Origin of the sequence: Serinicoccus sp. CNJ-927, from assembly GCF_001942435.1 — a bacterium.
Taxonomy (GTDB): Bacteria; Actinomycetota; Actinomycetes; order Actinomycetales; family Dermatophilaceae; genus Ornithinicoccus; species Ornithinicoccus marinus.
This window is the reverse complement of sequence record NZ_MKKF01000033.1, coordinates 227226-271039: the sequence shown is the minus strand read 5'-3', so window position 1 is coordinate 271039 and position 43814 is coordinate 227226. Positions and strand designations below refer to the sequence as shown.

Sequence of the window (43814 nt, the reverse complement as noted above, 5' to 3'; positions counted from 1 at the left end):
GCCTTCGGCACACCGTCGGCGGCCAGCCTCCTGATCAGCGCCCAGTCCTCCATGGTGATCACACTCCAATCGTTGGCAGAGTGTCCACTTTTTGAGCGCCGCTACTGTCCAGTTTTCAAGCGCCGCCGACACGGCGCAGCGATGTGCCGGCACGATTGCTGAAGATCAAGGCCCGAGTGGCTCGGCAATCCGCTCTGCTCTCGTGATTGCATCGTGTCGCTCCGATAGAACCATGCTCGAGAACGGTCACCAGCCGGAGTAGGCCGCGACGTCCTCATCGGTGACCTCTCCGCCGACGGCGGCGTCGATGGCGCGGGTGAGCAGATTGACGCCTCGGTCGGCTTCCTCGGGGGTGATAACCAGGGGTGGGGTGATCTCCAGGACGTTGTCTCTGACCGGGTAGACGACCGCGCCGAGGCGCCAAGCGGCCATGACAGTCTTGGCCGTCAGGGCTGGAGCCGGGTCTAGGGTCCCCTCGTGGACCAGTTCGACGCCCAGGGCTAGTCCGCGGCCGCGGACGTCGCCGACGTTTTCGGCGCCGGGACGGTCGGAGGCGGCGTAGCGGCGCAGTCCGTCCGTCATGCGTTCGCCGAGCTCCATGGCCGACCTGGCCAGGGTGCCGTCGCGCAGGAGGCCCAGCACGGCGCGGCCGGCCGCGCAGGACACCGGGTTGCCGACTGTCGTCATCAGGGCCGAGGCGGTCGGCTCGTCGAGGCCGCCGGCGGGGCCGACCACGGCCGACAATGGTAGGCCCGATCCGAGGGCCTTACCGAGGGTGACCAGGTCGGGTAGGACGTTCTCGAGGTGATGCGCCATCAGGTGTCCGGTCCGGCCCAGGCCGACCTTGACCTCATCGACGACGAGCAGGGTGCCGTGCCGGTCGCACAGCGCCCGCAGCCCGGTGAGAAAACCCTCCGGCGGCACGATCAGACCGCCGTCGGACTGGATGGGTTCGACGATGATCCCGGCGACGTCCCCGCGGGCGAGGTAGTCCTCCACCCGGGCGAGCGTCCGGTCGAGGAGGTCGTCGGCCTTGCCGGTCCACGGACGGTAGGGGTCGGGGTAGGGGACCAGGTGAAGGTCCGGGTCGGCCGTCGCCCCGCCAGCGACATGCAGCCCGGAGACGGCCATCGCGGTACCAAGACCTCCGTGGTACCCGTTCTCGAAGGCGACAATGGCCGGACGGCCGGTGCCGTGCCGCACGGCGCGCAGGGCCACGTCGTTCGCGTCGGTACCCGCATGCCCCAGGTAGACCCGCCGATCCTCGCCGGTGGACGGCACCATCTCGAGCAGCTCCTCGGCCAGCAGCACCGCCTGCGGGTGCGTACCGGAGAGCACCGAGCCCCCGGCCTGGGCGCCCATCGCCTCGGTTACCGCCTGCACGACCACCGGGTGGGCATGACCCAGGCCGGTGGCCGTCCAGCTGGCGCTGAGGTCGAGCAGCTCACGGCCCTCCGGGGTGGTCAGCGTGGCGGCCCGCCCGGAGGCGACGACCTGGGGGAAGAAGCGCAGCTTCTCCACGCCCGCGAGGGCGTGGGCATCGGCGGCATACCACTCCTCGTCCGTACGCGGGCCGGGGCCGGTGGCGTCGGTCATCCGGAATCCTCCTGGTGGTTGTCGAGGCGGGGGTTGGACCACAGGTCGGCCGCGGCCAGGTAGCCGCACACGAGCGCGACGGCCACCTGTCGGACGGCGTCCTCGTCGGGCAGGAACTCGGGGTGGTGCAGCGGCGGGGGGCTGGGGTGACCCTCGACCTGCACGCCGACGAAGGCCATGACCGAGGGCACCACCTCGCCGAAGAAGGAGAAGTCGTCGGCGCCGAGGGAGCGCATCGGCTCGGTCACCTCAGTGCCGCACCGCTCCAGCCAGCCGTCCATCCGGTCCACGAGGTCGGGGTCGTTGGACAGCATCGGCTCCCCCGAGGTGACGACCATCGTGGCCTCCAGGCCGTAGGACTCGGCCTGGCGGGCCGCGAAGTGGCGGACCTGCTCCTGGATCCGTAGCCGGTCCGGGTGGGAGGTCGTACGCAGGGTGGCCAGCAGCCTGGCCTCGCCGGGCAGCACGTTGGCGCTGCGCTCGCCGGCCTGCAGGTGTCCCACCGACAGGGTGCTGGGGTGCATCGGGGAGATGGTGCGGCGCATCACCTCGGGTAGCCCGAGCACGATGTGGGAGATCGCGGCGACGGGGTCGCTGGCGTGGTGCGGGTAGGCCCCGTGCCCGCCTCGCCCCCGCAGCACGATCTCGATCTCGTCCGCGGCGGCGTTGACGACACCGGCCCCGGTGGCCACGGTTCCTGGCGGCACGGTCGGGTGCACGTGCGCGCCGATCGCCGCGCCCACACCGTGCAGGGCCAGCGCCTCGGAGGCCACCACGTCCTGCGCCCCCGAGGGATAGGTCTCCTCGCGCGGCTGCAGCAGCGGCACCAGCCCCACCGGAAGGGTCAGCCCCTCGGCGGCGCGCACGACCGCGACGAGCGCGGCCAGGTGCACGTCGTGCCCGCAGGCGTGCATGACCCCCGAGGTCGAGGCGTATGCCGCGCCCGTCGCCTCCCGCACCGGGAGCGCGTCGAGCTCTGCCCGCAAGAGGGCGGCCGGGCCTGTGGCCGGGCCGATCCTGCCGATACGGCCGGTCTCGGCGACCCGTTCCAGCGGGACGCCCAGGGCCGTCTCGACGGCCAGGGCGGTGGCTTCCTCGTCCCCGGAGGGGCGGGGGTCTCGGTGCAGCTGGCGGCGCAGGTCCAGGGCCGCATCCAGGTGGTCCTCGACGGCCTCGAGCCACCGGCGGCGCAGGGTGTCCAGCTCTGTACCGAGGGCGGGCGTGGTGGTCACCGGTTCTGCCCGAAGCTCGTGGTCGGCACCCGGTCCAGGCCGTACACGCGACGCGCGTTGTCCGCGGTGATCATCCGTGCCACGCGCTGCTGCTCCTGCTCCGGCCAGCCCTGAGGGCCGGACCAGGTCTGCAGGGCCTGTGTCAGGCCGCGGCGGAAGAGCTCGGCGCGAGGTGGAAGAGCTCGGCCGCGCCGAAGGCGTCGGAGGAGAACAGCGCCTTGGCGAACGGCGTCAGCTCCAGCGACTCGGCGATGACCTGGGCGGACTGGGCGCCGGTGTAGGTGACGGCCAGGCCCACGTCGCAGTAGACGTGCTCGAAGACGTGGGCGAGGTAGCCGGCCTCCCGGTGGTAGGGGTAGCAGTGCAGCAGCATGAAGCGCGCCCCGCTGCCGCGGGCCAGGCGCAGCAGTTCGGTCAGCAGCAGCGGGTTGCACCGGTGCAGGTCGACGTCGGGGTCGCCGTAGCCGACGTGCAGCTGGATGGGCACTGCCCGGTCGATCGCGCTCCACCACCCGTGCCTGATGAGCACCGGGTCGGTCAGCCGCAGCGGGGTGCCCGTCGGGGTGGCGTCCTTCCAGTTCTGGCTCGCGCGGGCGACCTCGTCCTCGCCGGGCCGGGTGGGGTCGATGTCGAAGCCGCCTCGGTAGGCCGCGATGCTCTTGACCCCCACCGCACGGCTCAGCTCGTGGTCCAGCCGCGCCGCGAAGGCTGCCACGAAGTCGGCGGGTGACACGTCCTCGGCCACCTGTTCGGCCAGGCGCTCGAGGCGCACGACCTCGGCATACCCGGCGCCGGCCACCTCGCCCATCTGGGCGGGGTCGAGGATCTCGTCGGCCTTGTGGCCGGTCTCCACGACGTAGTCGCTGATGCCGCTGGCCCGCAGCAACCGCCGGCTTGCCTCGGGGCCCAGCTCGGCACGGCGGGCGAGGTAGTCCTCCGGCCCGGCGAACGGGGGCAGGTCGAGCACGGGGGCGCAGTGGCGGCGGATCGCGAAACCGAGCTGGGTGTCGAAGAAGGTGGTGCCGGCCGGGGCAGGGGCGTCGGACTCGGTGATGAGGTCCTCGAACCGTGCCCGGTCCAGCGTCGCCTCGACGGCCCCGTGGCAGTGGTGGTCGACCAGCGGCAGGTCGGCGATCCAGTCAGTAGGCACGGGCGTACCACTCGCACTGCTCGGACTCCGAGAGCTTGCTCACCTCTTCCAGCTCCACCCTCTTGATGCGCAGGTAGGTGGCGATGAGCTCGGGGGCGAACCAGCCGGTGACGACCTCGTCCTGCTCGAGCAGGTCGAGCGCCTGCCCGAGGTCGCGCGGCAGCTCGGTCATGGCGGCGCTGGCGCGGTCGGCCTCGCCGACCTGCAGCTCGGCGGGCTCGATGCCGCTGCGCAGGCCCTCCATCCCGGCGTGCAACAGCGAGCCGAGCAGAAGCCAGGGGTTGGCGCCGATGTCGCCGCCGCGGAACTCCAGGTGCAGTTGGGGCGCGGGGTCCTTGCCGTCGATCTCGACCGTGGGGCAGACGCGCAGCAGGGCCTCACGGTCGTGCAGCCCGAGGAAGACCCCGGCGGAGGACCACTGGTGGGGACGTAGGCGCAGGTAGGACACGCTCAGCGGCGCGAAGATCGCCGCCAGTGCCCCGGCGTGGCGCAGGATGCCTGCGGCGAACCGTCCGCCGAGCTCGGAGAGGCGACCCGGGCGGGAGGGGTCGAACATGACGTTGGTGCCCTCGGCGTCGTGCAGGCCGAAGTGGACGTGCACGCCGTTGCCGGTGGCTCCCGGCTGCACGACGGGGGAGAAGGTGGTGCGGTGGCCGGCGGCGGAGAAGACGTCGCGGACCAGGTCGCGGGTGAGGATGGCCCGGTCGGCGGCGCGGACTGCGTCGGCCCGGCGGACGGTGACCTCGTACTGGTGTTCGCCGTACTCGGCCAGCCAGGTCTCCGGCTCCAGGCCGCTGCGCTCCATCGCGGTGACCAGCTGTGAGCCGACCGGCTCGGCGGCGCGGAAGTTGCGCCACGAGAACGGGTGGTGCTCGCCCTCGACGTCCAGGTCCATGAACTCGTGCTCGAAGGCGGAGGCGACGGTGAGGCCGAACTCGCTTTTGAGGGTCGCCACGGCGTCGCGCAGGAAGGTGCGGGGGCAGCAGGACCAGGGTTGGCCGTCGGTGGTGACGATGTCGGCCAGCACGAGAGTGGTGTCCGGGCGGCCGGGGACTCCGGTGATGACGTGGGAGGCGTCGGGGTCGGGTGCCAGCCGCAGGTCGCCGGTCGAGCCGAACGGGATCTGGTCGGCGATGTGGCCGCTGGCCCCGATGCCCAGGTTGGCCGGCACCCAGCCGGTGGTGTCCCCTTGCTCGAGCAGGGCGGTGGGCATCGATCGGCCCTTGGTGATGGCCGACAGGTCGCTGGTGGCGACGAAGGTCAGCGCGGTGAGGCCCTCGGGCTGGGGGGTGCTCATCCCAGGTCCTCCTTGGTGAGGCGGGCGCCGATGCGTTCGGCGAGCTTTGGTGCGGCCAGGATGACAGCCAGTCCGGCTAGGCACCACACGGCGGCGATCCAGGGGAAGTATGTGTAGGGGGCCTCCTGGCCGGCGACCTGCACGACGTACACGTAGACGAGGTAGACGATGCCGCCGGCCGGCAGGACGACCTCCCAGCGGCGGATCGGGGAGTCGGGGCGGAAGGTGTGCCGGATGGCGCCGACGGAGGCCATGCCGTAGGCCACGACCATGCAGAGGGTGGCGATGGTGGCGTACCAGTAGTAGACCTCGACCGGGCCTCCGCCGATGGCAGCCAGGAGCAGGACGAGCAGGACGGTGAGCACGAGCACGGTGACGGTGGCGACGGTGGGAGCGCCGGTGCGGGGGCTGGTGCGGGCCAGGGCCGACGGGCCGAACCCGTCGCGGGCCAGGGCGAACACGAGCCGGGCGGCCGCGGCCGAGCAGCTGAGCAGCGAGGCGAACGCCACGCAGAAGGCGATGATCGAGATGATCACGGCGAACCAGGGGCCGATGTAGGTCGACCCGAGCTCGGTCAGCGTCGAGCTGGCCCCGGCGAAGGCCTCCTGACCCGCGGTGTCGGTGCCGTAGCCGATGGTCTGGGCGAACATCACGAGGGTGTAGATGACGCCGGCCAGCACGACGGCGTAAATCAGCGCCCGGGGGATGGTGCGCTTGGGGTCGCGGGTCTCCTCACCCAGCGAGGTGCCGGACTCGAAGCCGGCCCAGGAGAGGAAGCCGAAGACCGAGGCGGTCATGATGGCGGTCCAGGAGGCCTCGCCGGGCAGGAGGGTGCCCAGGTCGATACCGGTGCTGACCGGGGCGTCGCCGGAAGCGACCCGGGCGATGACCACGAGGCTGAAGATGACCATGACGACGATGCCGACCATGCCGATGGCCAGCAGGGTGCGGGTCGTCACCGTGGACTCACGCAGGTTCAGCAGCAGTGCGGCCGCCGCGGCCACGACGGTGATGAGGACCCAGGTCCCGGTGGGCAGCGTGAGGCCGAACTCGCCGAGCATCGCCTCGAAAAACACCGCGCACGCACCGGTGATGCAGGCGGAGAAGAAGAGGTAGGTCCCCAGGAGCGCGAAGCCGCCGAAGAAGCCGGCGCGCGGGCCCAGGGTCGCGCCGGCCAGGGCGTAGACGCTGCCGGCATGGGTGAAGTAGCGGGTGAGGCGGATGAACGCGTAGGCCACGAGCATCACGCCGGCGAAGGAGATCGCAAAGGTGAAGGGCACGGCCTTGCCGACCAGGCCGGCCACGCCGATGCCGTTGAGCGACATGGCCATGACCGGGCCCATGAAGCCCACGGACAGGGCCGTCACCTCCCAGACCCGCAGGTTGCGGTGTAGGCCTGAGGGGGTGACCTCGGCCTTCTCGGGCGGTGGTGCCAGGGCTGAGGTGTCGGCGCTGGTGCCGGTGGTGCTGTTCATGGGGAAGCCTCTCCGGGGGGAATGGCGTCCATGAAACAGGCTGTTCAGAACCTGCGTCAAGAGGTTGGGCGTGAAAAAAATGTTACTGCACGTTGTTACCCGTCGGTCGGGGGGAGCGAAGACGGTGCGTCCGGGTCAAGCACCTCACGCAGCCCCTCCAGCCGCTCGACCCGGTGTCGTCCCTTCTCGCCCAGCCGCAGGGTGACTGCGGCGACGAGCGTCTCCACCAGGCCAAAGGCGGGCAGGAGAGAGTCGAACGGGGAGGGCGCGTCGACCCTGGTGGGGAGCACGACGTCGGCGTGCTCGGCGATGGGGGAAAGCCCAGGGTCGGTGAGCAGCAGCACCCGTGCACCCCCTCGCCGGGCCTCGGCGGCCAGACGGACGGTGCGCTGGTCGTAACGGCGGTAGTCGAAGACGACCAGGAGGTCGTCCTTGTCGACCTCGCCGACCAGCACGATGCGGGCGAACTCGTCGGAGGGCAGGACGGCGACCTGGTCGCGCAGCAGCTGCAGGTGGTGCACCAGGTACTGCGCCAGCACGTGGCTGAAGCGGCCCCCGACGACGGAGATCCGCACGCCGGGGGTGCACAGCAGGTCGACCGCACGGTCGAACTCGCTGATGGGTAGCTCGTGGAACGAGGCGTCCAGGGCCCCCCGCAGCGTCGCGAGCGAGGACATGAGAACGCCTTCCTCAGAGGTGCGCCGCAGGACCTCGTCGTACTGCTCTACCGGCGAGCCCATCTGCGCGTGCACCTCCCGCCGCAGCGCGCGCTGGAACGCGGCATACCCGGGAAGACCGAGGTGGGTCACGAACCGCACGACCGTAGGGGTGCTGACCCCGGCCCTGGCGGCCAGTTCCCCTGCGGTCGCCAGACCGGCCACCGGGTAGTCCGACAGCAGCGCGCGGGCCACCTTGCGCTCGGATGCCGTTAGGTCAGCCATGGCCTCGCGTACAGTGGCGGCGACAGGACGTGGGTGTGTCCGGTCGTCCATGTGTGTGCCCATCCGCGGAATGCTAGTGCGCCACTCAAGCCGTCACCCGTTCATGCAGCAGTCCCGAAGGACTCTCCGCGTCGGACTCGGGGGAACCGTCGAGGTGGTCGTGGGTATTTGCCTCCTGTTCAACAGCGGCCTCGAAGGGGCCACGGATCGTCAGCGGCGATGCTGACTGGCTCGTATCGCTCACTCAGTGGGTTTCCTGGTCCTAGGCGTCACGATGCTGGCCCTCTACCCTTGACACATGAGCACCGTCACGTCCGAGAGCACCGCCCTCCGTGCGGTGGTCGTTGCTCATCGTGACGCTCTTGAGCAGATCCTTGAGCGCTACGGTGCGACCAATCCACGATTGTTCGGCTCGGTGGCCAGAGGCGACGCGACGGCGGACAGCGACGTCGACCTTCTCGTGGATCTGTTGCCGGACTTAGGGAACCCCCTCCTGCGCGTGGCGGGCATGGGCGAGGAGCTCAGCGACGTCTTCGGCCGCCGCGTCGATGTGGTGACGCCGACCCTGCTGCGCGCTGAGGTGTCGAGTACCGCGCTCAGCGATGCGGTGCCGGTGTGACGCGATCCGAGCAGGAACGCTTCGCCGACATCCTGCATGCGGTCGAACGATGCCAGGGCTACACCCAGCATCTTGCGTCCGGCGAGCTCCAGGAGATGGCCTACGACGCGGTGCTGCGCAACTTAGCCGTGATCGGGGAGGCGGTGCGGGTACTTCCCAGCGAGACGCGCGATCGGGCGCCGGAGGTCCCATGGGGAGCGATCGCGGGACTGCGCAACGTCGTCGTGCACGAGTACTTCCGTGTCGACGCCGAGTTGATCCTCGACATCGTCGACAACCAGCTCGGTCCCTTGGCCGATCGCCTTCGTCAGATGTGAAGGACCTGTCTCGTGGGAAAGGTGCCGACTGCGCCGATCGAGACTGACACAGGGCTGACACGGGGGAGCGGCCATGAGCATCCATGCTGGTCAGAGCGTTAGCGAGGAGTTTCCCGCCACCTCCACCACCCATGTCTCACGCTGTGCCGTTGTCACGGCCCTTTCGCTCTGATCCCTGGCCCCGCCCACGCGGCATACCCCGGTGAACGCCTTGGGCCGACGGCGCGCCCGCAAGGATCGGCCCCAGCGTTCACGTGAACGCTGGGGCCGGTCGGCCTCGGGCGTGGCGCCGTCAGGACTGCGAGGCGGGCTGCGCCTCCTGCGCCTCGGCCTCGGCCAGCTTGGCGCGGACCTCGTCCATGTCGAGGGCGCGGACCTGGTCCACGACGGACTCGAGGTCGCGTGCCGGCAGGGCGCCGGACTGGCGGAAGACGAGGACGCCCTCCTTGAAGGCCATGATCGTCGGGATCGAGGAGATCCCGGCTCCCTGGGCCAGCGCCTGCTGGTCCTCGGTGTCGACCTTGCCGAAGACGACGTCGTCGTACTTCTCCGAGGCCTTCTCGTAGTTGGGCGCGAACATCTTGCACGGACCGCACCACTCGGCCCACCAGTCGACCAGCACGATGTCGTTGCCGGTGACGGTCTGCTCGAAGGTGTCGGCGGTCAGGTCTACGGTGCTCATGGTCAGTCCAACAAGCACGTCCGCCGCCTGATTCCGAGCCGCGTGAGCTGCCTGCTAGCGTCACCACATGCGAATGACTCGCGGTAAGGCCGCTCGTGGTCCCGTCCTGGTGCTCGGCGCCCTGCTCGCCGTCACCGCCTGCACCGACCCGACCCAGCAGGGATCGGGTGATACGGGCGGTGCGGCAACCGAGGGCGAGGACAGCGGCGCGGGGAGCGAGGTCGTCATCGCGACCGGCGGCGAGCCGGACAGCTTCAACCCCGTCCTCGGGTATGCCCGGTGGGGCGACGGCAAGGTCGTCGAGGGACTGGTGCGCCTCACCGCGGAGCTGGAGCAGGAACCGCTGCTGGCCACCGACCTGCCGGAGGTCTCCGCCGACGGGCTGACGTTGACCTTCACGCTGCGCGAGGACGTGACCTTCCACGACGGCAGCGAGCTCGACGCGCAGGACGTCGTCGCGACCTACGAGACCGCGATCGACCCCGAGACCGCGTCGCCGGTAGCTGCCGACCTGACGGCGCTGGAGGCGGTCGAGGCGGTGGACGAGACGACTGTCCGCTTCACGCTCTCCGAGCCGCAGTCGTCCTTCGTCGCCGCGACCGTGCTGGGCATCGTGCCCGCGGAGTCGCTGGACCCCGAGCCCGCCGCCTCCGCCGACGTCGTCGGCACCGGTCCCTACACCATCGAGACCTACCGCCCCGGCGAGCGCGTGGTCCTCGAGGGCTACGACGACTACTGGGGCGAGCAGCCGCAGGTGCAGCGCGCGACCTTCGTCTTCGTCGAGGACGACGCCGCCCGTGCCGCCCGGGTCGCCTCCGGCGAGGTCGACGGCGCGCTGCTCCCGGCCCAGGCGCTGGACCGGGTCGAGCAGGACGACGACTTCAAGGTCGTCCGACGCGACACCGCCGACTTCCGGGCGCTCGTCCTGCCCGAGGAGCACCCGGTCGCCGGCGACCCGGCGGTCCGCGCGGCGCTGCACCAGGGGCTGGACCGGCAGGCGCTCGTCGACGGCGCTCTCGCCGGGGCCGGTCGCCCCGCCTACGGGCCCATCCCCCCCGAGGCGCCGGAGTACGCCGACGTCGTGGAGGTCGAGATCGACGCCCAGGCCGCCGCGACGACGTTGGACGAGGCCGGCTGGGTCGAGCAGGCCGACGGCACCCGCGCCCGGGACGGTCAGCGCGCCCGCTTCACGCTGATGTATCCCGCTGGTGACACGCTGCGGCAGAACGTCGCCCTGGCGGTCCAGGCGCAGGCGGCCGAGCTCGGCATCGAGGTCGAGCCGGAGGGTCTGAGCTGGGAGGCGATCGAGCCGCGCATGCGCGAGGACGCCCTGGTCTACGGCAGCGGCAACCCCTACAACGCCGACCTGTCGACCTACCCCCTCTTCCACTCCTCACGCGCCTTCCAGGGCTTCGACAACCCCGGCGGGTATGCCTCGGAGGCCATGGACGCGGCGCTGGAGGACGGGCGCTCGGCGCAGGCCGAGGACGAGCGGGTGCAGGCATACCAACGGGTGCAGGAGCAGCTCGCGCAGGACCTGCCGTGGGTCTTCCTCGCCTACGTCGAGCACGACTACGTGATCCGCGCCGACACCTGGAGCGGCTGGGACGTGCCGCTGGTCGAGCCGCACGAGCACGGGCTCCAGGGCGGGCCCTGGTGGAACCTCCCGGCATGGACCACGACCGACCCCGCGGGCTGACCCGGCCGCGCCCCGGAGCGGGCACCAGGGGCGGCGGGACCGGCGCCCTCGTGGCCCGCCGGCTCCTGCTGCTGCCGGTGCTCGCGGGGGTGGTCACGCTGGTGATGTTCGCGCTGGCGCAGCGCTCGCCCTTCGACCCGGTCATCGCCGCCCTCGGCGAGCGGGCGCTCACCCTGGACGGGCCCACGCTGGAGGCGATGCGCGCCCGCATGGAGGACACCTCGGCGGTGCAGCAGTGGCTCACCTGGTGGGGCAACGCGCTGACCGGCGACCTCGGCTACTCCAGCAGCCAGCGCGCCCCGGTGAGCACGGTCGTCGGGCAGCGGCTGCCGTGGACGCTCGGCCTGGTCGCCGCCTCGCTGGTCGTCTCGATCCCGGTCGGGGTGGCGCTCGGCGGCTGGGCGGGCACGCACCCCGGGTCGGTCCTGGACCGGCTCGTGGGCCCCGGGATGCTGGCCGTGCAGGCCTCGCCACCCTTCTGGATCGGGCTCATCGCGGTCTGGGTCTTCGCCGTGGCCCTCGGCTGGCTGCCGACCGGGGGAGCGACGTCACCCCAGGCCAGCGGGGTCGAGCCGGGCGACGTCCTGCGGCACGCCGTGCTGCCCGTGCTCGTGCTGGCCCTCGCGCACCTGCCGTGGTTCGTCCTCGTGGTGCGTGACGCCTCCCGGGACGCGCTCGCCGGGGCGCCGGTCCGCGCGGCCTGGGCCCGCGGCATACCCCGGGGCCGGCTGCTGCGCTCGCACGCGGTGCGCCCGGCGCTGCTCCCGCTGGTCACGGTGCTCGGCGTGCGCGTGCCCGAGCTCATCACGGGGGCGGTGCTCGTCGAGACCGTCTTCTCCTGGCCCGGGATCGCGAGCGCGACGGTGGACGCGGCACTGCGGCTCGACTTCGCGCTGCTCGCTGCGCTCACCGTGCTCACGACGGTGCTGGTGGTGCTCGGCAACCTGGCGGCCGACCTCGCCTACCGCTGGGTCGACCCGAGGGTGGGGCAGCGCGATGGCTGAGCCCTGGCGGCCGGTGCGCGACGGAGGCCCCGGGACCGTGGCCAGGGCCGGACGCGCCCGCAGCCGCTCGCCGTTCGGCTGGGCCGTCGCGGCCTTCCTGCTCCTGCTCGTCCTGCTCGCGGTCGACCTCGTCGGGGGCGCGGGCGGGGCGGACTTCGCCCGGGCCTACCTCCCACCCTCACCCGAGCACCCCTTCGGCACCGACCAGGCGGGGCGCGACCTGCTCGACCGGTCGCTGTCCGGCGCCAGGGTCTCGCTGCTCGTCGGGCTCGTCGCGGCGGCCGTCTCCAGCGTCGTCGGCGTCGTGGTCGGCGCGGCCGCAGGCATGACGGCCGGCCGGGGTGGCGGCTGGCTGGACTCCACGCTCATGCGCCTGGTGGACGCGGTCAACGCGCTGCCGCACCTCGTGCTCGGCATCGTCATCGTCGCCCTGCTCGGACCCTCGCTGTCCAGCGTCGTCATCAGCGTCGCGCTCACCCACTGGACGACCACCGCGCGCCTCGTGCGGGCCGAGCTGCTCGCGCTGGACCGGGCCGGCTTCGTCGAGGCTGCCGTCGGAGCCGGCGCGGGCCGTTGGTGGGTGCTGCGCCAGCACCTCCTCGCGCACGTCATGGGGCGGGTGCTCCTGGCCAGCGTGCTCATGGTGCCGCATGCGATCATGCACGAGTCGGCGCTGAGTTTCCTCGGCCTGGGCCTCCCGGACGACCGGGCCTCGCTCGGCACGATCATCGAGCAGTCCCGCTCCGCCGTGCTCGCCGGGCACTGGTGGCCCGCGGTGCTGCCCGGGCTGCTGCTCGTCGCCCTGAGCCTGCTCGTCTTCGCCGTCGCCGAGCGGCTGCGACCGGCGGGGAGGGGACGGGTATGACCGGCGGCCTGCAGGTGCGCGGGCTCGGCGTCGCCCTGCCGGACGGGGCCGGCGGGGAGCAGGTGGTCCTCGAGGAGGTGGACCTCGACGTGCGCGAGGGCGAGGTCGTCGTGCTGCTGGGGCCCAGCGGCGCCGGCAAGTCGACCCTCGCCTCGGCGCTGCTCGGGCTGCTGCCGCCGGGCGCGCTGGTGCGGGGGAGCGCGCGCTGGCACGGCGAGCCCGCCACGGTCGACCTGCTCGACCCGGGCCGCCCCACCCGGGAGCGGCTGCGAGGACGGCTCACGGCCTGGTTGCCGCAGGCCCCGGTCGGCTCGCTCACGCCGGTGCTGACCGTCCGCAGCCACCTGGTCGAGAAGGCCCGGGTGCACGTGCCGCGGCCCGAGGTCGGCGCTGCGGTGGTGGCCACCATGGAGCGGCACGACGTCGACCCGGCGTGGGGCGCGCGGCTGCCCTCGCAGCTCTCCGGGGGGCAGGCGCAGCGGGTCTCCAACGCGCTGTCGCTGCTGGGCGACCCTCGGCTGGTGCTGGCCGACGAGCCGACCACCGGGCTGGACCGGCCACGCGCCGAGGCGGTCGGGGCCGGGCTGGCCCGGCTCGCGCGGGAGGAGGGGCGGGCGGTGCTCGTCGTGACGCACGACCTCACGCTGGCCGAGCAGGTCGCCGACCGGGTCGTCGAGCTCGACGCCGGCCGGACCGCCCCCGCGGGTCCGCCGCAGGAGGTGGTCGCCCGGGTGCGGGGCGCCCGGCACCACGACGCCGGGCGACGTCGGAAGCGCGGCGCGGGGACGGGGCATACCCTCGCCGGTGTCGATCTCACGCTGCGGCGCGGTCGCGGTGTCCTCGTGCGCGAGGGGGTGACGCTGAGCGTTCCCGCCGACCAGGTCACCGGTCTCATGGCGCCCTCGGGCGCGGGCAAGACCACGCTCCTGCGCACCCTGGCGCTGCTGCACCGTCCGGCGGCGGGGCAGGTCGTGCTCGACGGTCGCCCGGTGCGCGGCACCGGTCACGAGGTGCCGGCGAGCGTCCGGCGCCGGATCGCCTACCTGCCGCAGGACCCACGGCAGTCCGTCGACCCGCGGTGGACGCTCGGGCGCGCTGTGGTCGAGCCGCTGGTGCTCGCGGGTATGCCGCGCGACCGCGCTGTCGTGGCCGGTCTGCTGGAGCGGGTCGGGCTCGACCCGGCCCTTGCCGGCCGGCGCGCCGACGAGGTCTCCGGCGGCCAGCTGCAGCGGGTCGTCCTGGCCCGGGCGCTCGCGCTGGACGCCGACTACCTGCTGCTGGACGAGCCGACGTCCATGGTCGACGGGGCCACGGCACGCGACCTGGTGCGCGCCGTGCACACCCACCAGCACCGCTCGGGCTGCGGGGTGCTCGTGGCCTCGCACGACGAGGAACTTCTCCGCACGTGGTGCGACACGGTGGTGACCTGGTAGGACACAATGGCGCCCATGAGCCCCGTTCCGTCCGTGTCCAACTCCATCACCGTCCGGCTGGAGCTGCCGGCCCGGGTCACCGCCGTCTCGGAGATCACGACCGCGGTGGCCGACGTCGGGGGGATGGTGACGGCGGTCGACATCAGCGACTCGGGGACCGAGCGGCTGCAGGCCGACCTGACGATCGCGACCTACGGCACCGATCACGCCGCCGAGGTGGTCGAGGCGATCAGCGGCGTCGACGGGGTCGAGATCGGACGCGTGAGCGACCGCACCTTCCTGGCGCACCTCGGCGGCAAGCTCGAGGTCACCTCCAAGCTGCCGATCCGCAACCGCGACGACCTGTCCCTCGTCTACACCCCCGGCGTGGCCAAGATCTGCCAGGCGATCGCGGAGAGGCCCGAGGACGCCCGCAGCCTGACCATCAAGCGCAACACCGTCGCCGTCGTCACCGATGGCTCGGCCGTGCTCGGCCTCGGCGACATCGGCCCGCTCGCGGCGATGCCGGTCATGGAGGGCAAGGCCGCGCTCTTCAAGCGGTTCGCCGACATCGACGCCTTCCCGATCTGCCTCGACGCCACCGATGCCGACGAGATCGTGCGGATCGTCAAGGCCCTGGCGCCCGGTTTCGCCGGCATCAACCTCGAGGACATCTCCGCCCCCCGCTGCTTCGCCATCGAGGCCCGGCTGCGCAAGGAGCTCGACATCCCGGTCTTCCACGACGACCAGCACGGCACCGCGATCGTGGCGCTGGCCGCGCTCACCAACGCGCTGCGCGTCGTGGACAAGGACATCAGCGACGTCAAGATCGTCATGTCCGGCGCCGGGGCGGCCGGCTCGGCGATCATGCGGCTGCTGCTGCGCGCCGGGGCCCGCGACCTCATCGTGACCGACGTCGACGGGATCATCCACCCGCGCCGCGCGGACGTCATGCGCGGCGACAACGGCAACCTCGCCTGGATCGCGAGCCAGACCAACCAGGCGTTGGAGACCGGGACCCTCAAGGACGCGCTCGTGGGCGCCGACGTCTTCATCGGCGTCTCCGCCGGCGGCATCCTCACTGGCGAGGACATCGCGCAGATGAACGAGGACGCCGTCGTCTTCGCCATGGCCAACCCGGTCCCCGAGGTGGACCCGGTCGAGGCCGGCCAGCACGCGACGGTCGTCGCGACCGGGCGCAGCGACTTCGCCAACCAGATCAACAACGTGCTCGTCTTCCCCGGCGTCTTCCGCGGCCTGCTCGACGCGCAGAGCGACCACATCGACGACGAGATGTTGCTCGCCGCTGCCACGGCGCTGGCCGACGTGGTGTCCGCCGACGAGCTCAATCCCACCTACATCATCCCGAGCGTCTTCAACTCCAAGGCGACCAAGGCCGTCGCCCAGGCGGTGCAGGCCGCGGCCGAGGCGAGGCTCCAGGGGTCCAGCTGACCTCGCTGGCCCCGGGTCCGCAGCCCGGTCTCGACCTCATCCGGCTGTTCGGGTGGGTGGCGCTGCTCGTGGCCCTGCTCGTGCAGGGCTACGGCCTGTATGCCCCGCAGGCCCCCGGGCCGGACGGCATACCGGGCCTGGACAAGGTGGGCCACCTGCTGCTCTTCGGCATCCCGACGCTGCTCGCGTGCTGGCTCCGGGCGCGCGGGCTGGTGCCGGTGCTGGTGGTGCACGCCCTCGTCAGCGAGCCGCTGCAGCAGCTGCTCGCCCCGATGCGGCAGGCGGACCCGCTGGACCTGGCCGCCGACCTGCTCGGCATCGCGCTGGCGGTCGGGATCGCCGCGACGGCGAGGCGCCGGTGGGGCCATGATGGGGGCATGGCGACGGCGACCACCGCGGCGGACGCGCGGCAGGGGGAGTCCCGGTGACCACGCGCAGTCCCGAGCTGGCGGTCGGTCGGCTGCTGGTCGCGACCCCGCTGACGGGTGAGCCGTTCGCCGGGTCGGTCGTCCTCGTGCTGCACCACGACGAGGAGGGGGCGCACGGCCTGGTGCTCAACCAGCCGATGGAGGCCTCCGTGGACGCGGTGCTGCCGGAGTGGCAGCCGTTCGTCACCGAGCCCGGCGTGCTCTTCCGCGGCGGACCGGTCGGACGCGACACCGCGATGGGGCTGGTGAGCGTGCCCGGCCACGACCCGGGCGACCCGCCGCTGGGCACGCAGCTGCTCTTCGGCGGCATCGGCCTGGTGGACCTCGACGCGCCGGCGCCGCTCGTCGTCCCCGAGCTCGGTGCCTTCCGGATCTTCGTCGGCTACAGCGGCTGGTCGGCCGGGCAGCTGGACTCCGAGATCCGGCAGGGGGCCTGGCACGTCGTGCCCCGCGAGCCGCGCGACCCGTTCCGCGAGGAGACCGACGACCTGTGGCGCGACGTGCTGCTGCGCCAGCGCTCGGCCGCGTCCTTCCTCGTGACCTTCACCGAGCACCCCGAGCGCAACTGACCGAGCGTCGCGTGTGGTTGCCCCTCAGCCCTCGTCGCCGTCCGAGCCGCCGCCGTCCTGCGGCTCACGCAGACCTTCGTAGATCTCCTTGCACTGCGGGCACACAGGGAACTTCTGCGGGTCCCGGCCCGGCACCCACACCTTGCCGCACAGCGCGATCACGGGGTTGCCGCTCAGCGCGGACTCCATGATCTTCTCCTTGCGGACGTAGTGGGAGAAGCGCTCGTGGTCGCCCGGCTCGGACAGGTCGGGCTCGACCCGGGTGTCCTCCCGCTCCAGCACGGCCGTCTGCGTCGACGGGGCGCTGGGGGCCTCCGGGGCGTCGAGGGGCTGGTCCGACATGCGCGTGCTCATGTCCCGATTCTAGGCGTCAGGTCCGTGCCGTGCGCACGGGCGAGGCGGGCGGCATACCACGGCCGGGGTGTCGGGGGACTGAGCCCGAGCCCCGGTGAGTCGGATCCGGAAACGACCTATCCTGGGTCGCCGATGTCCACCTCAGCCGCCTCCCACCTGCCCCCCGCCTACCCCGAGCGCGCCGCCTGGGGCACGGCGGGCAAGTTGCGTGCCTGGCAGGCCGCCGCGCTGGAGGCCTATCTCACCGAGCGGCCCCGCGACTTCCTCGCGGTCGCGACCCCGGGGGCGGGCAAGACGACCTTCGCGCTGCGCGTCGCGACCGAGCTGCTCGACCGCGGCGAGGTGCAGCGCATCTGTGTCGTCGCGCCGACCGAGCACCTCAAGACGCAGTGGGCCGAGGCGGCGGCCAAGGTCGGGATCCGGATCGACCCGCGCTTCGCCAACGCGCAGGGGCGCCACAGCCGGGACTTCGACGGCGTGGCGGTGACGTATGCCGGTGTCGCCAGCAAGCCGCTGCTGCACCGGGCCCGGACCGAGGCCGCGCGGACCTTGGTCATCCTCGACGAGGTCCACCACGGCGGCGACGCGTTGTCCTGGGGCGAGGCGGTGCGGGACGCCTTCGAGCCGGCCACGCGCCGGCTCGCGCTGACCGGCACGCCCTTCCGCTCGGACACGGCCGCGATCCCGTTCGTGCGATACGAGATGGATGCCGAGGGCGTGCTGCGGTCCTCGGCCGACTACACCTACGGGTATGCCGACGCGCTCCGGGACGGCGTCGTGCGCCCGGTGCTGTTCCTCTCCTACGGCGGCACGATGCGGTGGCGGACCAAGGTCGGCGACGAGCTCGAGGCGCGGCTGGGGGAGCCGCTGACGCAGGACGTCACCAAGCAGGCGTGGCGCACCGCGCTGGACCCGGCGGGCGACTGGGTCCCGGCGGTGCTGCGGGCGGCCGACAAGCGGCTCAGCGAGGTGCGCCGGCACGTCGAGGACGCGGGCGGCCTGGTCATCGCTTCCGACCAGCGCTCGGCCCGCGCCTACGCCAAGCAGCTCCGGGAGATCACCGGCCAGGCCGCGACCGTCGTGCTGTCCGACGACGCGGGTGCGTCGGCGCGGATCGAGGAGTTCGCCCAGGGCGACGCGCGGTGGATGGTCGCGGTGCGGATGGTGTCGGAGGGCGTCGACGTGCCACGCCTCGCCGTGGGTGTCTATGCCACGTCCACCTCGACGCCGCTGTTCTTCGCCCAGGCGGTGGGCCGCTTCGTGCGGGCCCGGCGGCGCGGCGAGACCGCGTCGGTCTTCCTGCCCAACGTGCCGTTGCTCCTGGGGCACGCGGGGTCGATGGAGCTGGAGCGCGACCACGCGCTCAACCGGAAGGAGACCGACGAGGACCAGCTGTGGTCCGAGGAGGACGGGCTCGTCGCCGCAGCGCAGGAGGACGAGGGGGCCTCGGACGAGCTGGCCGGCAGCTACGAGGCGATCGGGTCGGACGCGGAGTTCGACCACGTGCTCTTCGACGCCGAGCAGTACGGCCTCGGCGGTATGCCGGGCTCGGAGGACGAGGACGACTACCTCGGTCTGCCCGGGCTCCTGGAGCCGGACCAGGTCGCGACCCTGCTGCGGGAGCGGCAGAAGACGCAGGTCGGCCGGGGTGGCGGGCGCGAGCGCGCGGAGGCGGTCTCGGCGCACCGGGCGCTGGCCGAGCACCGCAAGGAGCTCAACAAGCTCGTCTCGGCATACGCCCAGAAGAAGGGCCAGCCGCACGCCGTCGTCCACGCCGAGCTGCGCCGCGCCTCCGGCGGCCCGGAGCTGGCGACGGCGAGCTCGGAGCAGGTCCGCGACCGGATCGACACCATCCGGCGGTGGTTCGTCGGCCGCCGCTGAGGCAGGCAGACCTGCCGGGGGGGGCGGGGAATACCAGGGCTGGAGGGGCGGCATACCAGGACAGTAGCGGGGGCATACCCCGGGCTGTCTCCGCGTTGGGCTCGCACCTGAGCAAGGCTGTGCACCACATGCAGCGTCGAGAAGCCTGCATCAGGTGCACAACCGTGCCCAGGTGAGGGCAGGGACAGGTGCGGTGAGGGCAGGGCGTGGGGCGTGCACAGGTATGCCGGGAGGCACGGCACAGGAGGGGCTGAGGCGGGCGTGGTGATGCGGGCAGGGCCTGCGGCGGGCGTCGTGAGGCCCGTCTCGCCCCAGGAGCCGGTAGCGTCGCAGGCATGCGCACCAGACAGCCGGCGCGTGGGGGACTGCCGCCGGGGCCGCGGACCCCGGCGGTGCTCCAGACGATTCAGGCCTTCACCGACCGCCAAGGCACCTTCGAGCGGCACCGCTCCCGCTACGGCGACCCCTTCACCGTGCGGATGCTGCCCGGGCCACAGCACCTCGTGCTCTTCAGCGACCCCGAGGCCATCAAGGAGATCTTCGCCGGCGACCCGGTCGAGCTGAGCGGCGCCCAGGGCAACGAGATGCTGCGCGCCGCGATGGGGGACCGCTCGGTCATGCTCAACGACGGCGAGGCCCACCGGGCTATCCGGCGCTATCTCATGCCGGCCTTCTCACCGGCAGCAGTGCGGGCATACCGTCCGGTCGTCGAGCGCGCGGCCGCGGACGAGGTCGACACCTGGCCGCAGGCGCCTGGCTCCTCGGTCGTCGCCCTGGAGCGGATGAGCCGGGTGACGCTCGCGGTGATGAGGCAGGTGGTGCTGGGCGCGAGCGACCCCCGACGGCTGACCGCGTTGCGACCCCGCGTGCTGCGGCTCGTCGAGGTCGACCCGGTCGTCGTCGGGGGCTGGCTCTACCCGCGGCTGCGCGCGCTGCCGCCCTGGCGCGGCCACGCCCGCAACCTCGCGGCGATCGACGAGCTCATCCACGCCGAGGTCCAGCAGCGCCGGGCCGGCGCCGCCCGCGAGCCGGCGGACCTGCTCGACCAGCTGCTCGCGGTCGGCACCGACCACGACGACGAGCGCGAGCCGCTGAGCACCCACGAGATCCGGGACCAGGTCGTGACGCTGCTGCTCGCCGGCTACGAGACCACGGCCTCCACCCTGGCCTGGACGTTGCACGAGCTCGGCCGCGACGAGCAGGCCCGGGCCCGTGCCCACCGGGCGGCGCAGGAGGGTGACGAGGAGCACCTGGAGGCCTGCGTCAAGGAGGCGATGCGGCTGCACCCGATCATCGACTACGTCGCCCGCACCCTGCGCAGCGACCAGCGGATCGGCGGCGTCGACCTCCCCGCCGGCGCGACCGCCGCCCCGGCGATCCTGCTCGCGCACCACGACCCCGACGCCTTCCCGGAGCCGGACGCGTTCCGGCCCGAGCGCTTCCTCGGCGGAGGTCCCGCAGCGCACACCTTCATCCCGTTTGGCGGTGGCGTCCGCCGGTGCGTCGGCGCAGCCTTCGCGCTCATGGAGGGCGTGGTCGTCCTGCGCGAGGTCCTCACCCGCGTGGACGTCGTCGCGGATGCCCCGGCGCGCACCCGGCTGCGCAACATCACCAACGTCCCGGGCGACGGCGCCCCGCTGCGGGTATGCCCGCTGCCCGGCTGACCGCCGCGCAGGCACGGAGCATGCGCCGCACCGACCCGGTCACCTAGGGTCGGAGCATGCCGGAGACGCCGCAGGAGTGGTTCGCACGGGTCAGCGCGGCGATCGAGCGTGACGGCTACCGCGAGAGCGACCTGCAGCAGTGGAGCTCGTGGCCGTGGACCGGCTCCCTCACCCCCAAGCCGCTCGAGCCTCCGGTCGACGTCGAGCCGGACCGGCGCGGCGCCGGGGGCCAGGACTGCTTCGTCTGCGACGCGGCGCGCAGCCTCGACCCGGGCTACATCATGTGGCACGACGAGCTGTTCCTCCTGGGTCTGCCGCACGAGCCGCGCGGCCTGCCCTTCGCGCTCTTCCTCATGCCCCGTCGGCACGCCGAGCTCGCCGACCTCACTCCGCAGGAGGCCGCCCGGCAGGGCGAGCTCCTCAGCGTGGTGGACGCCGCCGCCCAGCAGGTGCTCGGCATACCCCGGATCCAGGTGGCGCTGTGGGGCGACGGGGCCGAGCACCTGCACTGGTGGCTGTATGCCCGGCCGACCGGGATGCTGCAGCTGCGCGGCACCTTCCTGTCCCACTGGGACGACCTGCTGCCGCCGGTGCCCGCCGACCAGTTCCGCGCCGACCAGGTGCTCGTCGCCCACGAGGTGGCCCGCCGGGCCGGCGGAGAAGGGGTGCCGGAGTAGGTCACCTGCGCGGCTAGTCTGGCCGCCATGAGTCAGCAGGCAGGGTGGTACGACGACCCGCAGGACGAGCAGAACCTCCGCTACTGGGACGGCGTGCAGTGGACCTCGCACACCGCGCCGAAGCAGAAGCCCAACCTCGCCCAGGCGGGGCAGTCGCTCCAGCAGACGCAGCAGCCGGGTGGGAGCGACCAGGCCCAGGGTGGCTACGGGCAGCAGGGCTGGGGTCAGGGCGGCTCCGGCCAGCAGGGCTGGGGCCAGCACGGCCAGTCGCCCTGGGGCCAGCAGGGCCCCGGCCAGCAGGGATACCAGCAGCCGAACCCCTACGCCGGGCAGACCGGCCAGCAGCCCTACCAGGGCGAGTGGCAGGGCGGCCCGGTGCCCGGCGGCTACCGCCCCGACCCGCGCACGATCACGCCGGACGGCCAGCCGCTGGCCGGCTGGTGGCACCGCGTCGGCGCCCGGCTCATCGACGCGTTGCTCGGGCTCGGGCTCGTGACGGTGCTCGTCGCCGTGACCGCCGACCCCGAGCTCACCGCCGAGCTGCAGGATTTCGCCCTCGACCCCGACCCCACCGGCGCCATGCCCGTGGTCCTGGAGGACTGGCTGCTGCGCATCGGGCTGATCAGCGCCCTCCTCGGCGTCGCCTACGAGGTGCTCATGGTGAAGTTCTTCGGCGGCACCGTCGGCAAGCTGCTCACCGGCCTGCGGGTGCGGCTGCGCGACCAGCCGGGGCTGCCCACGTGGGGCGCCACGCTGCTGCGCTCGGCGGTCTACCAGGGGCCCAACCTGCTGGGTTCGCTCGTGCCGATCCTCGGCTCGCTCGGCCTCTTCACGCTGCTCGACGTGCTCTGGCCGCTGTGGGACAAGAACAGGCAGGCGCTGCACGACAAGGCCGCGCGCACCAACGTCGTCCGCTCGCGCTGAGCGGGCACGACAGCCCCGTGGCATCATCGGCGGTATGCCCCGCGCCCTGATCGTCGTCGACGTCCAGCACGACTTCTGCGAGGGCGGCTCGCTGCCCGTGACCGGGGGCACCGCCGTCGCCGCCCGGATCAGCGAGCACGTCGCCGCCCACGCGGGGCGGTATGCCGCCGTCGTCGCCACCGCCGACTGGCACGTCGACCCCGGTGACCACTGGGCGACCGACGGGGAGCCGGACTTCGTGGACTCCTGGCCGGTGCACTGCGAGGTCGGGACCGAGGGCGCGGACCTCCGCCCCGAGCTGGCCGGCGCGCTGGAGCACGTCCAGGCGGTCTTCCGCAAGGGCGAGCACGAGGCGGCCTACTCCGGCTTCGAGGGCAGCACCGACGTCGACGGGCGCGAGGTCGGCCTCGCTGACTGGTTGGGGGAGCGGGGCATCGACGAGGTCGAGGTCTGCGGCCTCGCCACCGACCACTGCGTCCGCGCGACGGCCCTGGACGCCCGGCGCGAGGGGCTGGCGACGACCGTCCTGCTCGACCTGTGCGCCGGGGTCGCCCCGGAGACCACGGACGCGGCGCTGACCCAGCTGCGCGAGGCCGGGGTGGAGATCGGCTGACCGGTCGTGCGGCGCAGCCCCGGTCCTCTCGGTCGTCGGCGACGAGTGGCGCGGCTCCTCGGGTGACATCACCGGGCCGGTCTCCCGCTCGACCCCGGCCTCGTCCAGGAGCGCGCAGGCCTCGTCGAGCGCCGTCACCGCTCAGCTCCAGTTGTCGAGATAGGTCGTCGGCAGCGCGGGGTCGCCGTGCGACATCCGCAGCGCGCTCTGCGGGAGCTCGGCGCGGGCCATCTCGTGGTGGGCCCGCGCGGTCTGCACGTCGGTCGGTGCGACGACCTCGCCGCCCTCGACGAGCGGCACGAGCAGCGAGCGGTCGTCGCCGTCGTCGGAGGGGTGCTCGTGGATGCCGACGATCTCCTCGGTGGCGAGCCCGGCGGCGGAGCGGCGGCGCAGGGCATACTTGCGCCCGCCCACGCTGGCCTTGTCCTTGCTCGCCTTCGCCACGCCCTCCATCTGACCGGCGCCGTTCTCCCGGCTGACGAGCTTGTAGACCATGCCCGCCGCGGGGTGGCCCGAGCCGGTGACGACCTTGGTGCCCACGCCGTAGGCGTCCACCGGGGCGGCCTGCAGCGCGGCGATCGCGTGCTCGTCCAGGTCGCTGGTGACCACGATGCGGGTGCCGGTCGCGCCGAGGGCGTCCAGCTGGGCGCGCACCTCGAAGGCCTGGCTCACCAGGTCGCCGGAGTCCAGCCGGACCCCGCCGAGCCGCGCCCCGGCCAGCTCGACCGCGAGCTCGACCGCGCCGGTGACGTCGTAGGTGTCGACGAGCAGGGTGGTCGACAGGCCCAGGCTCTCCAGCTGGGTGGCGAAGGCCTGCCGCTCGTCGTCGTGCAGCAACGTGTAGGAGTGCGCGGCGGTGCCCATCGTCGGGATGCCGTGCCGCCGGCCCGCCTCGAGGTTGGAGGTGGAGGCGAAGCCCGCGAGGTAGGCCGCGCGCGCCGCCGCGACCGCCGACTGCTCATGGGTGCGCCGGCTGCCCATCTCGATGCAGGGGCGGCCGTGCGCCACCGCCGTCATCCGCGAGGCGGCCGAGGCCACGGCCGAGTCGTGGTTGAGGATCGACAGGAAGAGCGTCTCCAGCACGACGCCCTCGGCGAAGGTCGACTCGACCACGAGCAGCGGCGAGCCGGGCACGTAGACCTCACCCTCGGCATACCCCCAGACGTCGCCGGTGAAGCGGTAGTCGGCCAGCCAGTCCAGGGTCGGGCGGTCGACGACCTGCTGCTCGGCGAGGAAGGCGATCTCCTCCTCGCCGAACCGGAAATCGCGCAGCGCCTCCAGCGCCCGGCCGGTGCCGGCGACGACGCCGTAGCGCCGGCCGTCGGGGAGGCGGCGCGCGAAGGCCTCGAAGACGCAGCGCCGGTCGGCGTGGCCGCTGGCCAGCGCGGCCTGGATCATCGTCAGCTCGTAGTGGTCGGTCAGCAGGGCGGTGCTCGTGCTCACCCCCGCAGCCTAGGGTGGGGTCGTGCCGATCGACACCCCCAGCCCGCCGGCCCCGCCGGCCGACCCGCAGACCACGCCGCAGGAGCAGGGCGGTGTCGCGGTCCTCGACCGCCCCGAGGCGGACACCCCGTGGATCACGCTGGTGTGGAACGACCCGGTCAACCTCATGAACTACGTCACCTGGGTCTTCCAGACGCACTTCGGCTACAGCAGGAGCAAGGCGGAGAAGCTCATGATGGACGTGCACACGCAGGGTCGCGCGGTCGTCTCGACCGGGTCCCGCGAGAAGATGGAGGCCGACACCGAGGCCATGCACGGCTACGGCCTGTGGGCCACCTTCCAGAAGGACGACTGAGGTATGGCGCGCGCGTTCCGTCGTCGGGGGGACCGGCTGGTGGGGACCTTCGAGGCCGAGGAGATCGCCGTGGTGGTCCACGTGCTCCGGCTGACCCGTGACTTCGTCGCGCCGGAGCGGCCGGACACCGGGGACCCCTTCCTCGACCTGGTCGCCGGGCTCGGCGACGAGGTGGACCCGGAGGAGCCGAGCGACCCGGCGCTGCGCCGGCTGCTGCCGCCGGCCTCCCGGGACGACGACGAGCAGGCCAGCGAGTTCCGGCGGCTCACCGAGCACGGGCTGCGCCAGCGCAAGGCCGCCACGCTGTCCACCGCGATCGCGGCGCTGGAGGCTGCCCAGCCGCCGCGGCTCGAGCTGGACCCGGAGCAGGGTCGGGCGCTCGCGGTGGCCCTCACCGACGCCCGGCTCATCCTCGGCGAGCGGCTCGGGCTGCGCACCGACGAGGACTCCGAGCGGCTGCACGAGGAGCTGGAGGAGGCGCTCGCCGGCAGGAGCGAGCTGGACCCGGCCCTGGCCCAGAAGATGGCCTACTACGACTTCCTCTCCTGGATGCAGGAGTCGGTGACGCTGGCGCTCATGGCGCGCTGAGGCATACCGCTGCGGCGTGCCTCACCGACCCCTGGCTGGAAGTAGGCTGGCGCGCATCATGACGACCACGCACTCCGCCCCCGTGTCCAGCACCGAGCACGACGAGGCGACCGGCGCCGACGTCCGGGTCCGCTTCTGCCCCAGCCCGACGGGGACGCCGCACGTGGGCCTGGCCCGCACGGCGCTGTTCAACTGGGCCTTCGCGCGGCACCACGGCGGCACCCTCGTCTTCCGGGTCGAGGACACCGACGCCGCGCGCGACGCCGAGGAGTCCATGGCGCAGATCGTCGACGCGCTGGACTGGCTCGGCCTGGACTACGACGAGGGGCCGGGGGTGGGCGGCCCCTACGGCCCCTACCGGCAGAGCGAGCGCGCCGACCTGCACGCCGACGTCGCCCGCCGGCTGCTGGAGGCCGGGCTGGCCTACGAGTCCTTCAGCACCCCGGAGGAGGTCGAGGCGCGCCACCGCGCCGCCGGTCGCGACCCCAAGCTCGGCTACGACAACCACGACCGCGAGCTGAGCGCGGAGCAGAAGCAGGCATACCGCGACGAGGGGCGCGAGCCGGTGCTGCGGCTGCGGATGCCGGAGGAGGACCTCACCTTCACCGACCTCGTGCGGGGCGAGGTGACCTTCGGGGCCGGCTCGGTGCCGGACTTCGTCATCGTGCGCGGCAACGGCCAGCCGCTCTACACCCTCGTCAACCCGGTCGACGACGCGATGATGCGGATAACCCACGTCATCCGTGGCGAGGACCTGCTCTCCTCCACCCCGCGGCAGATCGCGCTCTACCGCGCCCTCGTCGAGATCGGGGTCGCCGAGCAGGTGCCGACCTTCGCCCACCTGCCGCTCGTGCTGGGGGAGGGCAGCAAGAAGCTGTCCAAGCGCGACCCCGAGTCCAACCTCTTCCTGCACCGCGAGCGCGGCTTCGTCCGGGAGGGGATGATCAACTACCTCGCGCTGCTGGGCTGGTCGATCGGGCCGGACCGCGACATCTTCGACCCCGAGCACCTCGTCGAGGCCTTCGACGTCCGAGACGTCAACCCCAACCCGGCGCGGTGGGACCAGAAGAAGGCCGAGTCGCTCAACGGCGACCACCTGCGTCGGCTCCCGCTCGCCGAGTTCACCTCTCGGCTGCTCCCGGTGCTGCGCGAGGCCGGGGTGCTGGGGGAGCAGTCCGGTATGGGTGAGCTGGCCCGGCTGCAGGCGGTCGCCGACCTCATCCAGACGCGGATCCAGGTGCTCTCCGAGGCGGTGCCCATGGTGCGGCCGTTCTACGTGAGCGGCGAGGAGCTGGAGATCGCCGACGACGCGCGCGGCCAGCTCAAGGACGACGCCGGTGCCGTCCTCGACGCGGCGATGGCCGCCCTGGAGCCGATCTCGGGCGCCGCCCCGCAGCCACTCGGCGGTGGGGTGGAGTGGACCCACGACCGGATCGAGGCGGCGCTGCGCGAGGCGCTGGTGGACGGGATGGGCCTCAAGCCGCGCTTCGCCTTCGGGCCGCTGCGGACCGCCGTCTCCGGGCAGCGGATCAGCCCGCCGCTCTTCGAGTCGATGGAGATCCTGGGCAAGCAGGAGACGCTGGACCGGCTCGCCCGGCTGCGCGTGTCGCTCTGACCCGCGCGGTTGCGCCAGATTTGGGTGGGGTGCGCCGGGCGCGGTAGAGTTGATGCTCGGTTCGCCGCGCTTCCCGGTTCGTGGGACAGGGCGGAGACACCCCCTTGGGGTATGGTGTAATTGGCAACACGGCTGATTCTGGTTCAGTTGTTCTAGGTTCGAGTCCTGGTACCCCAGCGCGATGACGGAGCCCAGCTCCGGATTTCGTGGAGACCTGCCCGCTCGGGTAGTCTCTCCCCTCGGCGCCGAGCGCGCCGGACACGGCCCCGTTGTGTAGCGGCCTAGCACGCCGCCCTCTCAAGGCGGTAGCGCGGGTTCGAATCCCGTCGGGGCTACCCGTGTCGAACGGCCCTCACCGCAGCAGCGGTGGGGGCCGTTCACCTGCGTGCAGGTGAAGGCCCGGCCGGTCCGCACGCTGGCGCGCCGAAGGAGCGTGCGAGAGGCTGGGGGCATGAACAAGACGGACCTGATCGAGGCGCTGGCTCCGCGCGTGGGCGGCCGGGCCGCCGCCGGAGCCGCCGTCGAGGCCCTGGTGGACGTGGTGCTGCGTGAGGTGGCCGCGGGCGGCACGGTGAGCATCAGCGGTTTCGGGACCTTCGAGCGGGTGGACCGGGCAGCGCGGACGGGGCGCAACCCGAGGACCGGAGAGGCGGTGCCGATCCCGGAGACCCGGAGCCCGCGCTTCCGGCCGGGAGCCGCTTTCAGGGACGTGGTGGCCGACCCGGCGACGCTGCCCGCGCAGGGCCTGGCCGGGGCGCGGGCCGCCGGTGAGTCCGAGGGCGGCTCCGCCGGAGCCCCGAGCACGGTGCGCCGCCACGACGGCGGTCCTCGGCACGAGCCGAAGGGTCGGGTCGCCGCCCGGGCGTCGTCCGCCCGCGACCGGGAGCGGCGTGCCCCCTCGGGGACCCCGCCGAGCGTGCGGAAGGACAAGCCCGACCCGACGAGCGAGAGCTCGGAGCCACGGCAGCCGGGGTCGGTCGGCGGCGGACGGGTCTTCTCCGGCGGCGAGGACATCACCGCCGGCATGATCTCGGCCAAGAAGGCGCAGCTGGCGAAGGTCAAGAACGACGACGTGTCACACGGCGACTCCGGCAAGCGCACGAAGGCCAAGAAGGGGAAGAAGTCGACCAAGGGGAAGAAGGGCACGAAGGCCGCGAAGAAGGGTTGACCCGCTGTGCGCCCGACCCCGCGCAGAAGGTGCTGCGGTGCGGGGATGCATCACCGCAGCGGGACGCCTGCTGCGGACGAGTGGATCAGACGATGGGCTCGCCCTCGCCGATGCCGACGATCCAGAGCCGGGTGAGGCTCGCGCCCGCGGTTTCGGGGTCACCGTCGACCTCGATGCTCACCCGCTGGCCCACCCGCAGGTGCCGGAGACCGCTTGCGTCCATCACCGCGGCGGCGAAGGGCAGCACCCGCCCGGTGTCGAGCAGGACCGTCCCGCTGCCGGCGTCGAGGTCGTAGGTGTGCACGCTGGCCTGCATGGGGCCACTGTAGGTCGTGGCGCGGGTGGGGGACCGGCTCAGGCGGCGGTCGAGCCCAGGGCCGCGCGGGTGCGGGCGCCCACGCCGAGGAGCAGCGCCTCCTGCAGGTCCTCGGCCCGGTCCACGTCACGCCGTAGCCGAGGGAGGTCGAGGTCCAGGCGGGTGGCGTCGACGGCGTGCCGCGCGGCCGACCCGGCACCGAAGCGCGGCCGCGGTATGCCTCGCGTCGAGGTCAGCAGGACCGTACCCGTGCCCTCGCGTCCGGCACCACCGCACGGTCGACGGCGGCGCAGCGCGCCAGGGCCTCCCGGAGGTCCTCCGGACGTAGCGCCGGCAGGTCGCCCAGCAGCACGGCCCACCCGGGGGCCGGCCGGCCGGCGCCGCTCTCACCCCCGACCTGCAGGGCCGCGTCGTCCAGGCCGCGCCGGATCGCCTCGTCCAGCCCGCGCCCGGGGTCGGGGACCGCCCGGGCCCCGACCTCCCGCGCCCTGTCGGCCGCACCGTCGTCGGCGGTCACCACGGTCACCCGGCCCGGCGGGAGGGCGCGGCATACCGCGTCCAGCGTGTCCAGGGCGATCGCGCGGGCCAGCTCGGGTCGGGAGACCCCGTCTGGTGCCACGAGGCGGGTCTTGGCGCGATCGGCTCGTTGAACCGGCAGCACCAGCCGCCAGTCGAGCCCGGCCGCAGCCCGTCCCGTCCTGTCGCGCACCCCAGCATCTTCGCCAGCACCGCCCCCGGATGCAAAGATGACCCGCGTGAGACGCCAGCCCCTGCGCCAGGCCGTGCCCTGGTCCTACCACGCGGTCATCGCGGCCCTGCGCCCCGTGCTCATGGGCGTGACCCGCCGCGACTGGTCCGGCGCCGAGCACCTGCCGCGGGGCGAGGGCTTCATCGTCGCCGGCAACCACTACTCCGAGGTGGACCCGATCATGCTGGCCCACTTCCTCGTCGACCACGGGCACGCCCCCTTCTTCCTCGCCAAGTCCTCCCTCTTCGAGGTGCCCCTGCTCGGAGCCGCGCTGCGGCACCTCGAGCAGGTCCCGGTCTACCGCTCCAGCTCGCGCGCCGGCGACGCGCTCGAGGCCGCGCGCGCCGCCCTCGCCGACGGTCGGTGCATCGCGATCATGCCCGAGGGCACCCTGACCCGGGATCCCGACCTGTGGCCGATGAAGGCCAAGTCGGGCGTGGGTCGGCTGGCGCTGACCAGCCGGGCCCCGGTGGTGCCGATCGCCCAGTGGGGTGCCCAGGGGGTGCTCGGGCACTATGCCCGCCGCCCGGGCAACCTGCTGAAGCGCCCGGTCCAGCACGTCAGCGCCGGCGCCCCGGTCGAGCTGTCCGACCTCTACGACCGCGCGCAGGAGCCGCGGGCGCACGCCGAGGCCACGCGCCGCGTCATGGCCGCGATCACCGAGCAGCTGGCGCAGATCCGTGGCGAGCAGCCTCCCGCCGAACCCTTCGACCCGGCCCGTCGGCCCACGGAGCCCGAGGGATGACCCGGGCAGCCATCTTCGGCGCCGGCAGCTGGGGCACGGCCTTCGCCCAGATCCTCGCCGACGCGGGCGCGGAGCGGGTCGTCCTGTGGGCCCGCCGACCCGAGATCGCCGAGGGCATCCGCGACTCACGGCACAACCCGGACTACCTGCCCGAGGTCGAGCTGGCCCCGGTGGTCACCGCGACCACGGACCCCGCGGAGGCGGCGGCGGGCGCCGACCTGGTGGTGCTGGCCGTCCCCTCGCAGACGGTGCGCGCCAACCTCGCCGACTGGGGCGAGCACCTCCCGGCGAGGGCCCCGGTGGTCTCGCTCATGAAGGGCATCGAGCTGGGCACCGGCCTGCGGATGAGCCAGGTGGTCGAGGACAGCGGCGTCGAGGCCGGGCGCATCGTCGTCGTGACCGGCCCCAACCTCAGCCGGGAGATCGCCGCCCGCCAGCCGGCCGCCAGCGTCGTCGCGGCCCTCGACCACGACGCCGCCGACCGGGTCGCCGAGGCGTGCATGACTGCCTACTTCCGGCCCTACACCCAGACCGACGTCGTCGGGGCCGAGATCGGCGGGGCGGTGAAGAACGTCATCGCGCTCGCGGTGGGCATGGCCGAGGGTCTCGGCTACGGCGACAACACCAAGTCCAGCCTCATCACCCGCGGGCTCGCCGAGACCGCCCGGCTCGGGCAGGCGCTCGGCGCCGACCCGGCCACGCTCATGGGGCTGGCCGGCGTCGGCGACCTCATCGCCACCTGCATGTCCCCGCTCTCCCGCAACCACCGCGTCGGCGTCGCGCTCGGTCAGGGGCGCAGCGTCCAGGAGGTGCTGGCCGTGCCGCACCAGACGGCGGAGGGCGTCAAGAGCTGCCGCAGCGTGGTGGAGCTGGGCGCCAGCCAGGGGGTGGACCTGCCGATCTGCGAGGGCGTGACCGCGGTCGTGGACGGCTCGGTGGCCCCCGAGGACCTCACCCGGGCGCTCATGACCCGGGCGCGCAAGCACGAGCGCCACTGACGAGCCGTGTCGGTCTCACTCCGACGCGCCCCGGGGGGAGCACTGCGAGCCGGTTCGTCAGATCGGAGCCTTCTCGAGGAGGCTCCGATCTGACGTCGAGGCGCCCGGTGGACGAACCGGCCCGGAGACGACCTGGAGAGCGGCCCTCACGCGTCGGCCGTCGTGCCCGGTGGGTCTGCGGGGTGTCCCGCCTCGCACTGGTTAGGCTCGTCCCGATATGGATGCCCCCACCCAGCGCACCGACCTCGCCGTGAGCCCCGACGAGGACACCAGCGCCGGCACGCAGCGGTCTGCCGACACCCGGCACCGTGTGGCCCTCGTCTTCGGCGGGCGCTCGGACGAGCACGCGATCTCCTGCGCCACCGCGGCCAGCGTGCTCCGGGCGCTGGATCGTGAGCGGTATGCCGTCGTGCCGGTGGGCATCACCCGCGAAGGGCACTGGGTGCTCGTCGAGGACGACCCGGAGGCGCTGGAGATCCGGGACGGGCGGCTGCCGCAGGTGCAGGACACCGGGCGTCAGGTCTTCGTGCCGCTCGGCGGGGTGGACCACGAGTGGACCTGGACCGGTCGCGACGGTCAGGTGCACTCCCTCGGCGAGGTCGACGTGGTCTTCCCGCTGCTGCACGGGCCGTTCGGAGAGGACGGCACCATCCAGGGGATGCTGGAGCTCGCCGACCTGCCCTACGTCGGCTGCGGGGTGCTCGCCTCCGCCGCGATGATGGACAAGCACGTCATGAAGGTGGTCTTCGCCGCTGCCGGGCTGCCGGTGGCGCCGTATGCCGTCATCACCGACCGGCAGTGGCAGCGAGACCGGGAGGCGGCGCTGGAGGCCGCGAGCGCCCTGCTCTTCCCGGTCTTCGTCAAGCCCGCGCGGGCCGGCTCGTCGGTGGGCGTCGCCAAGGTGGAGCGCCCGGAGGAGCTCGAGGTCGCGATCGAGAAGGCCCGCGACCACGACCCCAAGGTGCTCGTCGAGCAGGGCATCGACGGGCGCGAGATCGAGTGCGGCGTGCTCGGCGGGCGCGGCTCGGCGCTGCCCAGGGTCAGCGAGTGCGGGGAGATTGTCGTCAGCGGCGGGCACGACTTCTACGACTTCGAGGCGAAGTACCTCGACGAGGCCAGCGTGCAGATCACCGCCCCCGCCGACATCCCGGACGACGTCCGCGACGAGATCCGCCGGATCGCTGCGCTCGCCTTCGAGGCCGCCGACGCGGAGGGGCTCTCCCGCGTGGACTTCTTCGTCACGCCGCGCGGCGAGGTGGTGCTCAACGAGATCAACACCATGCCGGGCTTCACGCCCTACTCGATGTACCCCCAGGCCTGGGCGGCCTCGGGCGTCTCCTACCCCGAGCTGGTCGACGAGCTCATCACGCTGGCGCTGGAGCGTCCGCTCGGTCTGCGCTGAGCCTCAGGCAAGGCCGGCGCAGCGGCAGACCGCCGCCGGTCAGCCCTGCGGCGAGGAGCACTCGCCCAGCGTCTGCGGGACCACCCGGGCGGCGTCGTCCAGCGGCGGCAGGAGCAGCGGGTGGCTGTCGTAGCTCTCCGGCACGAGGACCTCGATCGCCGGGTCCCGTCCGTAGGTCGTGAACATCGTGCCGCCGTCGTCGAGCACCGTCGCGACCCAGTCGACCCCGCCGACGTCGATGCAGGGGTCGGTCGTCGGCCCGGGCGGCGCCTTGCCGCACCGGGCGACGATCGGCGGCTCGCCCCAGGCCGCGACCCCCTCGGACTGCACCGCGGTCACCCGCGCCTCGTAAGGACCGATCGTCCCGGGCCACCGGGCGGCGACCTCCAGGCATACCGCGGAGTCGGAGGCGTCGAAGGGGACCGCGCGCACCGCGCCCTCGCCGCAGGCCGTGAGCGAGACCAGCCCGAGCGCGGCCGCCAGCAGCCCGGTCCGCGGCCTCAGAGCTCGACGACCGTGCACGTCGTGGTGCGGGTGATCCCGGGCACCGCCAGGACGTGCGCGATGACGCCGCGACCCAGCTCCTGCACCGTCGGCGCCTGCACCTGCACGATGACGTCGTAGGGACCGGCCACGTCCTCGGCGCTCTGGACGCCGTCGAGCTCGCGGATCGCCCGGGTGACGCGCGCGGAGACGCCGACCTCGGTCTGGACGAGGATGTATGCCTTGACCACGGTGCTGCCTCCTGCTCGGTTGCACGGAGGCTACCGTGCGGGGATGAGCAGCACGAGCGAGCCTCCGGGCGAGGGCGGGCGGACCGTCGGCGAGGTGGGGGAGCGCGGCATCCTCGGCGAGGTCTTCGGCGTGCTCGCCGAGCACGGGGCGGCCGCGGAGAGCCTGCGCGACGTCGTCGTCGGGCCGGGCGACGACACCGCCCACCTGCGCGTGCGCACCGGCGCCGTCCTGGCGACCACGGACACGATGGTGCGTGGTCAGGACTGGCTGGACGCGTGGTCGACCGGTCAGGACGTGGGCGAGAAGATCGTCACCCAGAACCTCGCCGACCTGGCCTCGATGGGCGGCCGGGGGACGGGGGTGCTGGTGACCCTGCTCTGCGACCGGGAGCTGCCGCTCGCCTGGTGCCGCGACCTCACGACCGGGCTCGCCCGCGCCTGCTCCCGCGCCGGGGTCCCCGTCGTCGGGGGCGACCTCAGCGCCGCCGGCCCGGGGGTGGTCGCGGTGTCGGTGACGGCGCTCGGGGAGCTGGCCGAGGGCATACCGGGTGCGGTGCTGCGCAGCGGCGCCCGACCGGGCGACGTCCTCGCGGTGTCCGGACCGCTGGGTCGCTCCCACGCGGGGCTCGAGCAACTCCGGGCCGGGGCGCGCCAGGGCCGCTGGGTCGACCACCACCTCCGGCCGTGGGTGGACCTCGAGCAGGGTCCGGTGGCGGCGCTCGCCGGGGCCACGGCGATGATCGACGTCTCGGACGGGCTGGGCCGCGACGGGGGTCGGGTGGCGCGCGCCAGCGGCGTCGACCTCCTGCTGGACGAGGCGGCCGTCGACGACCTCGCCGCCCGGCTCGCGCCCGAGCTGGGGCTGGAGGCGGCCCGGCGCGCCGTGCTCGGCGGCGGTGAGGAGCACGAGCTGCTCGCGACCTTCCCGGTCGGCGCGGTGCCGACGGGGTGGGTCGTCCTCGGGGGTGCCGAGCAGGTGCAGGGGGAGCCGACCGTGCGGCTGGGGGAGCAGGCCCTGGACCCGGACAGCGGCGGCTGGGACCACTTCGGCGGCTGAGACCGAGACCGGTCCTGCCGCCCGACACAGCAGAACCGGCGCCCCCCTGACGAGGAGCGCCGGCAGATGACGGCAACCTGCCGTCAGCGGAGGGTCAGCGGGTGACCTTGCCCGCCTTGAGGCAGGAGGTGCAGACGTTCATCCGCTTGGCGGTGCCGCCGACGGTGGTGCGGACCCGCTGGATGTTGGGGTTCCAGCGGCGCTTGGTGCGGCGGTGCGAGTGCGAGATGCTGTGACCGAAGCTCGGTCCCTTGCCGCAGACGTCGCAAGTGGCAGCCACGGTGTTCTCCTGAAGGTCGTCCGGTGAAAGGTCTCGGGCCCGCAGCAGCGCGGCGCGGGCAACCGGTCCAGCGTACCGGAACTGCGACACGGCGCCCAAATCATCGCGGCGGACGACGACCGTGCCTCGCCGCACCTCCACGGTATGCCTGTGGCGCCGCGGACGGCGTCGGCGCCGGGCACTAGGTTGGTGCCGTGCCCGGACCCGTGCTCGACCTCGTGACCGCCCGCCGCTGGGCGGTCACCGCGCGGTTGTCGCTGGCGACGGCGCGGGAGCAGGTCGACGCGCTCAACGTCTTCCCGGTGGCGGACGGCGACACCGGCACCAACATGTACCTCACCCTCGACGGCGCGCTGGAGCACGTGCGGGTGCGTTTCGAGAGCGGCGGCGGCACCGACCGGCTCCGGGAGGGGCTCGCCCTCATCGCGCGGGGCATGCTCCTGGCGGCCCGCGGCAACTCGGGCGTCATCCTGGCCCAGCTCACCCGCGGGCTGGCCGACGCGGTGGCCCCCGACGTCGACGTGGCCGGCCCGCGCGAGGTCGCCGACGCCTTCGAGTCCGCCTCGCGCAGCGCCTGGGAGGCGCTCGCCGCCCCGGTGGAGGGCACCATCCTCACCGTCGCCCGGGCCGCCGCCGTCGGCGCCCGGGGCGCGGTCGACGAGGGCGCGCAGGACGTCCTCGTGGTCGTCGACGCGGCGCTCGAGGCGGCGCAGCAGGCCCTGGCACGCACTCCCGAGCAGCTGCCCGAGCTGCGCGACGCGGGCGTGGTCGACGCCGGCGGGGCAGGGCTGGTCCTCGTCGTCGAGGCGCTGCACGCCGTCCTCGACGAGCGCCCGGCCGGCGCCGACGGCGAGGTGCCGCACTGGTGGGCCGCGACGCCCGGACCGACCTCGGGTCGGGGCACGACGTCGGAGGAGGCCGTCGAGGTGATGTACCTCCTGAGCGGCAGCGACCCCGAGCGCGCCGAGCGGCTGCGGGCCCACCTGACGCATCTCGGGGACTCCGTCGCCGTCGCGGGTGGCCCCGCAGAGTTCCAGGTCCACGTGCACGTCGAGGAGGAGGACACCGCCGCGGCCATCGAGGCCGGAGGGCTGGCGGGGGTCGTGAGCGAGGTGCGGCAGACGTCGCTGAGCCCCGGAGACGGCACGGAGGGACGTGAGCACCCGCACCCGGTCGCGCCCCTGCCGCAGGGCATCGGAGTGGTCTCGTGCGCCCTCGGCGACGGGGTGACCCGGCTGATGTCGGACGGCGGTGCCGTGCTGGTGCCCAGCGGTCCGCGTCGTCGCGCCCCGACCGGAGAGCTGCTCGCCGCGGTGCGCGCCAGCACCGGTGCGTCGGTCGTCATCCTGCCCAACGACGGCGACATGCTCATGGTCGCCCGCGCCGCCGCCGCGGAGGCGCGGCGCGAGGGTCTGGAGGTCGAGGTCGTGCCGACCCGCAACCTCCTGGAGGGCCTGGCCGCGCTCGCCGTGCTCGACCCGGCAGGCCGGTTGGGGCCGGTCCTGGACGCGATGACGGCGGCGGCCTCGGCGGTGCACGGGGGTGCGCTCACCCGCGCCGACCGGGCGGCCGAGACCCCGGTCGGTCCGTGCCGACCGGGCCAGTGGCTGGGCATCGTGGACCACGCGATCGTCGCCGTCGAGGACGACCTGGAGCCTGCCGCGCGGTGGGTGCTCGACACGATCTGGCACGACGGGGTCGAGCTGCTGACGGCGCTGCTCGGCGAGGACGCCGACGACGAGGTCCGCCACGTCATGGCGCACGCCGTCGCCGACCGCTGCGCGGGCAGCGAGGTCGAGCAGAGCGTGCTGAACGGGGGCCAGCCCACCTATACCGTGCTGCTGGGGGTCGAGTGATGCCGGGCGCCGGACGCGCCCACCTGCGCCCCGTGGCCGACGGCGAGGCCAACCCGCTCGACTTCGGGCTGCGCGACCTCGTCGGGGCCAGTGCGCAGACGCTGCAGCGGGCGCGGGGGATCAGGACCGTGGGCCAGCTGCTCGACTGGTTGCCCCGCACCTACCTCGACCCCACCCGGCCCACGGCCTTCCGCGACCTGCCGCACGGCGAGGACGTCGTGGTCGTGGGGACGGTGCGCGCCGCGACCACCCACCAGATGCGCAACCGGCGCGGCCGCAGGCTCGTCGTGGACGTCGCGGACGACGCGGGCGGGACGATCCAGCTGACCTTCTTCAAGCCCTACGGGCACCAGGACCGGCTCCGACCCGGGGTCCGGGTCGTCTGCTCCGGGCAGGTGGGGGTGTGGCGCGACACGCTGCAGCTGACCCACCCGGACTACGCCACGCTGAGCGAGGGCGGGGCGCAGTGGCTCCTCGACGGTCTGGTCCCGGTCTACACCGCCACCAAGGGTCTGTCACCCATCGTCCACGGCCAGTGCCTCGACCTGGTCTTCCACCAGCTCGACGAGCTGCCGGACCCGGTCCCCGCGCAGGTGCGGCGGCAGGTGGGTCTGCCCGGCCTGCTCGAGGCCTACCGGCTGGTCCACCGGCCCGGCACGGAGGCGGACCACCGCAGGGGCCGGTGGCGGCTCAAGTTCGGCGAGGCCTTCACGGTCCAGGCCCAGCTCGCCCGGGTGCGCCGGTCCAGCGAGGCGGTGCCCGCCCGCCCCCGGGTGCCGGCGGAGCAGGGGCTCGGGCAGCGGCTGCGCGACCGGCTGCCGTTCGCGCTCACCGAGGGCCAGGAGGCCGTCCTCGCCGAGCTCCTCGGCGACCTGGCCCGCGAGGTCCCCATGCACCGCCTGCTCCAGGGCGAGGTCGGGTCGGGCAAGACCGTGCTCGCCCTGCTCGCCATGCTCGCCGTCGTCGACTCCGGCGGGCAGGCGGCGCTGCTCGCCCCGACCGAGGTCCTCGCCGCGCAGCACCACCGCTCGATCAGCCAGCTGCTCGGGCCGATCGCCGAGGCCGGGCTGCTCGGCGGTCTGGAGGAGGGCACCCGGCTGGCCCTGCTCACCGGCAGCCAGTCGGCGGGGGAGCGCAAGCAGGCGCTGCTGGCCGCCGCCTCGGGCGAGGCCGGGATCGTGGTCGGCACCCACGCGCTGATCCAGCAGCACGTCCAGTTCGCCGAGCTGGGTCTGGTCGTCGTCGACGAGCAGCACCGGTTCGGGGTCGAGCAGCGCGACGCGCTGCGCGCCAAGGCCCCCGAGGGCACCTCCCCGCACGTGCTGGTCATGACCGCGACCCCGATCCCGCGCACCGTGGCGATGACCGTCTACGGCGACATGGAGATCTCCACGTTGCGCGAGCTGCCCGGCGGGCGCCGCCCGATCAGCAGTCACGTCGTCGACGGTCGACGCCCCGACTGGGTGCGCCGCACCTGGCAACGGGTCGCCGAGGAGGTGCGCGGTGGCGGTCAGGTGTATGTCGTGTGCCCCCGCATCGGGGATCCGGACGACCCGGACCTGCCGGGCTCCGGCACCGACGGTCCGGGCCTGCCGCTCGGCGGAGAGGTCGGGCCCGGAGCACCGCAGGGCGAGGACGGCGCCGACCTCCTCGGCCTGCTCGAGATGCCGGAGGTGTCCGCCGCCGGACCGCCCGGGCTGCACGGGGTCCACCAGGTCGCCCGGTGCCTGCGCGAGCTGCCGGCGACGCGCGACCTGCGGATCGAGGTGCTGCACGGCCGGATGCCGGCCGAGGCCAAGGACGCCGTCATGCAGGCCTTCGCCGCGGGGCGGGTGGAGGTCCTGGTCTCGACCACCGTCATCGAGGTCGGCGTCGACGTCCCGGACGCGACGACGATGGTGCTGCTGGACGCCGACCGGTTCGGCATCTCCCAGCTGCACCAGCTGCGGGGGCGGGTCGGCCGTGGCGGTCGTCCCGGGCTGGCGCTGCTCGTGACGCAGGGCGAGGGCGTGGACCCCGCCGCGATCGAGCGGCTGGAGCAGGTCGCCGCCACCACCGACGGCTTCGAGCTGGCTCGCATCGACCTGGAGAGCCGGCGCGAGGGCGACGTCCTCGGCGCCAGCCAGAGCGGCGGCCGTAGCGGCCTGCGCTTCCTGCGGCTGGCCCGCGACGAGGACCTCATCGTGCAGGCGCACGAGGCGGCCTGGCGCACCGTGGAGTCCGACCCCGAGCTGAGTGGCCATCCCGAGCTGGCCGACGCACTGACCCGTCTGGACGCGACCAGCGCCGCCTTCCTGGAGCGGGGATGAGGCGATGACCAGGATCATCGCGGGGCGCGCCGGCGGGCGCACCGTGCATACCCCTCGAGGCGCCGGCACCCGGCCCACCACCGACCGGGTGCGCGAGGCGATGTTCTCCCGGATCGAGTCGCTGCTCGACCTGGAGGCTGCTCCGTGCTGGACCTGTATGCCGGGTCCGGCGCGCTCGGGCTGGAGGCGGCCTCGCGCGGCGCAGCCCGTGTGCTCGCCGTGGAGCGGCACCGGGCCACCGCCCGGCTCATCGGGCGTAGCGCCGAGGAGCTGGCGCTGCCGGGCGTCGAGGTGGTCGTGGGCCCGGTCGGCCCGGTGCTGGCCGCCGGCCCGGGCGGGCACGCCTACCACCTTGCGCTGCTCGACCCGCCCTACCCGCTGCCCGACGCCGAGCTCACCGACGTCCTCCACGCGCTCGGCTCGGGCGGCTGGCTGGACCCGGACGCGCTCGTCGTGGTCGAGCGCAGCGCCCGGTCGCCGCGGCCGCCCTGGCCGGAGACGCTGCGCCACCTCGACACCCGGCGCTACGGCGAGACCGCGCTGCACCTGGCCGAGCCGAGCGGCCCGGCGGGCGCCTGAGCGGCCACCCTGGGAGGATCGCGGCATGAGCGACTACACCATCCCGCGTCCCGTGTCCGGCGACGTCGTCGACCTGATCCTCGACGACCACCGGCTCTTCGAGGCCCTCATGCGCGACCTCCGCGACAGCTCCAGCGACCGTGCCGCGGCCCGCGCGGCCTTCGCCAGCGTCCTCATCGCCCACGGCGAGGCCGAGGAGGAGAAGGTCTACCCCCGGCTGCGGCGCAAGGACGCCATCGACGCGCACGAGGCCGAGCACGGTGAGGAGGAGCACGCCGAGATCAACCAGGCGCTGCTGGACCTGCTCGAGTGCGCCGGCACGGACACGCAGAAGTTCGACGACGCCGTCGAGGCCATGAACGAGGTGCTGCAGCACCACCTCACCGAGGAGGAGCTCACGATCCTCAACCCCGCCCGCGAGGAGGTCCCCGAGCAGGAGCGGCGCGACCTCGGCGCGGCCTTCCTCGAGGTCCGCGGCCGGCACCTCGACGAGGGCGTGGACGCCGATACCGTCCGTGCTCTGGTCGAGCAGGCCCGGAAGGACGGGTTGCTCGAGGACGAGGGGTGATCGCAGCCCGGTAGGCTCCCTGGCCATGTCGACCCGCCGTTGCGTCTGCCCCGGATCCTTCGACCCGGTGACGCTGGGGCACGTCGACATCGTGACCCGGGCCGCCGCGCTCTACGACGAGGTCGTGGTCGCCGTCCTGCACAACCCTGCCAAGCAGGGCAGCTTCCCCGTGCCGACCCGGCTGGAGCTCGTCGGCGCCTCGCTGCCGAGCGAGGTCGCGGGTCGCGTCCGCGTCGAGGCGTATGCCGAGCGGCTGCTGGTCGACGTGTGCCAGGAGGTCGGGGCCGAGGCGGTGGTCAAGGGGCTGCGCGGCGGCACCGACTTCGCCTACGAGCTGCCGATGGCCCTGATGAACCGTCACCTCACCGGTGTCGAGACGGTCTTCCTGCCCGGTGACCCGGCGCTGGAGCACGTCTCCAGCTCGCTGGTCAAGGAGGTCCACCGGCTCGGGGGCGACGTCTCCGCGCTGGTGCCCGCGCCGGTGCTGGAGGCGCTGCGCCAGATTTGAGCGCGCCGCACCGGCCCGGTAGGCTGGTGCGTCGGTTTGTGTCCCTCCCGTGCTCGCCGTGCACGAGGGCCGAACCCGTCCATCAGGTCAGACCACACGTAAGGGAATTCGGCATGGCTGCCCAGCAGACGGAGCGCGACTGGGTGTTCGACACCCGGGAGCTGGTCCGCCGGCCCGGGACCATGCGCGAGCTCTCGCGCGAGGTCACCACGACGGAGCCCCTGGGCACCGATGTCATCGCGATCCCGGCGGGCCACCCGGTCCGGCTGGAGCTGCGGATGGAGTCGGTCGTCGAGGGCATCCTGGCGACGGGGACGGCACAGGCCACGGCGAGAGGGGAGTGCGTGCGCTGCCTGGACGAGATCGTCGACGACGTCGAGGTGACCTTCCAGGAGCTCTACGCCTACCCCGACCGCGCGGCGCACCACCAGGAGGTGGGGAGCCGCTCGGGCGACCAGGACGCGAGCGACGAGGACGAGCAGCGCATGCTCGACGGTGACCTGATGGACCTCGAAGAGGTCGTCCGGGACGCCGTCGTGACCGAGCTGCCCTTCCAACCGGTGTGCCGGGAGGACTGTCCGGGCCTGTGCTCCGAGTGCGGGGCGCGCCTGGCGGACGACCCGGAGCACGAGCACGACGTGATCGACCCCCGGTGGTCGGCGCTGGCCGCGATGGCCACGCCGGCCGACGACGACGAGAAGAGGACCTGACGTGGCCGTTCCCAAGCGGAAGATGTCCCGTTCCAACACCCGGCACCGCCGTTCGCAGTGGAAGGCGGCGCCGATCGCGCTGTCGACCTGCCCGCAGTGCCAGGCTGTGGCGACCCCGCACCAGGCGTGCCCCACCTGCGGCACCTACGGCGGCCGCCACTACGCGGCCGCCGAGCGCACCGAGCACCAGGGCTGACCCCGGGGCACCGTCGTGCGTCCCGTCTCCGAGCTGGCCGACTACCTCACCGAGGTGGTCGGCGAGTCCTGTGACGAGGCGCTGCTGCTGCGGGCCCTGACTCACCGGTCCTACTCCTACGAGAACGACGGGCAGCCGCACAACGAGCGGCTCGAGTTCCTCGGTGACTCCGTACTGGGGGTGGTGGTCACCGACACGCTCTACCGCACCCACCCCGACCTGACCGAGGGGCAGCTGGCCAAGCTCCGCGCGGCCGTGGTCAACTCGCGCGCGCTGGCCGAGGTCGCCCGGGTCGTGGACCTCGGCGCCTTCGTGCTGCTCGGCAAGGGGGAGCAGGCCACCGGAGGGCGGGACAAGGACTCGATCCTCGCGGACACCACCGAGGCGGTCATCGGCTGCGTCTACCTCTCCGCCGGGCTGCCCGCTGCCGCCACCTTCGTCCACCACCTGCTGGACCCGCTGATGCGTCGCAGCGCGGGGCTCGGCGCCGGGCTGGACTGGAAGACCAGCCTGCAGGAGGTCGCCTCGGCGGGCGACCTGGGCCCCCCGCAGTACCTCGTCGACGCCGAGGGACCGGACCACGACAAGACCTTCACCGCCCGGGCGGTCGTCGCCGACGAGGTGGTCGGGACCGGGGTGGGTCGCTCCAAGAAGCTGGCTGAGCAGCAGGCCGCCGAGCAGGGCTGGCGGCTGCTCACCGAGCGCGCCGCCCAGGTGGTCGCGACCGAACCGACGGTCGAGGACCTCACCGGCGACGGCCCCGGCAGCGGCTGAGGCGTGCCCGAGCTCCCGGAGGTCGAGGTCGTCCGTCGTGGCCTCGAGACGCACGTCGTCGGGCGACGCATCCGCGAGGCCCGGCTGACCGGCGCGCGGGTCGCCCGACGTCACGCGGCCGGACCAGTGGACCTGGCCGCGCGCGTCGCCGGTGCGCAGGTGCTCGCCGCGGACCGGAGGGGGAAGTACCTCTGGCTCGTGCTCCAGCCTCCCGCCGACGACCCCCAGGCGCTGGTCGTGCACCTCGGGATGAGCGGCCAGCTCCTCGTGCAGGACGCGCAGGCGCCGCGGGAGAAGCACCTGCACGCCACCCTCGACCTCGACGACGACGGCCCCCAGCTGCGCTTCGTCGACCAGCGCACCTTCGGCGGGCTCGCCCTCACCCCGCTGCGCGACGAGCCGGGGGCAAGCGCGCCGGGTCACCCCGGCGGGCACTCCCACGGCATACCTGAGCCGGTGCTGCACATCGCCCCGGACCCGCTCGAGCCGGCCTTCGACCGGGCAGCGGTGGTGCGCCGGATGAAGGGCAAGGACGTCGCCCTCAAGCGGGTCCTGCTGGACCAGGGGGTGGTCAGCGGTATCGGCAACATCTACGCCGACGAGGCGTTGTGGCGGGCGCAGGTGCACGGGCGACGGCTCGCCTCCAGCCAGACGAAGCCCGCGCTCGGGCGGGTGCTCGACCACGCCGCCGACGTCATGCGCGACGCGCTGGGACAGGGCGGCACCAGCTTCGACGCGCTCTACGTCAACGTCAACGGGGCCAGCGGCTACTTCGACCGGTCGCTGGAGGCCTACGGGCAGACCGGCCGCCCGTGTCGACGCTGCGGGACCGCGATCCGGCGCGAGCAGTTCACGAACCGCAGCTCGCACTTCTGCCCCCGCTGCCAGCCGGCGCCCCGGGTCCCTCGGGTGTGAACGGTCAGCCCCGCTCGTCCTCGGGGTTGGGCGGGGGAGGCGGCAGCTGGCCGCGCCGCGGCTTCTCCGGCTGACGCCCCTCGACCGACTCGCGGGCGACCTCCTGGCGCCGCACCCGCTCCGCGCCGGCGTCGCGGAAGAGGCGGAACGCCCGAGCCACGAGGTCGGCGACGTGGACCGGCGTCCACCGGCGCAGTGGCAGCCGCTCGGACGGCGGCGTCGCGGTGCGCCCCAGGAGGGCCAGGAGCCCGACGGCCAGGACCAGGAAGAGGAGCAGCTCGACCATCACGGCACCACGTCGGCGGTGTCCAGCGGCTCGTCCTCCTGGGGGTAGCGGACGCCGAGCTCGCGACGGGCGCTCTCCAGGATGGTCATGATCGCCACCGTGTCCGCGTGCGGGATCAGCGGGGACTCCGGCAGGCCGAGCTCCAGGCAGCGGTGGAACTCCTCGACCTCGTGCTCGTAGCCACGTCGGTCACCACCGTCGACCAGCTGCTCCTCCTCGCCCCGGCGGACCGTGAAGGAGGTCGGGTTGTTGATCGGCCCGTGCAGCTGCAGCGACCCCTCCGAGCCGCGCACGAGGGTCTCGGTGCTGCCGTGCGAGAGCGAGTCGGTCAGGACCTGGACCACGGCGCCCTCGGTGGTCATCCACTGCAGGGCCACCAGCGCGTCGGCGCCGGTGGCGACCCGGGAGCCGAGGACGTGCAGGTGGGTGGGGTGACCGGCGAAGAGGTGGGCGAGGGTGACCGGGTAGATCCCGAGGTCGAGCAGCGCCCCGCCGCCGTTCGCGAGGTCGAAGAGGCGGTGCGACTCGTCGTAGTCGAAGGGCACCGGGAGGGCGGCGTGGACGCTGCGGACCGTGCCGATGTCGCCGCGACGGACGCGGGCGAGCGCGTCCAGGACGATCGGCTGGCACCGGGTCCACATGGCCTCCATCGCGAGGACCCCGGCCGCGCGGGCGGCCTCGAGCACCTCCTCGGTGTCGTGGACGGTCAGCGTCGTCGGTTTCTCGACGAGCACGTGCTTGCCGGCCCGGATGCACGCCAGCGCCTGCTCGCAGTGGAAGGGGTGGGTCGAGGAGATGTAGACGGCGTCGACC

The 43814-nt window shown here is 73.4% G+C and carries 47 protein-coding genes, 2 tRNA genes and 1 pseudogene (1 of these 50 only partly in view); 34 read left to right on the top strand and 16 right to left on the bottom strand.

Features of this window, described 5'->3' with window-relative positions; genetic code table 11:
* Window positions 1–246: 246 nt before the first annotated feature.
* The 6 genes from BJF86_RS10945 to BJF86_RS10920 form a co-directional block, all read right to left on the bottom strand.
* A complete protein-coding gene (locus BJF86_RS10945) occupies window positions 247–1596 on the bottom strand; it encodes an aspartate aminotransferase family protein (RefSeq protein WP_075812565.1) in 1350 nt (449 codons plus the stop codon).
* Window positions 1593–2828 carry a M20 metallopeptidase family protein gene (locus BJF86_RS10940; protein ID WP_075818888.1) on the bottom strand — a complete coding sequence of 412 codons (1236 nt, stop codon included), beginning with the start codon at window positions 2826–2828 and terminating at the stop codon, window positions 1593–1595. The genes BJF86_RS10945 and BJF86_RS10940 overlap by 4 nt, the downstream gene beginning before the upstream one ends.
* Before the next feature lie 142 nt (window positions 2829–2970).
* Window positions 2971–3978 carry an amidohydrolase family protein gene (locus BJF86_RS10935; protein ID WP_237768178.1) on the bottom strand — a complete coding sequence of 336 codons (1008 nt, stop codon included), beginning with the start codon at window positions 3976–3978 and terminating at the stop codon, window positions 2971–2973.
* Window positions 3968–5275 carry a glutamine synthetase family protein gene (locus BJF86_RS10930; RefSeq protein ID WP_075818886.1) on the bottom strand — a complete coding sequence of 436 codons (1308 nt, stop codon included), beginning with the start codon at window positions 5273–5275 and terminating at the stop codon, window positions 3968–3970. The genes BJF86_RS10935 and BJF86_RS10930 overlap by 11 nt, the downstream gene beginning before the upstream one ends.
* Window positions 5272–6750 carry an APC family permease gene (locus BJF86_RS10925; RefSeq protein ID WP_083652959.1) on the bottom strand — a complete coding sequence of 493 codons (1479 nt, stop codon included), beginning with the start codon at window positions 6748–6750 and terminating at the stop codon, window positions 5272–5274. The genes BJF86_RS10930 and BJF86_RS10925 overlap by 4 nt, the downstream gene beginning before the upstream one ends.
* A 95-nt stretch (window positions 6751–6845) precedes the next feature.
* Window positions 6846–7742: a MurR/RpiR family transcriptional regulator gene (locus BJF86_RS10920; protein WP_083652957.1), complete on the bottom strand. Its 897-nt coding sequence runs from the start codon at window positions 7740–7742 to the stop codon at window positions 6846–6848.
* Between the two features lie 247 nt (window positions 7743–7989).
* Here BJF86_RS10920 and BJF86_RS10915 point away from each other — a divergent pair, with 247 nt between their 5' ends.
* Complete coding sequence (locus BJF86_RS10915; RefSeq protein WP_075812557.1) at window positions 7990–8310, top strand: nucleotidyltransferase family protein; 321 nt, start codon at window positions 7990–7992, stop codon at window positions 8308–8310.
* Entirely contained in the window at window positions 8307–8627 is a 321-nt protein-coding gene (locus tag BJF86_RS10910) for a DUF86 domain-containing protein (protein ID WP_075818882.1), read from the top strand. Before BJF86_RS10915 ends, BJF86_RS10910 begins: the two co-directional genes overlap by 4 nt.
* 292 nt (window positions 8628–8919) lie before the next feature.
* On the opposite strand, the gene trxA is transcribed toward BJF86_RS10910, so the two are convergent.
* Complete coding sequence (gene trxA, locus BJF86_RS10905; protein WP_022926171.1) at window positions 8920–9309, bottom strand: thioredoxin; 390 nt, start codon at window positions 9307–9309, stop codon at window positions 8920–8922.
* A 67-nt stretch (window positions 9310–9376) separates the two neighbouring features.
* Between trxA and BJF86_RS10900 the strand changes: the two genes are divergently transcribed.
* From BJF86_RS10900 to BJF86_RS10870, 7 genes are read left to right on the top strand one after another with little or no spacing between them, the layout of a single operon-like run.
* Complete coding sequence (locus BJF86_RS10900) at window positions 9377–11008, top strand: ABC transporter substrate-binding protein (protein ID WP_083652955.1); 1632 nt, start codon at window positions 9377–9379, stop codon at window positions 11006–11008.
* Window positions 10981–12012 carry an ABC transporter permease gene (locus BJF86_RS10895; RefSeq protein WP_083652953.1) on the top strand — a complete coding sequence of 344 codons (1032 nt, stop codon included), beginning with the start codon at window positions 10981–10983 and terminating at the stop codon, window positions 12010–12012. Before BJF86_RS10900 ends, BJF86_RS10895 begins: the two co-directional genes overlap by 28 nt.
* A complete protein-coding gene (locus tag BJF86_RS10890) occupies window positions 12005–12877 on the top strand; it encodes an ABC transporter permease (RefSeq protein WP_075818878.1) in 873 nt (290 codons plus the stop codon). Before BJF86_RS10895 ends, BJF86_RS10890 begins: the two co-directional genes overlap by 8 nt.
* Complete coding sequence (locus tag BJF86_RS10885) at window positions 12874–14310, top strand: ABC transporter ATP-binding protein (protein ID WP_075818876.1); 1437 nt, start codon at window positions 12874–12876, stop codon at window positions 14308–14310. The genes BJF86_RS10890 and BJF86_RS10885 overlap by 4 nt, the downstream gene beginning before the upstream one ends.
* A 15-nt stretch (window positions 14311–14325) precedes the next feature.
* Window positions 14326–15741, top strand: coding sequence for an NAD-dependent malic enzyme (locus BJF86_RS10880; RefSeq protein WP_075818874.1), 1416 nt, complete (start codon window positions 14326–14328; stop codon window positions 15739–15741).
* Between the two features lie 56 nt (window positions 15742–15797).
* Window positions 15798–16169: a hypothetical protein gene (locus BJF86_RS10875; RefSeq protein WP_075818872.1), complete on the top strand. Its 372-nt coding sequence runs from the start codon at window positions 15798–15800 to the stop codon at window positions 16167–16169.
* Window positions 16166–16738, top strand: a complete 573-nt coding sequence (locus tag BJF86_RS10870) for a YqgE/AlgH family protein (RefSeq protein WP_075818870.1) — start codon at window positions 16166–16168, stop codon at window positions 16736–16738. The genes BJF86_RS10875 and BJF86_RS10870 overlap by 4 nt, the downstream gene beginning before the upstream one ends.
* 24 nt (window positions 16739–16762) lie before the next feature.
* On the opposite strand, the gene BJF86_RS10865 is transcribed toward BJF86_RS10870, so the two are convergent.
* Window positions 16763–17092, bottom strand: a complete 330-nt coding sequence (locus BJF86_RS10865) for a DUF3039 domain-containing protein (RefSeq protein WP_143553803.1) — start codon at window positions 17090–17092, stop codon at window positions 16763–16765.
* A gap of 132 nt (window positions 17093–17224) precedes the next feature.
* Here BJF86_RS10865 and BJF86_RS10860 point away from each other — a divergent pair, with 132 nt between their 5' ends.
* From BJF86_RS10860 to BJF86_RS10840, 5 genes are all read left to right on the top strand, one after another.
* A complete protein-coding gene (locus BJF86_RS10860; RefSeq protein ID WP_075812541.1) occupies window positions 17225–18973 on the top strand; it encodes a DEAD/DEAH box helicase in 1749 nt (582 codons plus the stop codon).
* Window positions 18974–19308: 335 nt separating this feature from the next.
* A complete protein-coding gene (locus BJF86_RS10855; RefSeq protein WP_075818868.1) occupies window positions 19309–20637 on the top strand; it encodes a cytochrome P450 in 1329 nt (442 codons plus the stop codon).
* 56 nt (window positions 20638–20693) lie between these two features.
* Window positions 20694–21314 carry an HIT family protein gene (locus tag BJF86_RS10850; RefSeq protein WP_083652949.1) on the top strand — a complete coding sequence of 207 codons (621 nt, stop codon included), beginning with the start codon at window positions 20694–20696 and terminating at the stop codon, window positions 21312–21314.
* Between the two features lie 27 nt (window positions 21315–21341).
* Window positions 21342–22238 carry an RDD family protein gene (locus BJF86_RS18960; RefSeq protein WP_075818866.1) on the top strand — a complete coding sequence of 299 codons (897 nt, stop codon included), beginning with the start codon at window positions 21342–21344 and terminating at the stop codon, window positions 22236–22238.
* A gap of 34 nt (window positions 22239–22272) precedes the next feature.
* Complete coding sequence (locus BJF86_RS10840) at window positions 22273–22851, top strand: isochorismatase family protein (protein ID WP_075818864.1); 579 nt, start codon at window positions 22273–22275, stop codon at window positions 22849–22851.
* Window positions 22852–22992: 141 nt separating this feature from the next.
* On the opposite strand, the gene BJF86_RS10835 is transcribed toward BJF86_RS10840, so the two are convergent.
* Window positions 22993–24294 carry a nicotinate phosphoribosyltransferase gene (locus BJF86_RS10835; RefSeq protein ID WP_075818862.1) on the bottom strand — a complete coding sequence of 434 codons (1302 nt, stop codon included), beginning with the start codon at window positions 24292–24294 and terminating at the stop codon, window positions 22993–22995.
* A 22-nt stretch (window positions 24295–24316) separates the two neighbouring features.
* Between BJF86_RS10835 and clpS the strand changes: the two genes are divergently transcribed.
* The 6 genes from clpS (at window position 24317) to BJF86_RS17575 (ending at window position 28020) form a co-directional block, all read left to right on the top strand.
* The gene (clpS, locus tag BJF86_RS10830; RefSeq protein ID WP_022926155.1) at window positions 24317–24649 is read left to right on the top strand and encodes an ATP-dependent Clp protease adapter ClpS; all 333 of its coding nucleotides are present in this window, start codon (window positions 24317–24319) and stop codon (window positions 24647–24649) included.
* Window positions 24650–24652: 3 nt separating this feature from the next.
* The gene (locus BJF86_RS10825; RefSeq protein ID WP_075812535.1) at window positions 24653–25237 is read left to right on the top strand and encodes a DUF2017 family protein; all 585 of its coding nucleotides are present in this window, start codon (window positions 24653–24655) and stop codon (window positions 25235–25237) included.
* 58 nt (window positions 25238–25295) lie between these two features.
* Entirely contained in the window at window positions 25296–26852 is a 1557-nt protein-coding gene (gene gltX, locus BJF86_RS10820; protein ID WP_075818860.1) for a glutamate--tRNA ligase, read from the top strand.
* A gap of 105 nt (window positions 26853–26957) precedes the next feature.
* A tRNA-Gln gene (locus BJF86_RS10815) sits at window positions 26958–27029 on the top strand.
* Between the two features lie 85 nt (window positions 27030–27114).
* A tRNA-Glu gene (locus BJF86_RS10810) sits at window positions 27115–27187 on the top strand.
* A gap of 116 nt (window positions 27188–27303) precedes the next feature.
* Window positions 27304–28020: an HU family DNA-binding protein gene (locus BJF86_RS17575; protein ID WP_075818858.1), complete on the top strand. Its 717-nt coding sequence runs from the start codon at window positions 27304–27306 to the stop codon at window positions 28018–28020.
* An 85-nt stretch (window positions 28021–28105) separates the two neighbouring features.
* Here BJF86_RS17575 and BJF86_RS10800 read toward each other — a convergent pair whose 3' ends face one another.
* On the bottom strand, window positions 28106–28336 hold the full coding sequence (locus BJF86_RS10800) for a hypothetical protein (RefSeq protein ID WP_022926151.1): 231 nt from the start codon (window positions 28334–28336) through the stop codon (window positions 28106–28108).
* 232 nt (window positions 28337–28568) lie between these two features.
* Window positions 28569–29045: an NTP transferase domain-containing protein gene (locus BJF86_RS10795; RefSeq protein WP_202817339.1), complete on the bottom strand. Its 477-nt coding sequence runs from the start codon at window positions 29043–29045 to the stop codon at window positions 28569–28571.
* A gap of 37 nt (window positions 29046–29082) precedes the next feature.
* Between BJF86_RS10795 and BJF86_RS10790 the strand changes: the two genes are divergently transcribed.
* The 3 genes from BJF86_RS10790 to BJF86_RS10780 all read left to right on the top strand — a co-directional run bounded on the left by BJF86_RS10790 (window position 29083) and on the right by BJF86_RS10780 (window position 32229).
* Window positions 29083–29829, top strand: coding sequence for a lysophospholipid acyltransferase family protein (locus BJF86_RS10790; protein ID WP_075818856.1), 747 nt, complete (start codon window positions 29083–29085; stop codon window positions 29827–29829).
* Window positions 29826–30827 carry an NAD(P)H-dependent glycerol-3-phosphate dehydrogenase gene (locus BJF86_RS10785; protein ID WP_075818853.1) on the top strand — a complete coding sequence of 334 codons (1002 nt, stop codon included), beginning with the start codon at window positions 29826–29828 and terminating at the stop codon, window positions 30825–30827. Before BJF86_RS10790 ends, BJF86_RS10785 begins: the two co-directional genes overlap by 4 nt.
* A gap of 217 nt (window positions 30828–31044) precedes the next feature.
* On the top strand, window positions 31045–32229 hold the full coding sequence (locus BJF86_RS10780; protein ID WP_083652947.1) for a D-alanine--D-alanine ligase family protein: 1185 nt from the start codon (window positions 31045–31047) through the stop codon (window positions 32227–32229).
* Between the two features lie 39 nt (window positions 32230–32268).
* On the opposite strand, the gene BJF86_RS10775 is transcribed toward BJF86_RS10780, so the two are convergent.
* On the bottom strand, window positions 32269–32751 hold the full coding sequence (locus BJF86_RS10775) for a DUF3515 family protein (protein ID WP_237768177.1): 483 nt from the start codon (window positions 32749–32751) through the stop codon (window positions 32269–32271).
* A complete protein-coding gene (locus BJF86_RS10770) occupies window positions 32730–32963 on the bottom strand; it encodes an Lrp/AsnC ligand binding domain-containing protein (RefSeq protein ID WP_022926145.1) in 234 nt (77 codons plus the stop codon). The genes BJF86_RS10775 and BJF86_RS10770 overlap by 22 nt, the downstream gene beginning before the upstream one ends.
* A 43-nt stretch (window positions 32964–33006) precedes the next feature.
* Here BJF86_RS10770 and BJF86_RS10765 point away from each other — a divergent pair, with 43 nt between their 5' ends.
* Window positions 33007–34020 (top strand): thiamine-phosphate kinase, encoded by a 1014-nt coding sequence (locus tag BJF86_RS10765; RefSeq protein WP_075818851.1) that lies wholly within the window; start codon window positions 33007–33009, stop codon window positions 34018–34020.
* Between the two features lie 94 nt (window positions 34021–34114).
* Here BJF86_RS10765 and rpmB read toward each other — a convergent pair whose 3' ends face one another.
* Window positions 34115–34300, bottom strand: coding sequence for a 50S ribosomal protein L28 (gene rpmB / locus BJF86_RS10760; protein ID WP_075818849.1), 186 nt, complete (start codon window positions 34298–34300; stop codon window positions 34115–34117).
* Between the two features lie 194 nt (window positions 34301–34494).
* Between rpmB and BJF86_RS10755 the strand changes: the two genes are divergently transcribed.
* From BJF86_RS10755 to mutM, 10 genes and pseudogenes are all read left to right on the top strand, one after another.
* On the top strand, window positions 34495–36156 hold the full coding sequence (locus tag BJF86_RS10755) for a DAK2 domain-containing protein (RefSeq protein WP_083652945.1): 1662 nt from the start codon (window positions 34495–34497) through the stop codon (window positions 36154–36156).
* Window positions 36156–38465: an ATP-dependent DNA helicase RecG gene (locus tag BJF86_RS10750; RefSeq protein ID WP_075818847.1), complete on the top strand. Its 2310-nt coding sequence runs from the start codon at window positions 36156–36158 to the stop codon at window positions 38463–38465. Before BJF86_RS10755 ends, BJF86_RS10750 begins: the two co-directional genes overlap by 1 nt.
* A 4-nt stretch (window positions 38466–38469) precedes the next feature.
* Window positions 38470–38535, top strand: a pseudogene (locus tag BJF86_RS19840) (16S rRNA (guanine(966)-N(2))-methyltransferase RsmD); the annotation flags it as partial.
* A 74-nt stretch (window positions 38536–38609) separates the two neighbouring features.
* Window positions 38610–39044 (top strand): RsmD family RNA methyltransferase, encoded by a 435-nt coding sequence (locus tag BJF86_RS10745; RefSeq protein WP_321166180.1) that lies wholly within the window; start codon window positions 38610–38612, stop codon window positions 39042–39044.
* Between the two features lie 25 nt (window positions 39045–39069).
* Window positions 39070–39612: a hemerythrin domain-containing protein gene (locus tag BJF86_RS10740; protein ID WP_075812517.1), complete on the top strand. Its 543-nt coding sequence runs from the start codon at window positions 39070–39072 to the stop codon at window positions 39610–39612.
* Window positions 39613–39637: 25 nt separating this feature from the next.
* Window positions 39638–40120 carry a pantetheine-phosphate adenylyltransferase gene (coaD, locus tag BJF86_RS10735; RefSeq protein ID WP_022926138.1) on the top strand — a complete coding sequence of 161 codons (483 nt, stop codon included), beginning with the start codon at window positions 39638–39640 and terminating at the stop codon, window positions 40118–40120.
* A gap of 113 nt (window positions 40121–40233) precedes the next feature.
* Window positions 40234–40830: a YceD family protein gene (locus BJF86_RS10730; RefSeq protein WP_075812515.1), complete on the top strand. Its 597-nt coding sequence runs from the start codon at window positions 40234–40236 to the stop codon at window positions 40828–40830.
* A gap of 1 nt (window position 40831) precedes the next feature.
* Window positions 40832–41026: a 50S ribosomal protein L32 gene (rpmF, locus tag BJF86_RS10725; RefSeq protein ID WP_022926136.1), complete on the top strand. Its 195-nt coding sequence runs from the start codon at window positions 40832–40834 to the stop codon at window positions 41024–41026.
* 15 nt (window positions 41027–41041) lie between these two features.
* Window positions 41042–41800, top strand: coding sequence for a ribonuclease III (gene rnc / locus BJF86_RS10720; RefSeq protein WP_075812513.1), 759 nt, complete (start codon window positions 41042–41044; stop codon window positions 41798–41800).
* A 3-nt stretch (window positions 41801–41803) separates the two neighbouring features.
* Entirely contained in the window at window positions 41804–42715 is a 912-nt protein-coding gene (gene mutM / locus BJF86_RS10715; protein WP_075818845.1) for a bifunctional DNA-formamidopyrimidine glycosylase/DNA-(apurinic or apyrimidinic site) lyase, read from the top strand.
* Between the two features lie 4 nt (window positions 42716–42719).
* On the opposite strand, the gene BJF86_RS10710 is transcribed toward mutM, so the two are convergent.
* The gene (locus tag BJF86_RS10710) at window positions 42720–43001 is read right to left on the bottom strand and encodes a hypothetical protein (RefSeq protein ID WP_075818843.1); all 282 of its coding nucleotides are present in this window, start codon (window positions 42999–43001) and stop codon (window positions 42720–42722) included.
* On the bottom strand, window positions 43001–43814 hold the 3' portion of the coding sequence (locus tag BJF86_RS10705) for a Gfo/Idh/MocA family protein (protein WP_075818840.1). 242 nt of this gene lie beyond the right edge of the window; 814 of the gene's 1056 nt are visible here — the last part of the coding sequence; the start codon falls outside the window, past its right edge; it ends in the stop codon at window positions 43001–43003. The genes BJF86_RS10710 and BJF86_RS10705 overlap by 1 nt, the downstream gene beginning before the upstream one ends.

What these genes read in the sequence shown, in the direction of transcription:
- BJF86_RS10895 (WP_083652953.1), top strand. Translation starts at nt 10,981, where the DNA reads ATGGACCACGACCGACCCCGCGGGCTGACCCGGCCGCGCCCCGGAGCG.
- BJF86_RS18960 (WP_075818866.1), top strand. Translation starts at nt 21,342, where the DNA reads ATGAGTCAGCAGGCAGGGTGGTACGACGACCCGCAGGACGAGCAGAAC.
- BJF86_RS10915 (WP_075812557.1), top strand. Translation starts at nt 7,990, where the DNA reads ATGAGCACCGTCACGTCCGAGAGCACCGCCCTCCGTGCGGTGGTCGTT.
- BJF86_RS10945 (WP_075812565.1), bottom strand. Translation starts at nt 1,596, where the DNA reads ATGACCGACGCCACCGGCCCCGGCCCGCGTACGGACGAGGAGTGGTAT.
- BJF86_RS10710 (WP_075818843.1), bottom strand. Translation starts at nt 43,001, where the DNA reads ATGGTCGAGCTGCTCCTCTTCCTGGTCCTGGCCGTCGGGCTCCTGGCC.
- BJF86_RS10780 (WP_083652947.1), top strand. Translation starts at nt 31,045, where the DNA reads ATGGATGCCCCCACCCAGCGCACCGACCTCGCCGTGAGCCCCGACGAG.
- BJF86_RS10885 (WP_075818876.1), top strand. Translation starts at nt 12,874, where the DNA reads ATGACCGGCGGCCTGCAGGTGCGCGGGCTCGGCGTCGCCCTGCCGGAC.
- BJF86_RS10825 (WP_075812535.1), top strand. Translation starts at nt 24,653, where the DNA reads ATGGCGCGCGCGTTCCGTCGTCGGGGGGACCGGCTGGTGGGGACCTTC.
- BJF86_RS10790 (WP_075818856.1), top strand. Translation starts at nt 29,083, where the DNA reads ATGACCCGCGTGAGACGCCAGCCCCTGCGCCAGGCCGTGCCCTGGTCC.
- BJF86_RS10730 (WP_075812515.1), top strand. Translation starts at nt 40,234, where the DNA reads ATGGCTGCCCAGCAGACGGAGCGCGACTGGGTGTTCGACACCCGGGAG.
- BJF86_RS10750 (WP_075818847.1), top strand. Translation starts at nt 36,156, where the DNA reads ATGCCGGGCGCCGGACGCGCCCACCTGCGCCCCGTGGCCGACGGCGAG.
- BJF86_RS10865 (WP_143553803.1), bottom strand. Translation starts at nt 17,092, where the DNA reads ATGAGCACGCGCATGTCGGACCAGCCCCTCGACGCCCCGGAGGCCCCC.
- BJF86_RS10855 (WP_075818868.1), top strand. Translation starts at nt 19,309, where the DNA reads ATGCGCACCAGACAGCCGGCGCGTGGGGGACTGCCGCCGGGGCCGCGG.
- BJF86_RS10900 (WP_083652955.1), top strand. Translation starts at nt 9,377, where the DNA reads ATGCGAATGACTCGCGGTAAGGCCGCTCGTGGTCCCGTCCTGGTGCTC.
- BJF86_RS10840 (WP_075818864.1), top strand. Translation starts at nt 22,273, where the DNA reads ATGCCCCGCGCCCTGATCGTCGTCGACGTCCAGCACGACTTCTGCGAG.
- BJF86_RS10785 (WP_075818853.1), top strand. Translation starts at nt 29,826, where the DNA reads ATGACCCGGGCAGCCATCTTCGGCGCCGGCAGCTGGGGCACGGCCTTC.
- BJF86_RS10930 (WP_075818886.1), bottom strand. Translation starts at nt 5,275, where the DNA reads ATGAGCACCCCCCAGCCCGAGGGCCTCACCGCGCTGACCTTCGTCGCC.
- BJF86_RS10880 (WP_075818874.1), top strand. Translation starts at nt 14,326, where the DNA reads ATGAGCCCCGTTCCGTCCGTGTCCAACTCCATCACCGTCCGGCTGGAG.
- coaD (WP_022926138.1), top strand. Translation starts at nt 39,638, where the DNA reads ATGTCGACCCGCCGTTGCGTCTGCCCCGGATCCTTCGACCCGGTGACG.
- BJF86_RS10860 (WP_075812541.1), top strand. Translation starts at nt 17,225, where the DNA reads ATGTCCACCTCAGCCGCCTCCCACCTGCCCCCCGCCTACCCCGAGCGC.
- BJF86_RS10800 (WP_022926151.1), bottom strand. Translation starts at nt 28,336, where the DNA reads ATGCAGGCCAGCGTGCACACCTACGACCTCGACGCCGGCAGCGGGACG.
- trxA (WP_022926171.1), bottom strand. Translation starts at nt 9,309, where the DNA reads ATGAGCACCGTAGACCTGACCGCCGACACCTTCGAGCAGACCGTCACC.
- BJF86_RS17575 (WP_075818858.1), top strand. Translation starts at nt 27,304, where the DNA reads ATGAACAAGACGGACCTGATCGAGGCGCTGGCTCCGCGCGTGGGCGGC.
- gltX (WP_075818860.1), top strand. Translation starts at nt 25,296, where the DNA reads ATGACGACCACGCACTCCGCCCCCGTGTCCAGCACCGAGCACGACGAG.
- BJF86_RS10890 (WP_075818878.1), top strand. Translation starts at nt 12,005, where the DNA reads ATGGCTGAGCCCTGGCGGCCGGTGCGCGACGGAGGCCCCGGGACCGTG.
- BJF86_RS10925 (WP_083652959.1), bottom strand. Translation starts at nt 6,750, where the DNA reads ATGAACAGCACCACCGGCACCAGCGCCGACACCTCAGCCCTGGCACCA.
- BJF86_RS10740 (WP_075812517.1), top strand. Translation starts at nt 39,070, where the DNA reads ATGAGCGACTACACCATCCCGCGTCCCGTGTCCGGCGACGTCGTCGAC.
- BJF86_RS10850 (WP_083652949.1), top strand. Translation starts at nt 20,694, where the DNA reads ATGCCGGAGACGCCGCAGGAGTGGTTCGCACGGGTCAGCGCGGCGATC.
- BJF86_RS10920 (WP_083652957.1), bottom strand. Translation starts at nt 7,742, where the DNA reads ATGGACGACCGGACACACCCACGTCCTGTCGCCGCCACTGTACGCGAG.
- BJF86_RS10765 (WP_075818851.1), top strand. Translation starts at nt 33,007, where the DNA reads ATGAGCAGCACGAGCGAGCCTCCGGGCGAGGGCGGGCGGACCGTCGGC.